The following is a 56060-nucleotide window of genomic DNA, read 5'->3' as shown; positions in this document are numbered from 1 at the left end:
GGCCAGGGCCGCGCAGGCTTTTTCCACGGTGGCGGAATTCCAGGTGGCGCCGTTCAGTACGGCTTCGCAGTTCTTCGCGCGTTTTGGGGTGGCGGCCATGCCGCCGAACGCCACGCGGGCATCGTCGATCACACCGTTAGTGATCTTCAGGTTGAAGGCCGCGCAGACGGCAGAGATGTCATCGTCCAGGCGCTTGGAAACCTTGTAGGCACGGAACAGCGGCACGCCTTTGGGCACAATGATCTTCTCGATGAATTCGCTGTCCTGGCGGGCAGTCACGCGGTAGTCGATGAAATAGTCTTCCAGCGCCAGGGTACGGCGGGTGTTGCCCTTGCACAGCACGATTTGCGCGCCGAGGGCGATCAGCAGTGGCGGCGAATCACCGATGGGCGAGGCGTTGCCGATATTGCCGCCCAGCGTGCCCTGGTTGCGGATCTGCAACGAGGCGAAACGGTGGAGCAATTCGCCGAAGTCCGGGTATTCGTGGTTGAGCGCGCTGTAGCAATCGGACAGGGGAGTGGCAGCGCCGATTTCCAGGCGGTCGTCGAAGCTTTCGATGCGCTTCATCTCTTCGATATTGCCGACGTAGATCATCACCGGCAGCGTGCGGTGGAACTGGGTGACTTCCAGCGCCAGGTCGGTGCCGCCGGCCAACAGCCGGGCTTGTGGGTAAGCGTCGTAAAGGTCCGCCAGGTCGGCGACGGTCAGCGGCACCAGGCAGCGTTTGTCGCCGCTGTTCAACTCGCCGGTTTGCGTCGGGGCGATGGCTTTCAGGCGGGCGATGGTGTCGGCCTGGCGACTGTCGAACTGGTCCTGGGGCTTGTTGCAGCAGGCCTGTTCGGCGGCCGCAAGAATCGGGCGATAGCCGGTGCAGCGGCAGAGGTTGCCGGCCAGGGCTTCGTGGGCCTTTTGGCTGTCGGGTGCATCACTGTTCTTTTGCAGGGCGAACAGCGACATCACAAAGCCCGGGGTGCAGAAGCCGCATTGCGAACCGTGGCACTCCACCATGGCCTGTTGCACGCTGTGGAGTTGGCCCTGGTGCTTGAGGTCTTCGACGCTGATCAGTTGTTTGCCGTGCAGGGACGAGACAAACGTCAGGCACGAATTGAGGCTGCGATAGCGAATCTGCTCGGCGCCCTGATCGTCGGTGTGCAACTCGCCGACTACCACGGTGCAGGCGCCACAGTCGCCGCTGGCGCAGCCTTCCTTGGTGCCGGATTTGCCCAGGTGCTCACGCAAATAGTTGAGCACGGTCAGGTTCGGGTCCAGGGCGTGCTCGCTACGGAGCTCCTGGTTTAGTAAAAACTGGATCACGGAAGGCCTCGCAGACTCATTATTGTTGTTAACCGCTTTGCGCCGAATCTAGTCATGTCTGACTTTTCGGTCAACGATTTTCTGACCGAAAGGTCAAGAAAATGCGATATCAACATCCTTAATTATGGTCCAGTTCTCTGGAACCGCCGTTTTTGGGGGCTTCTGGACTTTAATGGCTGCTTATTTCATGCCAAATTCCGCTCTGTGGGCCGTACGCCATCAACCGGCAAGTGCGCTACACTGCCGCGCTTGTACCGATAGAAGATTTTGAAGGGAAAACATGACGTTCAAGGCGCCGGATAGTCTTGCCGAGCAAATCGCTCACCACCTCGCCGAACGTATCATTCGCGGCGATCTCAAGCCTGGGGAGCGGATCCAGGAGCAGAAGGTCACACTGGCGCTGAATGTCAGTCGTGGTTCCGTGCGCGAAGCCTTGCTGATCCTCGAGCGCCGGCACTTGATTGCGATCCTGCCGCGCCGTGGCGCCCACGTCACCGAGCTGACTGCCCACAAGGTGCAAAGCCTGTGCACGCTGATGGGCGAGCTGTACATCCTGCTGGGCAATGCGGTCGCCGCCGGCTGGCAGACCCAGGCCGACATGGCGCCGTTCGTGCAAATCCAGCAGCGCCTGATCGCCAGCTTCGAACGCCAGGACATCCGCGCCTTCGTTGAAGAGAGCTTCAACGTGATGCGTGCCGCCTATCCGTTCGCCAACAACCCGTACCTGCAGGAAACCGTCGAGAACCTGCAGCCGGCGATGAACCGCGCCTATTACCTGGCGTTGGATCAGCGCAAGGCGTCCATGAGCGAGTACCTGGTGCTGTTCGAGCAATTGCTCGCCGCCGTGCTGGCCCGTGACCTGCCGCAGATTCGCCTGGTGCTCTCGGCCTACGGCGAGCGCAGTTGCTCGCTGGTCATTGCTGCGTTGGCGGAAGCCTAAGCGTGCGGCTCAAGTGCATCAAACTGGCGGGGTTCAAATCCTTCGTCGACCCGACCACGGTGAACTTCCCCAGTAACATGGCGGCAGTGGTCGGGCCCAATGGCTGCGGCAAGTCGAACATCATCGACGCCGTACGCTGGGTGATGGGCGAGAGCTCCGCAAAAAACCTGCGTGGCGAGTCGATGACCGACGTCATCTTCAACGGCTCCACCAGCCGCAAGCCGGTGAGCCAGGCCAGCATCGAACTGGTGTTCGACAATTCCGACGGCACCCTGGTGGGCGAGTACGCGGCCTATGCGGAAATCTCCATTCGCCGCAAAGTGACCCGCGACAGCCAGAACAGCTACTTCCTCAACGGCACCAAGTGTCGCCGCCGGGACATCACCGACATCTTCCTCGGTACCGGCCTGGGCCCGCGCAGCTATTCGATCATCGAACAGGGGATGATCTCCAAGCTGATCGAAGCCAAGCCCGAAGACCTGCGTAACTTTATCGAGGAAGCGGCCGGCATCTCCAAGTACAAGGAACGCCGCCGCGAGACCGAAAACCGTATCCGCCGTACCCATGAAAACCTTGCCCGCCTGACTGACCTGCGTGAAGAGCTGGAGCGCCAGCTGGAGCGCCTGCACCGCCAGGCCCAGGCCGCCGAGAAGTATCAGGAATACAAGGGCGAGGAGCGTCAGCTCAAGGCGCAACTGTCGGCCCTGCGCTGGCAGGCGTTGAATAACCAGGTGGGCCAGCGCGAAGCAATCATCGGCACCCAGGAAATCAGCTTCGAAGCCCTGGTGGCCGAGCAGCGCAATGCCGACGCCAGCATCGAACGCCTGCGGGACGGTCACCATGACCTGTCCGAGCGCTTCAATCTGGTGCAGGGGCGCTTCTATTCGGTGGGCGGCGATATCGCCCGGGTCGAGCAGAGCATCCAGCACGGCCAGCAGCGTTTGCGCCAGTTGCAGGACGACTTGAAAGAAGCCGAGCGTGCGCGCCTGGAAACCGAATCGCACCTGGGCCACGACCGCACCTTGCTGCTGACCCTTGGGGAGGAGCTGGACATGCTCACTCCCGAGCAGGAAGTCACCAGCGCCGCTGCCGAGGAAGCCGCTGCGGCCCTGGAAGAATCCGAAACCACCATGCACGCCTGGCAGGAGCAGTGGGACACGTTCAACCTGCAATCTGCCGAGCCGCGCCGCCAGGCTGAGGTGCAGCAGTCACGCATCCAGCAACTGGAAACCAGCATGGAGCGCCTGGCCGAGCGTCAGCGGCGCCTGGTGGAAGAGCGCGTGCTGCTCGCTGCCGACCCGGAAGATGCAGCGATCCTCGAACTGAGCGAGAAACTCGCCGAAAGCGAAATGACGCTGGAAGAGCTGGAAGCCAGCGAAGAACAACAAGTGGAGCGCCTCGAGCAATTGCGTCAGCAACTGCAGCAGGCGACCCAGGCACAGCAGCAGGCCCAGGGCGATTTGCAGCGGCTCAACGGCCGGTTGGCCTCCCTGGAAGCCTTGCAGCAAGCGGCGCTTGACCCGGGCACCGGCACGGCTGAATGGCTGCGTGACCAACACCTGGCCGAGCGTCCGCGCCTGGCCGAAGGCCTGAAGGTTGAAGCCGGTTGGGAGCTGGCGGTGGAAACCGTGCTCGGCGCCGACCTGCAAGCGGTGCTGGTGGATGATTTTGGCGGGTTTGACCTGGCGGGTTTTGCCCAGGGCGATCTGCGTTTGCTCAGCCCGGCGGCGGACGGCACTCGCGTGCCGGGCAGCCTGCTGGATAAAGTGGAGGCGGCGATTGACCTGTCGCCCTGGCTCGGCCAGGTCAAGCCGGTCGACAGCCTTGAGCAGGCCCTGGCCCAGCGCGGGCAGTTGGCCGCCGGGCAAAGCCTGATCAGCCGTGATGGCTTTTGGGTCGGCCGGCACTTTTTGCGGGTACGGCGTGCCAGCGAAGCGGAAAGCGGCGTATTGGCCCGTGGCCAGGAAATCGTCAACCTGACCGCCGAGCGCGAAGAGCGCGAAGCCACACTCGAGTCCCTGGAAAACCAGCTGCAAACCCTGCGCGCCACCCAGCGCCAGCAAGAGACCGGCCGCGAACACCTGCGCCGGCTGTTGCAGGACGAAGCGCGCCAGCAGGGCGAATTGAAAGCCCAGCTCTCGGCGAGCAAGGCCAAGGTCGAGCAACTGACCCTGCGCCGCACCCGGCTCGACGAAGAAGTGGCCGAGATGGGCGAGCAACGCGCCCTCGAACACGAACAAGTCGGCGAAGCACGCCTGCAATTGCAGGAAGCCCTCGACAGCATGGCCCTGGACACCGAGCAGCGCGAGTTGCTGCTGGCCCAGCGCGACAGCTTGCGCGAGCGCCTCGACCGGGTGCGCCAGGAAGCTCGCCAGCACAAGGATCACGCCCATCAATTGGCCGTGCGCCTCGGCTCCCTGCGGGCGCAGCACGACTCCACGCGCCAGGCCCTTGAGCGCCTGGAAATGCAGTCCGAACGCCTGACCGAAAAACGCGAGCAACTGAGCCTCAACCTGGAGGAGGGCGAGGCCCCGCTGGAAGAGCTGCGCCTGAAGCTTGAAGAGTTGCTCGACAAGCGCATGACCGTCGACGAAGAGCTCAAGACCGCCCAGATCGCCCTGGAAGACGCCGACCGCGAACTGCGCGACGCAGAAAAACGCCGGACCCAGGCCGAGCAACAGTCGCAACTGATCCGGGGCCAGCTCGAACAGCAGCGCATGGAATGGCAGGCCCTGACGGTGCGCCGCAAAACCCTGCAAGACCAGTTGCTGGAAGACGGCTACGACCTGCACGGCGTGCTCAATACCCTGACCGCCGAGGCCAACGAGAAAGAAGCCGAAGAAGAACTTGAGCGGATTGCCGCGCGCATTCAACGACTCGGCGCGATCAACCTCGCGGCCATCGACGAGTACCAGCAGCAGTCCGAGCGCAAACGTTATCTGGATGCGCAGAACGCCGATCTTGTCGAAGCGCTGGACACCCTGGAGAACGTGATCCGCAAGATCGACAAGGAAACCCGTAATCGCTTCAAAGATACCTTTGATCAGATTAATGGCGGTTTACAGGCGTTATTCCCGAAAGTTTTCGGTGGTGGCAGCGCTTACTTGGAACTGACGGGCGAAGATCTACTCGATACAGGGGTAACGATCATGGCGCGGCCTCCGGGCAAGAAGAACAGCACCATCCATTTGTTGTCTGGTGGCGAGAAGGCACTGACCGCATTGGCCCTGGTATTTGCGATCTTCAAGTTGAACCCGGCGCCGTTTTGCATGCTCGACGAAGTTGACGCCCCGCTGGATGACGCTAACGTTGGACGGTACGCCCGACTGGTTAAAGAGATGTCCCAGACGGTGCAGTTCATCTATATCACCCACAACAAGATCGCCATGGAAATGGCCGATCAATTGATGGGCGTGACGATGCACGAGCCGGGCTGTTCGCGATTGGTGGCGGTGGATGTCGAAGAGGCGATGGCGCTGGTGGAATCCTGAGCCGCAGGTCGAAGGAGGATTTTCAGCAGGACGTAAGGTGATTTACCGGTCTGGGAAAAGTGGCAAATGGACATATTTGTTCAAGGCATTTTGACAGACGGTGTAAAGTTATCTTTGGTCGTGCTAGTTTAATGTCAAATTTTCGTATGCGTGGGCAAAACGTCATTCAGAACATAGAGTTGGCGCCACGTTTTAAAGCGGTTTGCACGGTGCTAAACCCCTTATTTTTCAGCATTTTTTATTAGAGGCACGGGATTACATGGAAATCGGTCTGCGCGAGTGGCTGATCGTCATCGGCATTATTGTCATTGCCGGTATTCTTTTTGATGGCTGGCGCCGGATGCGTGGCGGCAAGGGCAAGTTGAAATTTCGCCTGGACCGCAACCTGTCCAATTTGCCGGACGACGACGGCAGCGCCGAGCTGCTGGGGCCACCGCGTGTCCTGGACAACCATAAAGAACCGCACCTGGACGAGCACGACCTGCCGTCGATGAGCGCACCGGTGCGTGAAGCCCGTGAACCCAAGCGCGGTAAGCGCAGCGCGGCCAGCGAGCCATCCCAGGGCGACCTGAACCTGGACCTGGAAGAAGGCCCGAGCTTCAGCAGCCGTGATGACGACTTCCCGGATGAGTCCCCGGCCAAGAGCGCCCATAAAGAATCCGTCAAGGACCAGCCGGCTGCCGAAGAGGTGCTGGTGATCAGCGTGATCTGCCGTGACGCCGCCGGCTTCAAGGGCCCGGCCCTGCTGCAGAATATTCTGGAAAGCGGTCTGCGCTTTGGCGAGATGGATATTTTCCATCGCCACGAAAGCATGGCCGGCAACGGCGAAGTCCTGTTCTCCATGGCCAATGCGGTCAAGCCGGGCATCTTCGATCTGGACGACATCGACCATTTCAGCACTCCGGCGGTGAGCTTCTTCCTCGGCTTGCCGGGCCCGCGTCACCCGAAACAAGCGTTCGACGTGATGGTGGCGGCAGCTCGCAAGCTGTCCCAGGAACTCAACGGCGAACTCAAGGACGATCAACGCAGCGTCCTGACCGCCCAGACCATCGAGCATTACCGTCAGCGCATCGTCGAGTTCGAGCGTCGTGCCCTGACACAGAAGCGCTAAGGTCCAAGCTTAAGCGTTGCCTGTAGAATCCATGCACTAACATATTGAGCAGCTTCGGCTGCTCTTTTGCTTTATGAGAGAACACCCATGACCGCCGCCCACACCCGCATCCTCGAACTGCGCGCTGAACTGGATCAGCACAACTACCGTTACCACGTCCTCGACGAGCCGAGCATTCCGGACGCCGAGTACGACCGTTTGTTCCACGAGCTCAAGGCGCTTGAAGCCGAGCACCCGGAGCTGGTAACCCGTGATTCACCGACGCAGCGGGTCGGCAGTGCGGCATTGTCTGCGTTCACTCAGGTACGCCACGAAATCCCGATGCTCAGCCTCGGCAACGCCTTTGATGAAAGTACCATGCTGGAATTTGATCGCCGGGTGACCGAAGGCCTGGATCTGCCGGTGGGAGACTTGTTTGGCGGCGGCGCGGCGGTGGAATACAGCTGTGAGCCGAAGCTCGATGGCCTGGCGGTCAGCCTGCTGTATCAGGACGGTGAGCTGGTGCGTGGCGCCACCCGCGGCGATGGCACCACTGGCGAAGACATCAGCGTCAACGTGCGTACCGTACGCAACATTCCTTTGAAACTGCACGGCACCGGCTGGCCGGCGACCCTCGAAGTGCGCGGCGAAGTATTCATGTCCAAGGCCGGTTTCGAGCGGCTGAACGCCACCCAGCTGGAAGTTGGCGGCAAGACCTTCGCCAACCCGCGCAACGCGGCGGCGGGTAGCCTGCGTCAGCTGGACTCGAAGATCACCGCCAGCCGTCCGCTGGAATTCTGCTGCTATGGCGTGACCACGGATATCAGCGACACCCACATCGGCAACCTGCAACAGCTGAAGAAGTGGGGCATGCCCATCAGCCATGAGCTGAAGCTGGCCAAGGGGATTCAGGATTGCCTCGACTACTACCGCGATATCGGTGAGCGCCGCAACGCCTTGCCCTATGAAATCGACGGCGTGGTGTTCAAGGTCAACAGCATTGCCTACCAGCGGGAGCTGGGCTTCCGTGCCCGCGAGCCGCGCTGGGCAATTGCCCATAAATTCCCGGCCATGGAAGAGCTGACCGAGCTGCTTGACGTTGAATTCCAGGTCGGCCGCACCGGCGCTGTGACACCCGTGGCACGCTTGAAACCGGTCAAGGTCGCGGGTGTGACCGTGTCCAACGCCACACTGCACAACATGGACGAGGTGGCACGCCTGGGCCTGATGATCGGCGACACGGTGATCATCCGCCGTGCCGGTGATGTGATTCCGCAGGTGGTGTCGGTTGTCACCGAGCGTCGCCCGGAAAACGCCCGTGCGGTGCAGATCCCCGAGAGTTGCCCGGTGTGCGGCTCCCACGTTGAGCGTACCCAACTGGTCAAGCGCAGCAAGGGCAAGGAAACCGTCAGTGAAGGCGCGGTATACCGCTGCGTCGGGCGCCTGGCCTGTGGTGCGCAGCTCAAGCAGGCGATCATCCATTTCGTTTCGCGCCGGGCCATGGACATCGATGGCCTGGGCGACAAGACCATCGAGCAACTGGTGGACGAAAAACTCATCGGCTCGCCGGCGGATCTCTACAAGCTCAAGTACGAGCAGATCATCGACCTGGAAGGTTTTGCCGACGTTTCCAGCAAGAAGCTGATTGCCTCTATTGAAAACAGCAAGACGCCAACCCTCGCACGGTTTATCTACGCCCTGGGCATTCCCGATGTGGGCGAGGAGACGGCCAAGGTGCTGGCGCGCTCGCTGGCATCCCTGGAGCGCGTGCAGCAGGCCTTGCCGGAAGTGCTGACGTACTTGCCGGACGTTGGCCTGGAAGTGGCCCACGAGATTCACAGCTTCTTTGAAGACAGCCATAACCAGGACGTGATCGGCGCCTTGCTCTCCAGGGAGGAGTGCGGCCTGGAGTTGCAGGAACAGGGCGACCTGAGCGCCGAGTTTGCGGCCAGCACCACGTTGGGCGGCTTGCTCGACAAGCTGCACGTGCCGTCCGTGGGCCCGGGCGCCGCGCAGAAACTCGCCGACAAATTCGGCTCCCTCGAAGGCGTGATCAAGGCCGACTGGCTCGACATGCGCCAGGCTTTGCCGGAGAAGCAGGCCAAGGCCGTCCGGGACTTTTTTGATATTGAAGAAAACGCCCGGCGCGCGCTGGCCATCGAGCAACAGCTCAAGGACTTCGGCATGCACTGGCAGAGTGAGAAGAAAGTCGTCGAAGGCTTGCCCGAGGCCGGTCACACCTGGGTGCTCACCGGCTCCCTGGAACTGATGAGCCGCGATGTTGCCAAGGAAAAACTCGAAAGCCTGGGCGCCAAGGTGGCGGGCTCGGTGTCGGCGAAAACCCATTGCGTGGTCGCCGGGCCGGGCGCGGGTTCGAAGCTCGCCAAGGCCACTGAGCTGGGCTTGAAAGTGCTGGATGAAGAGGCGTTCGTGGCATTTTTGGCCAAGCACAACATCACGGTTTGATGCTTTTGTGGTGAGGGGGCTTGTCCCCCGTTGGGCTGCGCAGCGGCCCCAGAACCCGCTATCGAGTTCTAGCTGAAAGAACCGGTTGACCTTACTGGGGCTGCTTTGCAGCCCAACGGGGGACAAGCCCCCTCGCCACAAGTAATAAGCCGCCAATAAAAAACTGGAACGATCAGCTCGTAACCATGATCTAGTCTTGGGCAGCCCTGGGAGAGATCGCCATGTACCGCTTCTTCGAGCAACTCAGTTCGCGTATTGCCGCACCGTTCATGGCCGAGACCTCGCGCAACAGCAAGGTCTGGCAGTGTCGCTGTGGGCAGTCCCTGTTCTTTCGCAACAGCCAGTGCCTGGCCTGTTCGGCGCTGCTGGGCTATCAGCCGGAGCAGAGTCGCCTGTCCTCCCTGCAGCCCGGCCCGTATGCCGATACCTGGCTGCTGGACGCCGGCCCTGAAGCCGGTGCCTTTCGCCGCTGCGCCAACCTCGACACGCCGGCCGCCTGCAACTGGCTGCTGCCCGCCGACAACGGCCAGGTCTTGTGCGTGGCCTGCAGCCTGAACCGCACCATTCCCGACCTGTCGATCCCCGAAAACCCCGAACGCTGGCGCAAGGTCGAAACCGCCAAGCGTCGTCTGGTGGCCCAACTCATCAGCCTGGGCTTGCAGGTGATTCCCAAGACGGTCGATGAAGACACCGGCCTGGCCTTCGATTTTGTCGGCATCGACCTGGAAGGCAACGCGCCCACCACCGGCCACGCCAATGGCCTGATCACCCTCGACATCAAGGAAGCCGACGACGCCCACCGTGAGAAAATTCGCGTACAGATGCGCGAGCCTTACCGCACCTTGCTCGGTCACTTCCGTCACGAGGTCGGCCATTACTACTGGGACCGCCTGATCGCCAACAGCCATTGGCTGGAGCCGTTCCGCACGCTGTTCGGTGACGAGCGCGCCAGCTACGCCGACGCCCTGGAGCAGCACTACCAGAACGGCCCGCGCCCGGACTGGCAGCAAACCTGCGTCAGCGCCTACGCCACCATGCACCCGTGGGAAGACTGGGCGGAAACCTGGGCGCATTACCTGCACATGATGGACGCCGTCGACACCGCGCTGGGCTTCGGCATGAGCGCCCGGGAGATGGACCTGGATTACCAGCCGTTCCCCCTCAGCACCCTCTACGACCCCGGGCATCCCGGCGGCACGGCGTTCCTGTCATTCGTCAATGCGTGGATCGAACTGGCCGGCATGCTCAACGAACTGTCCCGCAGCATGGGCCAGCCGGATTTCTATCCGTTCGTCCTGCCGCCGGCGGTGATTGCCAAGCTGCACTTCATTCACCTGGTGATCCAGCAAGAGGGCGGTCGGGCGGACGAGGTCGTGCTTTTGTAGGAGCAAGCTTGCTCCTGCAGCCAAGTACTTGAACCATCAGATATTTTTAATCCCGCGCCAACGGTTGTAACTTCCGATGAGATCGGTACAATGGCGCGGCTTGCCGAGAGGCGAGCGTCGTTATGGTGACCCCATCGGTCCCCCCGCAACGATTACCCGTGAACCTGGTCAGAGCCGGAAGGCAGCAGCCACAGCGGGAACATTGTGTGCCGGGGTGTGGCTGGTGGGGTTGCCTCCATAACGCAACCCTCCTTGATTCAAAAAAATACTTTTATGAAGCCCTTCGCTGACAATAGTCATCTGCGAAGCGATTTCTGCTGTTCGCTCATCAGGGTTACTGACGGTACAGCGGGAACTCTCCCATGGCCGGAATCACTTCTGCGCGCAACCTCGCCATGTGCCCGGGCAACTCCTGTCGTGCGGCAGGCGTGTCGGACGGGATGTTCTTGGCAAAGTGGAAGCTGATGATTTGGCCGGTCCCGTTGTCCTTGTAGTATTTGAAGATATTGAACTCAAAGAAGCTGCCGTCCTTGCGTGTGGAGGTCGGATAAAACAGCAGCACGTAGATCGCATCGGTTTTCTCGTCTGAAAACATCTCCACCGGAAGGTTGGGGTATTCCTGTTTGTGGGCCTGCGCGGTCAGGTTGGCAAGATCCCGGGGCTCGTTGCCGGTGCTCTGGGGCGGCGCGAGGCGAAAATCCACCAGTTCGCTCCAGGCGTTGACGCTTTCTGGTGCGAGGAAATACTCCCAGAGCGGAACGTTGCCCCGGGCCTGGTATTTCAGGACGTATGTTTTCCCTGCAAACACCACCGACTTTGTCTCGGCGATCGACGGGCGGGACAGGTCCGGCGGCGCCACAGGCGGTTTGGATGCACAGCCGAACAGCAGCAGGACAGTCGATACCACGATTAGCCAACGCATGGGCACCTCCTGTGTCACGGCTTAGTGCTGTTGATGTGGTCGGCGATGCTGGCGAGCGTTGCGCTCCATTGTGCAACGGTTTGTTCTGAAGGCATTTCTCTCCAGGTCCTGGAAACCTTGTACGTGTCGCCCCCCAATTGATAGGCAAAATGCCTCAAGGTCATGACGTTGCCGTTCGCCTGTGTGCAGATCACCGACCAGCCCATATACGGGGTGCTGGTATCTCCCATGTCAGTCTGGCTGATATGTGTTTTGCAGTTCTTCTCGGCGGCCCGGGTATCGGAATCACGGGCCGCGCTTGGCGGTTGATTCTGGCCCGGCAACACAAACAGGGTGATCTCGTCTTTTCCGGTGTCGGCAGACCACTTGTATCGTTTTACCCCGGCATTCGCGAACGCTGATGCCATCTCGTCATCGTTTTTGGTTTGCCATTGCGGACCTTTTGGCGTTACCGCCTTGAGCAAGTAGCCCGCAAAATCTTCTGCGTGGGTGTTTGGCGAGACGAAGAGCAATCCGCTGATGGCACAGGCAATAAAGGTCGATTTCATGTCAGTCCCTGGACGTCATTGTTAGATGTCAGGACGACAATGCATCCTGCGAAACAGACAGTAGCGCAGGTAGTGGCAAAGTGCCCAGTCCGTTTGAAAATTATTCCCAGGGACGACGTCAGTGAGGGATTGCTCACATCCTTAAAACCTTGCGCTGGACAAGCCAAATTCGCCTTGTTAGTTTGCGCCAGCGACATATTTCTAAATATGTCGGTGGCACATGGATGATATTAAAGTGATGGCGCTTTATGGCTCATCTACTCCAACTAACAAGGATGTCAGTAATGAAAAGCCTGCAAGGGTTGCCCACTCTCATCAGCGCTTCCGTCGGTGCGCCGGGCAAAGCCCGCAACTTGCCCGCCGATGTTCAATGCATCCAGTATTTATTCAACTTGATCATTCCCAAGTTGGGTTTCCCCCTGGCGGAAAATGGCAAGTGCGACGGCCAGTTGGTGCAGTGCATCAGCCAGTATCAGTTCCGCCACCTCAAATACGCGCATCCCGATGGTGTCATCGACCCTACCGGGCGCACCTTCAATAGCCTGATCGAAGAGGCGGTGAAGGTGCCGGTCAAGCCGAACCCGACCCTGCGTATTCCGACCTTCCTCAATGTGTTCGGCAACACCGGCGCGGACATGGTCCAGGCCACGGTCGACCACTATCTGGACCGCATGCGGGCAATGATCGAGGCCGAGCGGCGCAACCGGCAGATGATGCTCCAGGCCACGTGCGACGGCGGCACGACGCTGACGGATACGGATTTCCAGAACGCTGCCACGCAGTTGGGTAACGGCATTTCCGTCAATATCATCAAGGCCTTTGCCACGGTGGAGTCGGGCGGGCGCTCCGGGTTCGGCCCGGCCAAGTTGCCGGTGATCGCCTTTGAAGGGCACCATTTTCGCAAGTACACCAAGAGTAAATACGATCAGACCCACCCGCTGTTGTCGTACCCCTACGTGAAGAAGGCCGGGCCCCAGTGGAAGGCCAATAACAAGGACCAGACCAAGGCCTGGGAAACCATGGCCACCGCCTTTGCGCTGGATCAGGAAGCGGCCTTGAAGTCGGCCTCCTGGGGCATGTTTCAGATAATGGGCTCCAACTTCACGGCATGCGGTTATAAAACGGTGTTTGAATTTGTGGTGGCCATGAAGATTAATGCCGGGCATCAACTAAAGGCCTTCCTTGGTTTTTGCAGCCAGAGCCCGGCCCTGGTCAAGGCCATGAAGAACAAGGATTACGCCGCCATGGCGCTGAACTATAACGGCAAGGATTATGGCGACTATGACCAACGCATCAAAAAAGCCTACGAAGCACTTGAAGGGAAAAAATAGAATGCCGTTCAAACGTTGCGTGTCCCGATTGCTGGTTGCCTCTTTCGTGTGTGTTGCTGCAGGTGCGCCGGCGTTTGCCGCTACGCTGCACTCGGGCAAGTACGAAGGGCTGATGCTGGCCGTGACGCCCGAGCATCAGGTGGAGGGGTTTTATGCCGAGGAAATGGGCGAGGGCGTGACCCGCTCGTGCACGTTCTTCCTGCAGGGCAAGGTCGACGGTGCGAAGGCATCGGTGTCGACATGGCTGGATGAGGCCTATCCGGGTACCGTCGCGGCTTCCTCGGACGGTGTGATGCTGACCGTGGAGAAGGGCCGCGAACATCCCGGCTGCATCAACGTGTTGATGCCGGAAATTGCCACCGGCCTGGACCTGACCCAGACCGCTGCCAAGAAATGGATTGGCCTGGTGACCGTTTCGTCCGACAAGGCCTTCCTGCAGAAGACCCCGGACGCCAAGGCCAGCCATCGTGCCTACGTGGTCAAGGACGATGTGGTCGCGGTACTGGCGTTTAAGGATGGCTGGGCCCAGGTCGAGTTCATCAATGGCGAAGGCCGCTCTTCCAAGGGCTGGATCAGCCAGGACCAGTACGCCAGGCTGGTCCCCGCAAAAGGCTGAAGATGCTGCTGCGCCCGCGCGTAGCGGGGCGAAAACCGGTTAGCCGAAAGTCTCCCGCAACAGCCCCGCAAAGGCATCCCGCGCCAGGTGGCGTTGGGTGTCCTTGTGCCAGAACAGCAGGTTATCCACCGCCGCCAATTCGTCGAAGCGGTAGGACGTCAATTGGTTGGCCTGCTCGTAGCGCGCCAGGATGCCTTCCGGCGCCAGTGCCACGCCAATCCCCGCGCTGACGCAGCCAATGATCGTGCCCCAACTGGCATAACTCGCGATGGCAGGCTTGATGTCGTGGGGCTTGAGCCAGTTCTCCAGGGCGGCGCGATACGGGCAGCCGGGCGGCCACACCAGCAGCGTGCGGCCGGCCAGGTCCCGGGCGTCCTCGATGGGTGCGCTGGAGGCGCTGGTAATCAGCACCAGGCGCTCGCTGTAGACCACGCTTTGTTCGAGCTTCGGGCGTTTGCCGCCGGCGGCCACCAGCGCGGCGTCGATGCGGTGATGTTGCAGGTCATCGAGTAACTGCGCCCAGGCGCCGGTCACCAGTTCCAGTTCTACCTGTGGATAGCGCCGATGGTATTCGGCCAGCAGCGGCGGCAGGCGGCCACTGGCGCTGGACTCCACTGCACCGATGCGCAGCTTGCCGCGGGGAATCGCGTTGCTGTCGACGGCACGCTTGGACTCTTCCACCAGCGCGAGGATGCGCTCGCAGTAGTCGAGAAACACTTCCCCTGCGGCACTGATCGCCAACCCGCGCCCGGCGCGAATGAACAGCGGGGTACCCAACTCGCTTTCCAGTTGCTTAATGCGTGTGGTGATGTTGGACGGCACGCAGTGCAGTTGCAGGGCGGCCTGGGCCACACTGCCGGTTTGTGCCACGGCTTTCACCATTTTCAGTTGGGCCAGTTCCATCGCTCAGTTCCAGTGATTACAGAAGTCAGAAACGGTTAATTGTCCTGCGCCTTGCCGGGGCCAAGACTGACGGCATTCCCACTGCTGGACGCCGTTCATGAAAGCCCCGTCACCTGTAAAGCTTACGCTAGTCACTGCCAGCGTCATCCTCTGTTGGGCGTATTCGCCGATTGGCGTGCATCTGGCCTTGCACAGCTACAGCCCTGGCCAGTTGGCCTTGGGACGGTTCCTGATTGCTTCGGTATTGATGGCCGGCGTCGCGTTGGTCATGAGGATCGAGCGGCCACGTCTGCGGGACCTGCCGTGGTTGCTGGTGCTGGGCTTCTTCGGGATTTTCCTGCATCACCTGACGATCAATTTCGGCCAGCAATTTGTCACGGCCGCTGCCTCCAGTGTGCTGGCGCAGTCGGTTCCGCTATTTACGGTGCTGGTGGCGTTTTTCGGCTTGAAGGAGCGAGTTACCGGCTGGCGCTGGGGGTGCGTGCTGCTGGGCTTGAGCGGGGTGCTGGTGGTGATCTGGGGCGAGCATGGCCTGGGGCAGATTGATCCCCGTGGACTGATGATCCTGCTGGCGGCGCTGTCGTGGAGCCTTTATTTCACTATCCAGAAACACTATTCCCGGAGCTACAGCCCGCTGACCACGGTGTGCTACACCGTGTGGTCGGGCACATTGCTGCTGTGTGTGTATTTGCCGGGTTTGCCGGCGGTGGTGTCGCAATCATCGACCCAAGCCAACTGGGCGGTGTTGTTGCTCGGCGCCTTTCCCAGCGCCCTGGCGTACCTGGCCTGGGCCTATGTGTTGCGGCATGTCGAGGTCAGCCGCGCGTCAGTGGCGTTGTACCTGGTGCCGCCGGTGGCGATGGTGATGGCCGCCACGCTGCTGGGCGAGCAGGTTACGCTGCGCGTGGTGCTGGGTGGCCTGATCGTGCTGGCCAGTGTCGGCGCCATCAGCCTCGAAGGGCGCTGGCGCCGCAAGCCGTTACGGGTTCACGGTAAACACCCGCAGGCGGTGACCGTCGGGGTCCTGGGCGACAAAGGTGTAGCCGAAGTCCGCCTCGACCGGTGACTGGATGATGCTCATCCCGAGTTGCACCCAGCGCGTGTGCAAATCGTCGACCGTTGCGATATCAGCGACGCAGAAACCCGCCTCGCTACCGCCAACCGAGGCTTGGGCCGCAGGCTCCACGGTATGGCGCGACCACAGGCCGAGTTTCACCCCGTTGTCGAGGATGAACAGCGCGAAGGTCGGCCCCAGCTCCACCGGCGGCTTGTCCAGCAGCCGGCTGTAGAGGTTGGCGCTGGTGGCCGGGCTGTCGACGTACAACAAAAAGTAATGGGCAATGCTATTCATGATGACTCCGTGGAATGACGCAGCAATGGCGCGGCTCAGTCCCTAGTCTAAGGGGCTGTCCTGTCAGTTCATGTCAGGAGTCATCAAGCAAAGAGCAGACAGTCAATCTGGCTGTCTGCTCTTTTTATTGCGTGCACGTGTGTTGCGAGCTCTAAGGCTTGGACAAGGCCTGGTCTACCGCTGCGATCAGCTTTCCCAGATCCTTCGGGGTGGCTTTGTGAATGACACCGAACAGATAAGCGCGCTGTTCCTCCTCGTCGACCAGGTCTGCGAAAAAGACTTTCAGCTTCACTCCCAGCGCCTCTGCGAACAAGAACAGTGCCTCGACGCTGGGTGTATAGGTGCCGGTTTCGAAGCGGCTGATGGTTTTAGGGTCAAAACCGGTTTTTTCACCTAGTTCAGCCTGAGTAAGCCCTGCGACCTTGCGGTAACGTCTGATGGCTGGACCCAAACTTGAAATGTGCATCGCTCAATTCCCATTTAGAATCAAGAACTTAACGATAAATCTTAAAATTAGACAACCGCATGTACCATCACCTTTTCTTGCAAAATGTGATGTAATTCGTAGAATCGGCATCTAGGACAAGTATTTGGTGGTCTCGTTTCAGAAGGCAGGTTTATGAAACAGGAAATCATTGCTCTCTCCTTACTCTCATAAATGTGCCCATAAAACGGACGCCTGGCAGGGACTGAAATGTCGCTCGTCAGTGCCACGCTTCATTGCGCCTCACGTGCCGGATACCCGAATTAAAGCCTAGTTGATCATCACTGAATGGATGATGAATTGCTGTGCAAAATCGTGGGTTTGCGTACCTTTGCGGCCAACCAGCCGATCGACGGCGCAGCCCGACTGGAAATACGAATCCGCCTGTCCTGCCTACCCGGTGGTCGAGAGGGCGATCGAATGCTGTCCATGGAGCTTTAACGTGCGTCTCAATTTGCCGGTCACTGCTGTTGAACAGACTTTTGGGGAGCAGCAACGGCTAATTTCCGCAACTGACGTCAACAGCCATATTACCTACTGCAACGCCGAGTTTGCCGCCATGAGCGGCTTTACCCAGGCCGAGCTGATCGGCAGCACCCACAACCTGGTGCGCCACCCGGACATGCCGCCCGCCGTGTTCCAGCTGATGTGGAGCTACCTCAAGGCCGGGCAGAGCTGGATGGGCGTGGTGAAGAACCGCTGCAAGAACGGCAACTATTATTGGGTCAGCGCCTATGTGACGCCGATTCTCGAAGACGGGCGGCTGACGGGCTACGAGTCGGTGCGGGTCAAGCCCACCCGCGAACAGGTGCGCCGCGCAGAAGCGCTGTACGCGCGGTTGCAGGCAGGTGGTGCGGCGGTCTCGCCGGTGCGGCGTGTGGCGTCTGTGTCCCGGGCCATGGCGTTGCCACTGGCCGCTGCCGTTGCCAGTGTCGCCGCCTTCCAATGGGTTCCGGGTTTGTGGGCCCAGGCGTTGACTGTCGGCTTGTTTCTCGGCCTGGGCGTCTGGGGGCATCAACGCTTGGGGCTGCAGCTCAAGCAGATTGTGCAGAACACGCCCAATACCTTTTCCGACCCCATCAGCGCCATGACCTACAGCGACGCGCTGGGGCCGAGCGCGCAGCTCGAAATGATCCTGATCAGCGAAGAAGCGCGACTTAAAACCGCCCTGACGCGCCTCAGCGACCTGGCCAACCAGATGGCCGAAGCAGCCGCCCATTCCAGCGTGTTGTCGAGCACCACCGAATCGGCGTTGCTGGAACAGCGCGCCGAGACCGACATGACCGCCGCCGCCATGACCGAGATGGCTGCGTCCATCGCCGAAGTGGCGATGCATGTGCAGCAAACCGCCAGCGAAGCTCACACCGCCAACACCCTCGCCGAGCAGGGCAGCCAGGTGGCCGGCACGTCCCGCGAGGCGATCCAGTTGCTGGCCGGCACCGTCACCCAGATCAATCAGGCGGTGGGCAACCTGGCCGGGCAGACCCAGCAAATCCAGGTGGCCGCGAGCATGATCCAGGCAATCGCCGACCAGACCAACCTGCTGGCCCTCAACGCGGCCATTGAAGCGGCCCGCGCCGGCGAGCAGGGCCGTGGCTTTGCCGTGGTGGCCGACGAGGTGCGCGCCCTGGCGGGCAAGACGCGGGAGTCGACCCAGCAGATTCAGGGCATCATCCAGAACCTGCGGGCGGGCGCCGATGAGGCGGTCGAGATCGCGAGCCTGGGCATTCGCGAGGCCGAGCAGGGCGTGCAGCAAGTACTTGAGGCGCAGCAGGCGCTGCAAGGCATTCGCCACGCGGTGGAGCGTATTACCGGTATGAGTCAGCAAATGGCTGCTGCCTCACAGGAACAATCCCACGTCGCCGAGGAAGTTTCACAGCAGATCAATAACGTTGCCGCCACGGTGCAAAAGACAGCGGGCAATGCCAACGCTGCAGTCACCCGTGGCCGGGAACTCGAAAGCATCTCTTCCGGGTTGCGCGCCCTGGTCGAGCGGTTCAACCGCTAGCCACAGTGAGCCTGACTCATGGACGAGAAATACCGCAGGGCCGTGGATGCAGCCGCCATTTTCTCCGAGACTGACCTGGCGGGCTGCATCACTTACGTCAATGACCAGTTCTGCGGCATGTCCGGCTACGGGCGTGACGAGTTGCTGGGGCAAAATCACCGCATTCTGAGCTCGGGACTGCATCCTGCGGGGTTCTTCCAGGGCATGTGGCAAGCCATCAGCGAAGGCCGGGTGTGGCGTGGGGAAATCTGCAACCGGGCCAAGGATGGGACGTTGTATTGGGTGGACAGCACCATGGTGCCGCTGCTCGATGAGAAGACCGGGCGCGTGCAGAAGTACGTGTCGATCCGCTTTGATGTCAGCGAAAAGCGCCAGCTGTTGCACACCCTGCAATGGCGGGTCGGCCACGATGTGCTGACCGGCTTGCCGAACCGCGCCTATCTGTCGGAGTTGCTTAACCAGTCCCTGGAGTTCTCCCGCAGCGAAGACATCCCGTTGGCGTTGTGCATGCTCGACCTGGACGGCTTCAAGGCGGTCAACGACGGGTATGGGCATGCCTGTGGGGATCTGTTGTTGGTGGAAGTGGCCACTCGGTTGCGGGAGATCATCCGCGGCGAGGACGTGGTCGCCCGGCTCGCCGGTGACGAATTTGTGCTGATCCTGCGTTATGTGCGCGATATCGACGAGCTGAACGGCGCCTTGCTGCGCATCCTCAAGGCGATTTCCGAGCCGTACTCGATCCAGGGGGCGGAGCTGAATGTGTTCGCCAGCATCGGCGTCACGCTGTTCCCCCTGGATGACGAGGACGCCGACACCTTGCTGCGCCATGCCGACCAGGCGATGTATGTGGCCAAGCAGAGCGGGCGCAACCGCTACCAGTTGTTTGATGTATCCCTGGAACAGGAGGTCAAGGCCAGCCACCAGACCGTGGAGCAGATCCGCCAGGCCCTGGCGGCGGGCCAGTTGTGCCTGCATTACCAGCCCAAGGTCAACTTGCGCTCCGGCACGGTGGTGGGGTTCGAAGCGTTGTTACGCTGGCAGCACCCCGAGCGTGGCCTGGTGAAGCCGGGGGATTTCCTGCCACTGATCGAGCAGACCGACCTGATTGTCGATATCGGCGAATGGGTGATCGCCCAGGTGTTGGGCCAGATGCATCGCTGGCAGGTGCATGGGCATTGGTGGTCGGTGAGCGTGAACATCGCGGCGCGGCACTTCCAGCGCGAGGATTTTGTCGAGCGCCTGCAAGACTTGCTGGCGCAATACCCGCAGGTGGAGCCGCACCGGCTGGACCTGGAGATCGCCGAGTCGGTGGCCATCGACAATATCCAGCGTGTCACCCAGCACCTGGAGGCCTGCCAGGCCTTGGGCGTGCAGTTCTCCCTGGATGATTTTGGCACCGGCTATTCCTCCCTGAGCTACCTCAAGCGCCTGCCGACCCAGACCATCAAGATCGACAAGTCGTTCGTGCGCGACATCCTGCACGACAAGGACGACCTGGCGCTGACCAAGGCCGTGATCGGCCTGGCCCGTGCGTTTGGCCGCGAAGTGATTGCCGAAGGCCTGGAAACCCTGGAGCACGGCCAGCTGTTGATGCGCATGGGCTGCGAAGTGGCCCAAGGCTATTTCATCGCCCGGCCGATGCCTGCAGAAGACGTGCCGGGTTGGGTCGAGGAATTTGCACCGCCGCCGCAGTGGCAAAAGCTTGAGTGATGTTTATTGTGGCGAGGGAGCTTACGGTGGCTAGGGAGGTTGCTGTGGCGAGGGAGCTTGCTCCCGCTGGGCTGCGTAGCGGCCCCAAGATCTTTGGGAGCGCTGCGCACTCCAGCGGGAGCAAGCTCCCTCGCCACAAGGACAATCAGGTGATCTTAAGGGGCGGGGGCGCTGTTCCCGATATACAGCTGGATGATTTCATCAATCTCCCCGGACATTTTCATCCGCAGCAACGTGCGCAGGATCTGTTGCCCGGGCACCTGCGGGTCGTTGCGCACATAACAACCCAGGCTTTGTTCTTCGATCACGGCCACCGTGTGCAGGCGCTGTGTGGGCGGTAATTGCTGATTGAAGCGGTCGAGGATCCATTCATTGCTTACCGCATAGTTGAAACGCCCGGCCGCGAGCTTCTGCAACACCTGCTCCTCACTGCGGCTGTCCTCGCGGCTGAGCTGGCCCCTGGCGAAGCGTGGTTCCAGGGTCGGGTAGCTATAGCCGAGCACAGTACCGATGTGTTGCGACGTCAGACTGTCCAGGCGTACTGACAGTGGTGGCACCTGCGCGGCGACCAGCACATTGCGCTGGACCAGCAGCGGGATGCTCCAGGTGTAGTCCCCCGACAGGTTGTTTAGCCACGCCGGTGTCACGTAGCAGCGCACATCCACATCCCCGCGCTCCATGGCGGTGTCGATGCGCGCACGCGGCAGCACATGGAATTTCGCAGGACGGCCGACCTGGGTGGCCAGGCTCAACATCAGGTCATACAAAATCCCCTGGGTGGGCTGGCCCTGGTCGAGTTGCACCATGGGCATGGTCCAGCTGTCGGAAATGGAGAATCGCAGAGGTGCGGGTGCCGCCAGGCTGACCGTGGCAATCATCCACAAGGCGCCCAGGACTGCGCGCATAAATTCTCCGGGTTCAGCCTTTTACAGGCTTGGTCAGACCAGCTTAGTCAGATTAGACGAGCGTGCCGGATGCAATTTCCCCCTTGCTCCGCTAGCATTACCCGCTTCCGCTTCCCAGTTGCGACGGTTTTCGATGAGTTATCAGGTTCTTGCACGTAAATGGCGTCCGCGCTCGTTCCGCGAAATGGTCGGCCAGACCCATGTGCTCAAGGCTCTGATCAATGCCTTGGACAGCCAACGGCTGCACCACGCCTACCTGTTCACCGGTACCCGCGGGGTGGGCAAGACCACCATTGCCCGCATCATTGCCAAGTGCCTGAACTGTGAAACCGGCATCACCTCGACGCCGTGTGGTACCTGCTCGGTGTGCCGGGAAATCGACGAAGGGCGTTTTGTCGACCTGATCGAGATCGACGCCGCGAGCCGCACCAAGGTCGAAGACACCCGCGAGCTGCTCGACAACGTGCAGTACGCACCGAGCCGTGGCCGCTTCAAGGTCTACCTGATCGACGAAGTGCACATGCTGTCCAGCCACTCCTTCAACGCCTTGTTGAAGACCCTGGAAGAGCCGCCGCCCTACGTCAAATTCATCCTGGCCACCACCGACCCGCAGAAACTTCCTGCAACGATTTTGTCGCGGTGCCTGCAGTTCTCCCTGAAAAACATGACCCCGGAGCGTGTGGTCGAGCATTTGACCCACGTGCTGGGTGTCGAGAACGTACCGTTCGAAGACGACGCCCTGTGGTTGCTGGGTCGTGCCGCCGACGGCTCGATGCGTGATGCCATGAGCCTTACCGACCAGGCCATCGCCTTCGGTGAAGGCAAGGTGCTGGCCGCCGACGTGCGGGCGATGCTCGGCACCCTGGACCACGGCCAGGTGTTCGACGTGCTGCACGCGCTGATCGAAGGCGACGCCAAGGCGTTGCTCGAAGCCGTGCGCCATCTGTCCGAGCAAGGCCCGGACTGGAATGGCGTGCTGTCGGAAATCCTCAATGTGCTGCACCGCGTCGCCATCGCCCAGGCCCTGCCCGAAGGTGTCGACAACGGCCACGGCGACCGTGACCGCGTGTTGGCCCTGGCCCAGGCGTTACCGGCCGAAGACGTACAGTTCTACTACCAGATGGGCCTGATTGGGCGACGTGACCTGCCGTTGGCACCCGATCCGCGGGGCGGCTTCGAAATGGTCCTGCTGCGGATGCTGGCCTTCAGGCCCGCCGACACGGCGGATGCGCCGAGACAGCCGCTAAAGCCAGTGGGGATCAGCCAGGCCACAGTTGATTCCGCCAAACCAGTGGCTGGCCCGGCTGTTGTCGCGCCAGTGGTTGCGCCGCCTGCGCCGGTTGCACAGGCCGCCGCCCCGGTTGTCGCCGAGCCCGTGGCGCCAGTGGTGGTGCCGGAGCCGGTGGTTGAGCCTGCGCCCGTGCCTGAAGTCGATCTGCCGTGGAACGACCCGGTAGAGGCCGAGGTCGAGCTGCAGCCTGCCGTCGAGCCGGTGCTGGAAACCACCAGCGAGCAGCCTGAACTGACACCCATGCCCGCGCCGACCCCGGACAGCGTGGTGCCGGACGCCCCCGAGTGGGTTTCGGCCCCGGTGCCGGAGCCGACCGTTGCGCAAGTGGACGCCGCCACCCCGGGCACCGACCTCGACGACGAGCCGCCGCTGGACGAAGATTACATCGAGCCGGACATGGATTCGGCCTACAGCTACCTGGACGACCTGGCCAGCGAACATACCGCCGAGCCTGCCCCGGAGCCTGAACCCGAACCTGCCGCGATGCCGGCCACCGGCCTGGCGTTGCAATGGCTGGAGCTGTTCCCGAAACTGCCGATCTCCGGCATGACCGGCAGCATCGCCGCCAACTGCACCCTGATTGCCGTTGATGGCGACCACTGGCTGCTGCACCTGGACCCGGCCCACAGCGCCCTGTTCAACGCGACCCAGCAGCGCCGGCTCAACGATGCCCTGAACCAGTTCCACGGGCGCACGCTGACCATCAGCATCGAGCTGATCAAGCCCGAGCAGGAAACCCCGGCCCAGGCGGCGTCCCGTCGCCGGGTCAACCGCCAGCGTGAGGCTGAAGAGTCGATCCACGGTGATCCGCTCATCCAGCAGATGATGCAGCAGTTTGGCGCGGTGGTGCGGCACGATACTATTGAACCTGTAGAAGCCCCGGTACCCCAAGCGTCATAACCCGGGGCCAATAATTGATCCACGTACTTTTGAGGTGATTCCCATGATGAAAGGTGGCATGGCCGGCCTGATGAAGCAGGCGCAGCAGATGCAGGAAAAGATGGCCAAGATGCAGGAAGAACTGGCCAACGCCGAAGTCACCGGTAAAGCCGGTGGCGATATGGTCAGCGTGGTGATGACCGGTCGTCACGACATCAAGCGCGTGAGCATCGACCCAAGCGTATTGCCGGGCGTCGGCGAAGACGACCTGGAAATGCTCGAGGCGCTGTTTGCCGCGGCCGTCAACGACGCCGTGCGCAAGATCGAAGCTAACAGCCAGGACAAGATGTCCGGCGTGACCGCTGGCATGCAACTGCCACCGGGCATGAAGCTGCCGTTCTGATCGGCAAGCGCAGCACCGAAAATGCCAGGCCCCGCGCCTGGCATTTTTTTGGCCGGCTATTTTCCATACCCGTAGCAGCTGTCGAGCGCCAGCCAGGCTGCGTCGGCAGCGACTCGGTCCCACGTCTGGCATGAAAGCAGCGGTGCGGCTAACGTAGCCTCGCTGGCGCTCGACAACGGCTACTGCGAGAGTTTTGTCGAACCCTGGACCCTGTGTTGGGGTCTGCACCCTATACCGTTGAATTCAATCACCGATAGAAGGAGCCTCGCTGATGTCCGAAGCATTGACCCTCAACCAGCGCATTGTGCTGGTCTCACGCCCCCACGGCGCACCGGTGCCGGAAAACTTTCGCCTGGAGCGCGTCGCGCTGCCGGAACTGGCCGACGGCCAGGTTTTGCTGAAGACCCTTTACCTGTCCCTGGATCCCTACATGCGCGGGCGCATGAGTGATGCGCCGTCCTACGCCGCACCGGTAGAAATCGACGAAGTGATGACCGGTGGCGCTGTCAGCCGCATCGAACAGTCCCGCAATCCGAAGTTCGAGGTGGGTGACCTGGTGGTCGGTTCCACCGGCTGGCAGAGCCACAGCATCTCCGATGGGCGCAACCTGATCCCGGTACCGAAGGGACTGGCCAGCCCGTCCATGGCCCTGGGTGTGCTGGGTATGCCCGGCATGACCGCCTATATGGGCCTCACCGATATCGGCCAGCCCAAGTCCGGGGAAACCCTGGTGGTGGCGGCCGCTTCCGGTGCGGTGGGCTCGGTGGTGGGCCAGGTGGCGAAGATCAAGGGCCTGCGGGTGGTCGGTGTGGCGGGCGGCGCCGACAAGTGCCGCTATGTGGTGGACGAGCTGGGCTTTGATGCCTGTGTCGATCACAAGAGCGACAACTTTGCCGAGGAGCTTGCCCAGGCCTGCCCCAAGGGCATCGATATCTACTTTGAAAACGTCGGCGGCAAGGTATTCGACGCGGTCGTGCCGCTGCTGAATGCCAAGGCGCGCATTCCCTTGTGTGGCCTGATCGCCGGCTATAACGCCCACGAAGCGCCCAGCGGTCCCGACCGGCTGCCGGCGTTGCAACGTACCTTGCTGACCAAGCGTGTGCGGATCCAGGGCTTTATCGTGTTCGACGACTATGGCGACCGCCAACCGGAATTCCTCAGTGCCATGGCGCCGTGGGTGCGGGATGGCAAGATCAAGTTCCGCGAGGACGTGGTGGAAGGCCTGGAGCAGGCACCTGAAGCCTTTATCGGTTTGCTGGAGGGGCGCAACTTCGGCAAGTTGGTGGTGCGGGTCGCACAAGATTGAGCATTTGACGCTAATCCGAGGCGCGGGTATAAACCGCGTCTCGTTGTTTTGTCGGACCTTTCCCCATGAGCTTCAGCCCTCTGATTCGTCAACTGATCGACGCCCTGCGCACTTTGCCGGGCGTGGGTCAGAAAACCGCCCAGCGCATGGCGCTGCAACTGCTGGAGCGTGATCGCAGCGGCGGCTCCCGACTGGCCCAGGCCCTGAGCCAGGCGATGGAAGGGGTTGGCCACTGCCGCCAGTGCCGCACCCTGACCGAGGAAGAGCTGTGCCCGCAATGCGCCGACCCGCGTCGCGACGACACGCTGCTGTGCGTGGTCGAAGGGCCGATGGATGTCTACGCGGTGGAGCAGACCGGTTACCGCGGGCGCTACTTTGTGCTCAAGGGCCACCTGTCGCCGCTGGACGGGCTGGGGCCGGAGGCGATTGGTATTCCGCAACTGGTGACGCGAATCGAGGAGCAGGGCACGTTCGTCGAGGTGATCCTGGCCACCAACCCTACGGTGGAAGGCGAAGCGACGGCCCATTACATCGCCCAGCTGCTGACCCACAAAGGCCTGATTACCTCGCGCATCGCCCACGGCGTGCCGTTGGGTGGCGAGCTGGAACTGGTGGATGGCGGGACCTTGGCGCATTCGTTTGCCGGACGTAAGCCGATCGCCCTATAACAAACACCGCAGAACAAAATGTGGGAGCGGGCTTGCTCGCGAATGCGGTGGTTCAGTCAATGCATCTGGCGACTGATACACCGCATTCGCGAGCAAGCCCGCTCCCACATTTGTTTTGTGGCGTTCACGAGTCTTTCCTCTTGCTTGATAACCAAGCAAGCGCTTGGTAAGTTCGCTCTACCGTCCCGTGGAGCTTGCCGATGTCTGCCTATCAGGAATACTTCGACCCCAGCCACCAATTGGTCCGCGACAGCGTGCGTCGTTTCGTCGAGCGCGAGATGTTGCCGGGCATCGAGCAGTGGGAGGAAGCGGAAAGCTTCCCCCGGGAGCTGTACCTCAAGGCCGGTGCGGCGGGGATCCTGGGCATCGGTTACCCCGAAGCCCTTGGAGGCAGCCACGAAGGTGACCTGTTCGCCAAGGTCGCCGCCAGCGAAGAACTGATGCGCTGCGGCTCCGGCGGAGTAGTGGCAGGGTTGGGCTCGCTGGATATCGGCTTGCCGCCCATCGTCAAATGGGCCCGGCCCGAGGTGCGCGATCGTGTGGCGCCGCAGGTGTTATCCGGTGAGAAGATCGCCGCCCTGGCCGTCACCGAGCCCGGTGGCGGATCCGATGTCGCCAGCCTGCAGACCCGTGCCGTGCGTGACGGCGACCATTACCGCGTCAGCGGCAGCAAAACCTTTATCACCAGCGGCCAGCGTGCCGACTTCTATACCGTCGCGGTACGTACCGGGGGGCCGGGCTTTGCCGGCATCAGCCTGTTGTTGATCGAAAAGGGCACGCCTGGTTTCACCACCGGTACACCGCTGAAGAAGATGGGCTGGTGGGCGTCGGACACGGCCGAACTGTTCTTCGACGATTGCCGCGTACCGGCAGGCAATCTGATCGGCGCCGAGAACATGGGTTTCGCCTGCATCATGGGCAACTTCCAGAGCGAGCGCCTGGCCCTGGCCCTGATGGCCAATATGACTGCGCAGATGGCCCTGGAGGAAAGCCTGAAGTGGGCGGCCCAGCGCGAGGCCTTCGGCAAACCCATCGGCAAGTTCCAGGTGCTCAAGCATCGCCTGGCGGAAATGGCCACGGCGGTGGAGGTCTCGCGGGAATTCACCTACCGCCAGGCCGCCAAGATGGCCGCGGGCAAGAGTGTGATCAAGGAGATCTCGATGGCCAAGAACCTCGCCACCGACACCGCCGACCGCGTGACCTTTGATGCCGTGCAGATCCTCGGCGGCCAGGGCTACATGCGCGGCAACCTGGTGGAGCGGCTGTATCGCGACAACCGCATCCTGTCCATCGGTGGCGGGACTCGGGAAGTGATGAACGAAATCATCAGCAAGCAGATGGGCTTGTAGAAAGCGCTTTTGTGGCGAGGGAGCTGTGGCGAGGGAGCTTGCTCCCGCTGGGCTGCGTAGCGGCCCCAAGATCTTTGGGAGCGCTGCGCACTCCAGCGGGAGCAAGCTCCCTCGCCACACGAGTCCCGGGGTTATTGGTCTGTCAGGGCAAACTGCGTCAGGCAGAACGTCGCAATGCCCAGGTCTTCCAGGCGCTGGGAACCACCCAGCTCCGGCAGATCGATGATCGCCGCCGCTTCGAAAATCCGTGCGCCCATGCGCCGCGCCAGGTTGGCCGCTGCGATCAGCGTGCCGCCGGTGGCGATCAGGTCATCGAACATCAGCACCGAATCACCTTCACACAGGCTGTCGGCGTGCACTTCCAGGAAGGCTTCGCCGTATTCGGTCTGGTAACTCTCGGCCAGCACGTCAGCCGGCAATTTGCCTTGCTTGCGGAACAGGATCAGCGGTTTGTTCAACTGATAGGCAATGATCGAACCGATCAAGAAGCCCCGGGCATCCATCGCGCCGATGTGGGTGAAGTCGGCTTCGACGTAGCGGTGTACGAAGGTGTCGGCCACCAGGCGCAAGGCCTTGGGCGACTGGAACAGCGGCGTGATATCGCGAAAGATCACCCCAGGCTTGGGGAAGTCGATGACTGGGCGAATCAGGGATTTGATGTCGAACGAATCGAAGACCATCGTCGAGGAGTCCTGGGGAGGAAAGCGGACTCGAAGTATACCTGCGGCCCAGCCGATTGGCTCGGCCGCAAGCGTCTGGATCAACCGTCGAGCGAACCGCCAGCCAATGCGCAGAGCTGGATCGGGTCGAGGATATGCACTTCCTTGCCTTCGGCCGCAATCAACTCGTTCTGCTGGAAGCGGGTGAATACCCGGGACACGGTTTCCACCGCCAGGCCCAAGTAGTTGCCGATTTCGTTGCGCGACATGCTCAGGCGGAACTGGTTGGCCGAGAAACCCCGCGCGCGGAAACGTGCGGAAAGGTTGACCAGGAAAGTGGCAATACGCTCGTCGGCGGTTTTCTTCGACAACAACAGCATCATCTGTTGGTCGTCGCGGATTTCCCGGCTCATCACGCGCATCAACTGGCGACGCAATTGCGGCAGCTGCAGGGCCAGTTCATCCAGGCGTTCGAACGGGATTTCACACACCGATGTGGTTTCCAGGGCCTGGGCCGACACGGGGTGAATCTCAGTGTCCATGCCCGACAGTCCGACCAGTTCGCTCGGCAGGTGGAAGCCGGTGATCTGTTCTTCGCCGCCATCGCTCAGGCTGAAGGTTTTCAGCGCGCCAGAACGTACTGCATAAACGGAGTCAAACTTGTCGCCCTGGCGAAACAGGAACTCGCCTTTTTTCAGTGGGCGACCGCGTTTAACGATCTCGTCCAACGCTTCCATGTCTTCCAGATTCAACGAAAGTGGCAGGCACAGGGGGGCCAGGCTGCAATCCTTGCAATGAGCCTGGCTATGAGCGCGCAGTTTAACTGGCTCGGACATTTCTTAAATCCTTGTGGGAAAACACACATAAGACGTAAGGGTAACGCACCGGGGGGCAATCAGGCCAGCGTGTACAGAAAAGCAGCAGCGGTATAAAGAATTTTGTATCGAGGTCGATACAAGATTGTCACTCCTAGAGCTGGAGGCTCAGATCATGCTTTCCATTGGCGCAACCAACCCTGCCATTGTTTCTTCGCTAACCGTGCCTGATGCGAAAAAAGACCCCGCTGCAGACGATAAAGACCAAGCGTCTTCTACCGATCGGGCCACTGACACCAAGCCCCAAGGACTGGTGGTGGATATCTCGGGGGCGGGGCTGAAAGCCTCCAAGGCCAGCACCAACTCCAACAAGGACATTGACGACAGCAACCTGAAAGACAACATCAAGCAGCTGTTGAAAATGATTCGCGAGATGAGAAAACAGCTCGCCGAGAAGATGGCTCAGCTCTCAGCTGCCATGTCCGACGCCTCAAAGACCCCGCAGGCAAGGCAGGCCAGAGTGGCCGCCTTGCAGAGTGATATCGCGACATTGCAGGCCGGCTTGATGACGGCCCAATCGCAGTTGACAAAGGCCTTGAAGGACGAGTCTCCCGAGTCGCAGCTGGAAGCGATGGCCCTGCTGGCGAAGTAGGACAGGTTCAGATTACCCGCGAAAATCGTTGCCGATTCTGGTGCTCCAGATAGGCATCGAACACCATGCACACCGAGCGTACCAGCAGGCGCCCCGCCGGCAATACGCGGATGCCCTGTGGGTCGAGTTCGATCAGTCCGTCCTCGGTCATCGCCTCCAGTTGCGGCCAGAGCTCGTCGAAATAGCCGCGAAAATCGATGTTGAAGGCCTGTTCGATCTTCTCGAAATTCAGGCTGAACGTGCAGATCAACTGCTGGATCACTTCCCGTCGCAACCGGTCATCCGTGGTGCATAACAATCCACGGCTGGTGGCCAGTTGCGCGCCGGCGAGGGCGTTCTGGTAGTGGTTCAGGTCGCTGCTGTTCTGGCAGTACAGGTCGCCGATCTGGCTGATCGCCGACACCCCAAGCCCGATCAAATCGCAATGCCCGTGGGTGGTGTAGCCCTGGAAGTTGCGTTGCAGCGTGCCTTCTTCCTGGGCGACGGCCAATTCGTCGTCCGGCAGGGCAAAGTGGTCCATGCCGATGTAGCGGTAGCCCGCCCGGGTCAACTGCTCGATGGTGGTTTGCAGCATCAGCAGTTTTTCCGCCGGGGAGGGCAGGTCGTCGGTGTTGATCCGTCGCTGGGGCATGAACCGTTCCGGCAGGTGTGCGTAGTTGAACACCGAGAGGCGGTCCGGTTGCAGGCTGATGACTTCTTCCACGGTGCGTGCGAAATTCAGCGGTGTCTGCTTGGGCAAACCGTAGATCAGGTCGATATTGATCGAACGAAACTGCAGGGTGCGCGCTGCGTCGATCACTGCGCGGGTTTCTTCCAGGCTTTGCAGGCGGTTCACCGCACGCTGCACTTCGGGGTCCAGGTCCTGCAGGCCGATACTGACGCGGTTGAACCCCAGTTCACGCAGCAGGCCCATGGTCGCCCAGTCGGCTTCCCGTGGGTCGATTTCAATCCCGTAGTCGCCGGAGTCATCGTCCAGCAGGTTGAAGTGCTGGCGCAGGCGGCCCATGACCTGACGCAGCTCGTCATGGCTGAGAAAGGTCGGGGTGCCGCCGCCGAAGTGCAGCTGCTCCACCGGCTGTTTGGGGTCGAGGTGGCACGCCACCAACTGGATTTCCTGCTCCAGGCGTTGCAGATAGGCGTGAGCCCGGCCGCGATCCTTGGTGATGACCTTGTTGCAGGCGCAGTAGTAGCAAATGTTGGCGCAAAACGGCACATGCACATACAGCGACAGGGGCCGTACGGCCTTGCGGCTGTCGCGCAGGGCGTGGAGCAGGTCGAAGGTGCCGACCTGGCTGTCGAATTGTACGGCGGTGGGGTACGAGGTATAGCGTGGCCCCGCCAGGTCGTAGCGGTGAATCAGATCAGTGTCCCAACGAATGGCGTCGAGCATGCGGGCGTTCCCCCGGATAGGCTAGTGGGCCGAGTCTAGGGGCTGGGTGGGGAAGCCATCTTGATTTGCATCAACGGGGAGCGGCGCTATGCCACATGGCGATCTAGTGGCCCATCAGCCAGTGCTGGTGCGGCCCGGGCAAGGTCCAGATGCCGAACAGCATGACCAGCAGGCCACCGGCCATCCGCACGCTGCGTTTGCGCAATAACGCGGTGACTCGATCAGCGGCTAAGCCCGTGGCCAGCAGTACCGGCCAGGTGCCAAGGCCGAACGCGAGCATCAGCACCGCACTGTCCAGCGCATTGCCCTGGCTGGCCGCCCACAGCAACGTGCTGTAGACCAACCCGCACGGCAACCAGCCCCAGAGCGCACCCAGCAGCAACGCCCGGGGCAGGCTGGACACCGGCAGCAAACGGTTGGCAACCGGCTGGATATGCCGCCACAGGCCGCGCCCGAGGCTTTCGATACGGGTCAGGCCGCTCCACCAGCCGGCCAGGTACAAGCCCATGCAGATCAGCAACAGCCCGGCGAGGATGCGCATGAACATCGCTGCCGGACTGTTGGCCACGGCCCAGCCGGCCAGGCCGATCAGCAAGCCCGCGGTGGCGTAGCTGAGGATGCGCCCCAGGTTGTAGGCCAGCAGCAGGCGAAAGCGCCGACTGCGTTGCTCCTTGGGAATCGCCAGGGTCAGCGCGCCCATCAGGCCGCCACACATACCCAGGCAATGGCCGCCGCCCAGCAGGCCGAGGATCACCGCCGAGACCAGCAGGGGCGCCAGTTCAAGCATGGGGCGGATCTTTCGGCTTGGGCGGTTGTTCAGGGCCGTTGGCTTCATCGACGGCCGCCAGGTGGTTCGGGTCCTGGTCATCGAACAGCACGCTGTGAGCCGGGCCATCGAGGTCGTCGTACTGGCCGCTGTCCACCGCCCAGAAGAAGATGTAAATGGCGATGGCCACGATCAACAGCGCCGCCGGGATCATCACGTAAAGAGCTGGCATCTGCACTCCATGCCCGCGCGGCTCAAGCCGGCAGCGGGCGGGTTACGGGGGCGGGGCTCACGGCTGGCGTGCTCGGCATGCGAGTCAGGCGCAGGGCATTGAGCACCACGGTCAACGAACTGAGGGACATGCCGATCGCCGCCCAGATGGGAGTGATCCAGCCGAGGGCGGCAAACGGCAACATCAGGCCATTGTACAGCCCGGCCCACAGCAGGTTTTCAATGATTACCCGGCGGGTGCGCCGGGCCAGGGTAAAGGCTTGCACCAGGGCGTCGAGGCGGTTCGACAGCAACACCGCGTCGGCGCTGGTCTTGGCCAGGTCGGTGGCCGAGCCCATGGCCACGCTGATATCGGCGGCGGCCAGCACCGGCACATCGTTGACGCCATCGCCGAGCATCAGCACCTTGCGGCCTTCCTTGTGCAGCTGTTGCAGCATTTGCAGCTTGTCATCGGGGCGCAGGCCGCCATGGGCTTCGTCGATGCCCAGCTCGGCGGCGACACTGGCAACCATCGGCGAGCTGTCTCCCGACAGCAGCAACGTGCGCCAGCCGCGTGCCTTGCAGGCGGCGAGCAAGGCGGGCGCGTCGCTGCGCAGGCGGTCATCCAGGACAAACCAGGCCAGGGCGCCGTCGGTGTCGCCCAGCAGCAGCCATTGGCCGGCTTCCTTCGGCGAGGCGGGGAGGGCGCAGCCGCTCAGTTCGCAGACAAAACCCGGCTGGCCAATGCGCAACCGGCGGTCACCGACGCGGCCTTCCAGGCCCAGGCCCGGCGTGCTGAGCACTTCATCCGCCGCCAACGGCGCGCGGCCGAATGCGCGGGCGATCGGATGTTCCGAACGTTGCTCCAGCGCCGCCGCAAGGCTCAGGCACTCGTCGCTGCCCAGCAGGCTCAACGGGCGGATCGCGCGCAACGCCAGGCGACCTTCGGTAAGGGTGCCGGTCTTGTCGAAAATCACCGTGTCGATCTGGTTCAGGCCTTCCAGCACGTGGCCGCGGGTCAGCAGCAGGCCGAGTTTGTGCAGGGTGCCTGTGGCTGCCGTCAGGGCGGTGGGTGTTGCCAGTGAGAGGGCGCAAGGGCAGGTCGCAACCAGCATCGCCAGGACGATCCAGAACGCCCGTGACGAATCCAGCTCCCACCACACCAGGCCGATGACCGCAGCGGCGACCAATGAGCACAACAGGAACCATTGGGCGGCGCGGTCGGCGATCTCCGCCAGCCGGGGTTTCTCCGCCTGGGCCCGCTCCAGCAGGCGCACGATGGCCGACAGGCGCGTGTCGTGGCCCAGGGCGCGGACTTCGACGGTCAGCGCACCTTCGACGTTGAGGGTGCCGGCAGTGACGGCATCGCCGACCTGGCGTGGTTGCGGCAGGTACTCGCCGGTCAGCAGCGATTCGTCGATGCTCGACTGGCCGTCGAGGATGATGCCGTCTGCCGGCAGCACCGCCCCCGGATGCACCAGTACCCGGTCGCCCAGGGCCAGTTCGCTGAGCAGGATCCGTTCACTTTGCCCGTCGGCACTCATGCGCAGGCACGAGGCTGGCAACAGGTTGACCAACTGCGCGGTGGCTGCCGCCGTACGTTCCCGGGCGCGACGCTCCAGGTAGCGCCCGGCCAGCAGGAACAGGGCAAACATGCCGACTGCATCGAAATACAGTTCGCCGGTGCCGGTGATGGCGGTCCAGATTCCGGCCAGGTAGGCCCCGCCAATGGCCAGGGACACCGAAACATCCATGGTCAGGTGGCGGGTGCGCAGGTCGCGCATCGCCCCCTTGAAAAACGGCGCGCAGCTGTAGAACACGATGGGCGTTGTCAGAAACATCGCGACCCAGCGCAGGATCACGTGCAGCTCCGGGCTCAGGTCGATATTGAATTCCGGCCAGGTGGCCATCGTCGCCATCATCGCCTGGAACCACAGCAGCCCGGCCACCCCCAGTTGACGCAGGGCCAGGCGGTTTTCGCTGGCCAGTTGTTCGGCGGCACGGTCGGCTTGATACGGGTGGGCGGCGTAGCCGATGTGACGCAATTCGCCGAGCAGTTGGCTCAGGGGCAATTGCCCGTCGGCCCAGCGCACGTGCAGGCGGTGGTTGGACAGGTTCAGGCGTGCCTCGGCCACGGCGGGCAGGCTGCGCAGGTGTTTTTCGATCAGCCAGCCACAGGCGGCGCAACTGATGCCTTCCATCAACAGTGTGGCTTCCGACAGATCACCGTCGTGGCGCACGAAAGGCTTTTGCACATCGGCACGGTCATACAGCGCCAGCTCGTCCACCAGTTGCACCGGCAGCGCCTCGGGGTTGGCCGAGGCTTCGCTGCGGTGCTGGTAATAGCTTTCCAGGCCACCGGCGACAATTGCCTCGGCCACCGCCTGGCAGCCCGGGCAGCACAGCTCGCGGGGCTCGCCGAGGATCACGGCAGTGAACCGGCTGCCGGGCGGCACGGGCAGGGCGCAGTGGTAGCAAGGGGTCGGGGTGGTCATGGCTCAGTTCCGATGATCGTTCTCACGCTCTGCGTGGGAACGCTTCGCTGGACGCTCCGCGTCCGCTCTTGTGACGCGGAGCGTCACGGGATGCATTCCCACGCAGAGCGTGGGAACGATCAAACAGGTGACGCTCTATTTTTTCAGGTCTTCAGCACCCTGCAGCGGCTCGTCGCCCAGCAGCAAGTCCTTGTCATGGCTGACCTGTTCTTCTTCAAACATACGCCAGGTCCGGTCGCCTTCCACCCCCAGCAGCTCGACGAAGCGGCGGCCTTCGACCTTGTCGGTCACCTGGCCGATGTAGCGGCCGGGCTCGCTGTCGCTGCGGGTCAGGAGGATCTTGCGATCCTTCTCCGGCTGGGTCGGCGAAATCAGGTTCAGCTCCAGGGTGCCGGGCCCGCTGTTGCCGGTCAGGTGCAATTCGACTTCGCCGGTCAACTCGTCCAGGTGCACCTTGGCCCGCAGTTGCAGAGTCTGGGCCAGCAGTTCGCGGTCCAGGGAACGGTTGATGCCTTTGCCGGCCTCGTAATAGTTGTCGTTGACCAGGTTGTCGGGGTTGTTCACCGCGATGGTCACCATGGACAAGGTCAACGTCACCGAGCAGGTCAGGATCCCAATGATGATCCAGGGCCAGAGGTGCTTGTACCAGGGGCTTGCGGCAGTAGCTGCGGGCATTGTTCGGCTCTCTATTAACGGACTTGTGGGCCGATGAATCGGCTCTTGGCTTCAATGTGGACGCTGTCGTCATCGGCATCCCTGAGGATGAATTTCACCTCGTTGGTGCTCGACGGCAGTTGTTCCGGTGCGCTCGACAACTCCACCGGCATGCTGAAGATTTCCCCGGCCGCTACCTTGATCTCGCGCCGGCCTTGCAGCTTGAGGTCTGGCAGGCCTGCGGCGTCAAGCACGTAGGTGTGGTCGCGCTGGTCCTTGTTCATGATCTTCAGGCTGTAGACGTTTTCGATCCGGCCCTCGGCGTTTTCGCGGTACAGCACGCGGTCCTTGCTGACGTCGAAACCCACCAGCGAGCGCACGAAGAAGGCGGCCACCAACAGGCTGATCATCGCCAGCAGCACCAGGGCATAACCGATCAGGCGCGGGCGCAGCTTATGGGTTTTCTGCCCGGACAGGTTGTGCTCGGTGGTGTAGCTGATCAGCCCGCGCGGGTATTCCATCTTGTCCATGATGTTGTCGCAGGCGTCGATGCAGGCCGCGCAGCCGATGCATTCAATCTGCAGGCCGTCACGGATGTCGATGCCGGTAGGGCACACCTGCACGCACATCGTGCAATCGATGCAGTCCCCCAAGCCCTGGGCCTTGTAGTCGATACCTTTTTTGCGCGGCCCACGGACTTCGCCACGGCGCGGGTCGTAGGAAACGATCATCGTGTCCTTGTCGAACATCACGCTCTGGAAACGCGCATACGGGCACATGTAGATGCACACCTGCTCGCGCAGCCAGCCGGCGTTGCCGTAGGTGGCGAGGGTGAAGAAGCCGACCCAGAAATACGACCAGCCATCCGCCTGGCCGGTGAAGAAATCGAACACCAGTTCACGGATCGGCGAGAAGTAGCCGACAAAGGTCATGCCGGTGACGAAGCCGATGATCAGCCACAGGCTGTGCTTGCCGAACTTGCGCAGGAACTTGTTGGCGCTCATCGGCGCCTTGTCCAGCTTGATGCGTTGGTTGCGGTCGCCTTCGGTGACCTTTTCGCACCACATGAAGATCCAGGTCCACACGCTTTGCGGGCAGGTGTAGCCGCACCAGACGCGGCCGGCATACACGGTGATGAAGAACAGGCCAAACGCCGCCACGATCAGGATGCCCGACAGCAGGATGAAATCCTGGGGCCAGAAAGTTGCGCCAAAAATGAAGAATTTACGTTCCGGCAGGTTCCACCAGACTGCCTGGTGGCCACCCCAGTTCAGCCACACGGTGCCGAAGTAGAGCAGGAACAAACCGGCACCCCCGAGCATCCGCAGATTGCGGAACAAGCCGGTGAAGGCACGGGTGTAGATTTTCTCCCGCGATGCGTAGAGATCGACGGTGTTATTCGAATTTTTGGCAGGCGGAGTAACGTCATGTACCGGAATCTGGTTGCTCATCATTGCATCCCACGGCAGTGGAGATTTGCCTCGGCCAGTACGTGCCAGCCGGGGTCAAAATAGGGGTGTTGCAGTGGCCTAATGATACGCCCCTGATACCCTTCGACGGGTGCGACCTTTGGTCGCGTTGGGGGAAATCAATTGATGGTGTACGTGATCTGGGTCAATTGACTTGTGAAGTATGGACGGTTTTCGCAGCCTTACCGGTCATTCGTCCCATGGATTGATCAGCGCGACGCCGCTGGATTGAAAGTCGCCAGTGTTGCGGGTGACCACTGTCAGCCCATGAACCAGCGCGGTTGCAGCGATCAGCGCGTCACTTTCGTTGGCTTGGTCTGGCACATGCAAGCTGGCACAGCGCAGGGCAACTGCTGCATCAATCGGCAGGATTCTGGCATCAAACGCCGGCATGACATGGCGCTTGAGCCATGTGCGCAAAACCTTCCCCTGGGCGGGATCACGCCGCTCCATTCGCAGGACTCCTGTTTCCAGTTCCTTCAAGGTAATGGCTGAAATATACATCCGTGGCGCGATGACACTTTTGGCCCAGGCGACGACCTTGGCATCGGCCTGGGGTTTGCGCAGTTCAGAGATGACGTTGGTGTCGAGTAGATACATCAAGTGAAGTCCACGGGTCGATGAGTGATCACGGCGCGTTCGGTTTCGAACTCGATATCTGCCGCTTCTGGCATCACCAACAGGTCAACGATGTCGGCATTGAGGCCAGTCAGTTTTTGGTAGTCCTCAATGCTTAGCAGTACATGGGCAGGCTTGCCCCGATCAGTGATAAAAACCGGGCCTTGGCGGGCGGCTTTTTTGGCACCGCTTGTGTCTTGATTGAATTCACGGCTGGAAATGGTGGTGATGGTCATGGGGGCTAACCTCCGTATGGAGTACGAATGTAGTCACGTTACTACCTGCGGTTTTCTTGATCAATCTCAAATGTAGATGCGTTGCTGGCGGTGACGACTTTTTCGACTTGAAAACAAAACGGCCCCGCCAATCTCCACTGGCGGGGCCGTTTTTTTTCACCGCTTTTCCTCACACGGCGTCTGGCGGCTTGTTCCCATGGGACAGTCCGAAACATACGCCGCCAGCAAGTGCACCTTGCCGTTTCCCTTGCGACTTCCTGGTGTTGAGTAAGTAAATCAGGAGAGGTCTACGGGCCGGTGTGGTGGCGTTTTTATAACTGCTTTTTGCGCTGTTAAATAACCTACAACGATTGGTTAGGAAGCTGACGCTTCTGCGATATCAGTTCTTAGGCCCAAACGAGCCTTTGTTTACACAGAATGAAACGTTTGTTGTAGGAACGCTGATCGCGTTATTGCCACGCAGGAAATGCCGACGTTGAGATCAAGTCTGGATCAGTGTTCGGCAATGTTTTGTAGCAGCGCGCAGCGTTACCACGATGAAACCTTTGATGAGCAATTGTTGAACGTTATGCCTAGGTCTCTTGCGCAACGATAAATTTATTTTGTTTTGACGTTATTCAAATCGAGGAAACCAATGACCATTCAACGTGCTAATGACACGCATAATGTTGGAGCCGTTCCACCATCGGCTTCGACGCTGCCAGTATCCTCTGGCATCAGCGTAGAGCAATTCAGTAGTTGGAATGATTATCGGGTGGCCGACCGTCTACTCAGAAACTTTGATAAGTATGCCGACCCTGCGCAACCAGACTACATCACCCGCGACTCTCTACGACAGGTTGCGTATGCCTCTGCGCAGAGTGGCTACAGCAGTGACGACATGAATTTTGCCCGTTCGCTGCTGGAAAATCCTGTACTCATGGAGAAACTCGATGGGTACGGAAAGCATAAGCACGATGGCAAAATCGATCGTGAAAGTATCATAACCGTGGGTCAGAATATGGGGTTTCCCCTGGCCACGATGAGTGATAAAGAACTGGCGCAAAAGCTCCTGAATGAATATGACACCTATTACCCGGAGCGCGGTTGGGGTGGAATTGATCGCAGGGAGGGTGTGACTTACGCTTCACTGAAGAACATCGCGGATGGGACGCGTCATGATCGCGGCCCAGATGAAGCGATGGTCGCGCGGGAAATCTTGAGTCGTCCTGAGTTAGTGGCACAGTTAGGACTGACGGATTGGTCTAAATCGGCTGATCGGGGGGCGATCAACGCTGCTATTAAAAGAATGGACCAAGTGCATGAAGAACGGTAACGCCTCGTCCTCGGGGTAAGTTGAGTTCCACCAATGCCCCATTACCAAAGCCCCGCGCAGCATTGGCTGCGCGGGGCTTTTTGGTTTTAATGCTTACTGCTCCTCAGCTGCCTTGTCTCCATGGGACAGGCTGTAAACATAGGCCGCCAGCAAGTGCACCTTGTCATTGCCCTGCAACTGCTCCTGCGCAGGCATCTGGCCTTGACGGCCATAACGGATGGTCTGCTGCAGTTGCGCGAAGCTCGAACCGTAGATGAACGCGCCAGGGTGGGTCAGGTCAGGCGCGCCCATGGCGGGTGTACCTTTACCGGCGGGACCGTGGCACGCCACGCAGTTGGCGGCGAAGAGTTTCTCGCCGTTGGCCACGTCTGCCTTCGCGCCTTCCGGCAATTTGCGGCCATCGAGGTTGGTCACCACGAAGCCGGCCACATCGGCCACGCCTTGCTCGCCAATGACTTCGGCCCACGCCGGCATCACCGCGTGGCGGCCCTTCATGATGGTTTCCTTGATGGTGGCCGGGTCGCCGCCCCAGCGCCAGTCGGCGTCGGTCAGGTTGGGGAAGCCGTAGGCACCCTTGGCGTCGGAACCGTGGCACACCGAGCAGTTGGAGGCGAACAGGCGGCCACCCATCTTCAAGGCTTGCGGGTCCTTGGCCACTTCTTCGATCGGCATGGCGGCGAACTTGGCGAAGATCGGCCCGAACCGGGCGTCCGACTTGGCCATTTCCTTTTCCCATTCGTGCACGCCGGTCCAGCCGGTCTGGCCATTGGCAAATGGGGTTTGCTTGTCGTTGTCGAGGTAGTTGTAGCCCGGCAGCAGGCCTTTCCAGTTGCCCAGGCCAGGGTACAGCGCCAGGTAACCGAGGGCGAAGATGATGGTGCCGACGAACAGCATGAACCACCATTTGGGCAGCGGGTTGTCGTACTCCTCGATGCCGTCGAACGAGTGGCCGACGGTTTCATCGGTTTGCTCGGCGCGCTGGCCCTTGCGGGTCGACAGCAGCAGCCAGGTCAGGGCGAAAATGGTACCCAGACTGAGGACTGTGACGTACAGACTCCAGAACGTAGTCATTCTTTGTTACTCCTAGACGCTTCCACGACGTGCTTGATGGCTTCGGGATCATCCGCGAAGGGCAGCAACGTCGCGTCTTCAAACTCCGACTTGCGCTTGGGGCTGAACACCCACAAGGCCAGGCCGATAAAGGCCACCATCACGACAACGGTGCCCAGGCCTCGAATCATCCCGATATCCATCCAGATCACCGTTTGCTTTTGATGATGGTGCCAAGGCCTTGCAAGTAGGCCACCAGTGCGTCCATTTCGGTCTTGCCCTTCACGGCAGCTGCCGCGCCGGCGATGTCTTCGTCGGTGTAGGGCACGCCGAGGGTGCGCAAGACTTCCATCTTCTTGGCGGTGTCCTTGCCGTCGAGTTTGTTTTCGACCAGGAACGGGTACGCCGGCATTTTCGACTCGGGCACGACGTTGCGCGGGTTGTACAAGTGCGCACGTTGCCAGTCATCGGAGTAACGGCCGCCGACCCGGGCCAGGTCCGGGCCGGTACGCTTGGAGCCCCACAGGAACGGGTGGTCCCACACGCTTTCACCGGCGACCGAGTAGTGGCCGTAGCGTTCGGTTTCGGCGCGGAACGGACGGATCATCTGCGAGTGGCAGCCGACACAGCCGTTGGCGATGTAGACGTCGCGGCCTTCCAGTTCAAGGGCGGTGCGTGGCTTCATGCCTTCCACCGGCTTGTTGGTCACGTCCTGGAAAAACAGCGGAACGATCTGGGTCAGGCCGCCGATACTCACGGCGATGACCATGAAGAAGGCCAGCAGGCCGATATTCTTCTCGACTACTTCATGCTTCATCAGTGAGCTCCCACAACGGCGATCTTGGTAGCGGCTTCGGCTTCTACAGGGTCGGAGGCACGCACGGTGCGCCACACGTTGTAGGCCATGAACAGCATGCCGCTGGCAAAGATCGCACCGCCCAGGGCGCGCACGATGTAACCCGGATGGCTGGCTTGCAGCCCTTCGACGAAGGAGTAGGTGAGGGTGCCGTCATCGTTGATTGCACGCCACATCAGGCCCTGGGTGATGCCGTTGACCCACATCGAGGCGATGTAGAGCACGGTACCGATGGTGGCCAGCCAGAAGTGCGTGTTGATCAGGCTGACGCTGTGCATCTGCGCACGGCCGAACAGTTTCGGGATCATGTGGTACAGCGCGCCGATGGAAATCATCGCTACCCAACCGAGGGCGCCGGCGTGTACGTGGCCGATGGTCCAGTCGGTGTAGTGGGACAGCGAGTTGACCGTCTTGATGGCCATCATCGGGCCTTCGAAGGTCGACATGCCGTAGAACGCCAGGGAGACCACCAGGAACCGCAGGATCGGGTCGGTGCGCAATTTATGCCAGGCGCCCGACAGGGTCATCATGCCGTTGATCATGCCGCCCCAGCTTGGCGCGAGCAGGATGATCGACATCGCCATGCCCAGGGACTGGGCCCAGTCCGGCAATGCGGTGTAGTGCAGATGGTGCGGACCGGCCCAGATGTACAGGGTGATCAGGGCCCAGAAGTGCACGATGGACAGGCGATAGGAGTAGATCGGACGCTCGGCCTGTTTCGGCACGAAGTAGTACATCATCCCCAGGAAGCCGGTGGTGAGGAAGAAACCTACGGCGTTGTGGCCGTACCACCACTGGATCATTGCGTCCGTCGCACCGGCGTAGGCCGAGTAGGACTTGAAGAAGCTGACCGGCAAGGACGCATGGTTGACGATATGCAGCATCGCCGTCACCAGGATAAATGCCCCGTAGAACCAGTTGCCGACATAGATGTGCTTGGTCTTGCGCTTGACGATGGTGCCGAAGAACACCACTGCGTAGGTCACCCAGACAATCGCCAGCAAAATGGCGATCGGCCATTCCAGCTCGGCGTATTCCTTGGTGGTGGTGTAGCCCAGCGGCAGGGTGACGATCGCGCCCACGATGACCGCTTGCCAACCCCAGAAGGTAAAGGCCGCCAGTGCATCGGAAATCAGTCGCGTTTGGCAGGTTCGCTGCACGACGTAGTAAGAAGTGGCAAACAGTGCACATCCACCGAAGGCGAAAATCACCAGGTTGGTGTGCAACGGGCGCAGGCGTCCAAATGTCGTCCATGGCAGGCCAAAATTCAACTCTGGCCAAACCAGTTGCGAGGCAATGAAAACGCCGAGCCCCATGCCAAGGATCCCCCAGACCACCGTCATGATGGCGAACTGGCGGACTACCTTATAGTTATAAGCAGTCGGACTGATTGCTGTGCTCATTCTAAGGTTCCACGGTTTAGTTTTTTTATAGGGTAAAAATCGGTCGCAAGTATGGAGAAAGCAAGATTCCATTGCAACGCAAGGTGACCTGCGTCAATGCGTTCCAAACCAGATTCTGCGCCCTTTCCATGTTTGGCGTAAGGACAAAATTCAGGGTTAAAAGCTGACGACTTGGACAGGATTTTAAACGGGTCGAAGGTACTTGTAACTGAGTGTGTGTAAACAAGCAGCTCGAGTGACGAATGGCCAGTGGCACGACAGCCGGTAGGTACCAGCCTTTGCGCCTGTCATCGAGCAGAAATGTTTCAACCCATCGAGTGCAAGTCGGCCGTCGACCGGCCAATGCCAGTCCACTGTGCAAACAAGCGTAGACCCGAATGGCAGGAGGGGAAAGTCAGCGATCGGAAGGGTGCGACAATGGGTCGCAAAAAAGCCGCGCCTGAATCAGGCGCGGCTTTTGGGTGGTGCAGGATTACTCGGGTTGGCTGTCAGGCGTTGCGCCATCAGCATTGTGGGACAGGCTGTAAACATAGGCGGCCAGCAGGTGCACCTTGTCATTGCCTTGCAGTACTTCCTGCGCAGGCATCTGGCCCTGGCGGCCGTGGCGAATGGTCTGCTGCAACTGCGCCAGGCTGGTGCCGTAGATAAAGCCGCCTGGCTGCGTCAGGTTCGGCGCGCCCATGGCTTCCACGCCATGGCCTTCCGGCCCGTGGCAGGCGACACAGGTGGTGCTGAATGCCACTTGGCCCGCGGCGACATCCGCACTGCTGTCCGCCGGCAGCGGCAGCCCCGCCAATTCATGGCGCACGTAGGCTGCGACGTTCTTCACACCGTCCTCACCCAGCACTTCACCCCAGGCCGGCATCGCGGCATGACGGCCATTCATGATGGTCATCTTGATTGCATCCGCCGAACCGCCCCAGCGCCAGATGTTGTCTGCAAGGTTCGGGAAGCCGTAGGCGCCCTTGGCGTCCGAGCCATGGCACACCGCGCAGTTGGAGGCGAACAGGCGGCCGCCCATTTTCAGCGCCTGCGGGTCCTTGGCGACTTCTTCCACCGGCATGGCCGCGAATTTGGCGAAGATCGGCCCGAATTTGGCGTCGGCCTTGGCCATCTCCTTGTCCCATTCCTTGGTCTGGGTCCAGCCATCTTCATAGCCCGGCAATACGCCTTTCCAGTTGCCCAGGCCCGGGTAGAGGATCAGGTAGCCGACGGCAAACACCAGGGTGCCGGCGAACAGCATGAACCACCATTGCGGCAGCGGGTTGTCGTACTCCTCGATCCCGTCGAAGGCGTGGCCCATGGTCTGGTCCACGCTGCCCTTGGTCTCGCCCTTGCGGGTGCCGATCAACAGCCAGGTCAGGCCGATCAGGCTGCCGAGGGTCAGTACACAGATCCATGTACTCCAGAAGGTAGTCATGGCCGGTTGCTCCTTGTTGCAGGCTCTTCTTGAGCGTCGGGGGTTGGCGGTAGCGGTTCATCGGCAAACGGCAGCAGGCACGCCTCGGCGAACTCTGCGTTGCGCCGGGAGTTGAACACCCACAGCGACAGGCCGATGAAGGCGATGGCCACGACCAGCGTGCCAAGCCCGCGGATGGTTCCAGCGTCGAATTCAAATCCCATGGCTCACCTCTTGCTCTTGATGGCAGTGCCGAGCACTTGCAGGTACGAAACCAGCGCGTCCATCTCGGTCTTGCCCTTGAGGGAGGCCACGGCACCGGCGATGTCGTCGTCGGTGTACGGCACGCCGAGGGTGCGCATCACCTTGAGCTTGGTCTCGGTGTGGCTGCTGTCGACCGGGGCGGTGACCAGCCATGGGTACGCCGGCATCTTCGATTCCGGTACCACGTTGCGCGGGTTGTACAAGTGCGCGCGGTGCCAGTCGTCCGAGTAGCGCGCGCCGACGCGGGCCAGGTCCGGCCCGGTACGCTTGGAGCCCCACAGGAACGGGTGATCCCACACGCTTTCACCGGCCACCGAGTAGTGGCCATAACGCTCGGTTTCGGCGCGGAACGGGCGGATCATCTGCGAATGGCACTGTACGCAGCCTTCGCGGATATAGATGTCGCGACCTTCCAGTTGCAGCGCGGTGTAGGGCTTCATGCCTTCCACCGGCTTGTTGGTCACATCCTGGAAGAACAGCGGCACAATCTGGGTCAGGCCGCCGATGCTCACGGCGAGCACCATCAGCAGCATCAGCAGGCCGACGTTCTTTTCAATGGTTTCGTGTTTCATCATCGACTCCTCAGGCCATCTGCGCCGCAGCGGCGACTTCGGCGGGTTGTGCCGAACGCACGGTGCGCCAAGTGTTGTAAGCCATCAGGAACATGCCGCTGAGGAAGATCGCCCCGCCCACCAGTCGCACGATGAAGCCTGGGTGGCTGGCCACCAGGGTTTCGACGAAGGAGTAGGTCAAGGTGCCGTCTTCGTTGACCGCACGCCACATCAGGCCCTGGGCGATGCCGTTGACCCACATCGAGGCGATGTAGAGCACGGTGCCGATGGTGGCCAGCCAGAAGTGCGCGTTGATCAGGCCGAGGCTGTACATCTGCTCGCGACCGAAGATTTTCGGAATCATGTGATACAGCGCGCCGATGGAGATCATCGCTACCCAACCCAGCGCCCCGGCGTGTACGTGGCCGATGGTCCAGTCGGTGTAGTGGGAGAGGGCGTTGACCGTCTTGATCGCCATCATCGGCCCTTCAAAGGTCGACATGCCGTAGAACGCGAGAGACACGACAAGGAAGCGCAGGATCGGGTCGCTGCGCAACTTATGCCAGGCGCCCGACAGGGTCATCATCCCGTTGATCATCCCGCCCCAGCTCGGTGCCAGCAGTACCAGCGACATCACCATACCCAGGGACTGTGCCCAGTCCGGCAGCGCGGTGTAGTGCAAGTGGTGCGGGCCGGCCCAGATGTACAGGGTGATCAGTGCCCAGAAGTGCACGATGGACAGGCGATAGGAATACACCGGGCGTTCGGCCTGTTTCGGCACGAAGTAGTACATCATCCCGAGGAAGCCGGCGGTGAGGAAAAAGCCTACCGCGTTATGCCCGTACCACCACTGCACCATGGCATCCGTCGCACCGCCGTACAGCGAGTAGGACTTGGTCAGGCTGACCGGGATTTCCAGGTTGTTGACGATATGCAGGATGGCCACGGTGATGATGAACGCACCGAAGAACCAGTTACCGACGTAGATGTGCTTGGTGTTGCGCTTCATCACCGTGCCGAAGAACACGATGGCATAGGCCACCCAGACGATGGTGATCAGGATGTCGATCGGCCATTCCAGCTCGGCGTATTCCTTGGAGCTGGTGTAGCCCAGCGGCAAGGTGATCGCGGCCAGCACAATCACCAGCTGCCAGCCCCAGAAGCAGAACTGCGCGATCTTTGGCGCGAACAATTGGGTCTGGCAGGTGCGTTGCACCGAGTAGAAGGAGCTGGCAAACAGCGCGCAACCGCCAAAGGCAAAGATCACCGCGTTGGTGTGCAGCGGGCGCAAGCGGCCGAAACTGGTCCAGGGCAAATTGAAGTTGAGTTCGGGCCATACCAACTGGGCAGCGAGAAAAACCCCGAGCCCCATGCCGACGATGCCCCACACCACCGTCATAATGGCGAATTGGCGGACCACCTTGTAGTTATAGGCGGTACTTAAAGTAGTGTTCATGGTTCCCCATCCACGGTTCAACCCAAGCAAATGCGGCACTTGGGCTGGAGTTATAGGCAGACTAAAAAGCGAGGCAAGCATGGGCAAAGAGCACAAGGCCAGTATTGACGGGGATCAATGGGCGCAGTGTGTGCGGGAACGCGGCTGGTTGTGGGATGTCGCCACAGGGTCTATCGCGCGTACGCCCACGACGTTGATCCTGGCCCACGGCGCGGGTGCGCCGATGGACTCGGGCTTCATGAACGACATGGCTGCACGCCTTGCCGGGCATGGCGTGAACGTGTTGCGCTTCGAGTTTCCCTACATGGCCCAGCGCCGTGTGGACGGGGGCAAACGCCCACCCAATCCAGCCCCGAAACTGCTGGAATGCTGGCGTGAGGTGTATGCCGAGGTGCGACGTCATGTCGCTGGGAAACTGGCGGTGGGCGGCAAGTCCATGGGCGGGCGGATGGCCAGTTTACTGGCGGATGAACTGGGCGCGGATGCGCTGGTGTGCCTGGGTTATCCGTTTTATGCGGTGGGCAAGCCGGAGAAACCCCGGACCGAGCATCTGGCCGGACTGAAGACGCCGACGTTGATTGTGCAGGGCGAGCGGGATGCGCTGGGCAATCGGGCGGCGGTGGAGGGGTATGTGTTGTCGCCGAGCATCGAGGTGATGTGGCTGGTGGCGGGGGATCATGATTTGAAGCCGTTGAAGGCTTCGGGGTTCAGTCATGAGCAGCATTTGGAGGCTGCGGCGGTGAAGGTGGCCGGGTTTCTCGGCGCCTGATAGGGCCCTTTCGCGAGCAAGCCCGCTCCCACATTTGAAATGCATTCCAAATGTGGGAGCGGGCTTGCTCGCGAAAGCGGTTTACCGGTTAAACCGCTCTACCAGCGAGTACTGGGTATTGGCGGTATGCGTCAGCTCTTCACTCAACTGCGCCGAATTCAACGCCTGTTCCGACGTCTGGTCCGCCAGCAGCGCAATGGTGCTGATGTTACGGCTGATCTCTTCCGCCACCGAGCTCTGCTCTTCGGTCGCCGCCGCAATCTGCGCCGTCATATCAGTGATGTGCGCCACCGCCTCGCTGATCCCGATCAGCGCCTGATCCGCTTCCATCACCCGTGCCACACCTTCTTCCGCCTGGCGATGCCCGGCGTCCATGGTTTGTACGGCCGCGCTGGCGGTCTGTTGCAGCTTGGCGATCAGCGCATGAATCTGCCCGGTGGACTCGCTGGTGCGCTGGGCCAGTTGCCGCACTTCGTCGGCCACCACCGCAAAGCCGCGACCCATCTCCCCGGCACGGGCCGCTTCGATGGCCGCGTTCAGCGCCAGCAGGTTGGTCTGGTCGGCGATGCCTTTGATCACATCCACCACGCCACCGATTTCGTCACTGTCCTTGGCCAGTTGGGTCACGGTCACGCCGGTCTCGCCCACGGCCACCGACAGGCGCTGAATCGCTTCGCGGGTTTCGCCGGCGATATCACGGCCACGCCCGGTCAGGCGATTGGCTTCCTGGGTGGCATCGGCGGTGCGTTGCACATGGCTGGCGACTTCCTGAGTCGTCGCGGCCATCTGGTTGACCGCGGTGGCCACCTGTTCGGTTTCCACGCGCTGGCGTTCAAGACCGCTGGAGCTGTTATGCGCCAGGGTGTTGGATTGCGCGGCCTGGTCGTTGAGGTGCTCGGCAGTGTCCTGCAGGCGTGTCAGGCAGGTCTTAAGACGCGCCTCCTGGCTGAGGATCGACATTTCCAGGCGCGCCTGGGCGCCGCGGCTGTCGGTGTACATCTGCGCGATCAGCGGGTCTGAGGTGGTCTGTTCGGCCAGGCGCAGCAAGCGCTTGAGCCCGCGTTGTTGCCAGCTCAGGCCCAACAGGCCCAGCGGTACCGACAGCGCCGCTGCCAGGGCAAAGCCCCAGTGGGAATTGAGCCAGACGCCAATCAGGAAGCTCAACTGGCTGACCAGGATAAACGGCAGCCAGTCCTGCAACACCGGCAGCCACTTGTCGCGGCGCGGGATGGCCGGCTTGCCCTGGTTGATGCGCTGGTAAAGCGCTTCGGCACGGCGGATCTGCTCGGCGGTGGGCTTGACCCGCACCGACTCGTAGCCGATCACCTGGTTGCCGTCGAAGACCGGTGTCACATAGGCGTTGACCCAATAGTGATCACCGCTCTTGCAGCGGTTCTTGACGATGCCCATCCATGGCAAGCCTTGTTTGAGCGTGGACCACATGTGTGCGAACACTGCCGCCGGCACATCCGGATGACGAACCAGGTTGTGCGGGGCACGCAGCAGTTCGTCATGGGAAAACCCACTGATCTCGACGAAGGCGTCGTTGCAGTAGGTGATCACGCCTTTGGCATCCGTGGTGGAGATCAACCGTTGCTGAGCGGGGAAGGTACGTTCGCGCTGGGTAACGGGTTGGTTATTACGCATGATTGTTCAATCCGCAAGGCTTTGACAGGTTGTCGACCGTCGCGGGGTTTTATTTAACTTATTTTTTGCAACAATCGGCGCAGCCTCAGCCCGCCAGCATCGGATAGGTAAACAACCCGAAATGCAGCAGGTTCAGCCCGAAGTGCGTAACGATCGCCGCGCCCAATCCGCCAAAGCGATACGCCAGGCCGTAGCCCAGGCCTGCGATGGTCGCCAGCAGGGTCCACTGCCAGCCTGCGCCCAGGTGTACCAGGCCGAACAGCAGGGCGGCCAACAGCAATGCGAGGTTTTCACCATAGGGCAATTGCTTGAACCGTCGGCACAGGCCGCCCTGGATATAACCGCGGAACAGCGCTTCCTCCACCAGGGTCACCAGCAGCAGGTTATTCAACACCCACAGCCAGGCCTGCTCCGGCCACTTCGGGGCCCAACTGATGACGCCCAGCAACGCAGCGCCGCCCAGGGCGGCAATCGCCGTCAGTGTCAACGCCAGGGCGGTGGCGTAGATCGACAGGCGCAGGGACCGGCGCGCAACAATCCACGGGCAGGCCAGCAGCAGCCAGAAGCCAATCAGCGGCTTGTCCTGGTTCAGGTACATCGAGAAAGGCACGGCGTCGTCCGTAAAGCGCTGCGGCGCGATCCCGCGACCGTTGTAGAACCCCGGCAGCCAGTGCATCGCCAGCCCCAGCGCCAGCACGATAAACAGCCCGTGGCCCAGATAGCGTACCCACGGGTTTCGCTGTTGCCGCACGGCAAACCCGGCCAACAGCAGCATGGCGACGGAAAGCGCCGCCATTAACCCCAATTGCCCGTAGCTCAAGGCAAGTACATAGCCGATGGAAAGAAGCGCCAGGTACAGCCATGGCAATGCAAGCATGGGGAATCCTTGTGACAGTCAAAATCTGAGGGCGGCAGTATACCGAGCGTCACCGACGGTAAAAATGAAAACACCGCCAGGGAAGGCGGTGTTTTGGGTAGCGCGTGTCAGTTACGAGGCAATCAACTGCCGCAACACGTAGTGCAGGATCCCGCCGGCCTTGAAGTACTCGACCTCATTGAGGGTGTCGATGCGGCACAGCACTTCGACCTTCTCGCTGCTGCCATCCTCACGGGTGATCACCAGCGTCAGGTTCATGCGTGGCTCGATCTCGGCGTTGGTCAGCCCGAGGATGTCGATCTTCTCCTTGCCGGTCAGCTTGAGTGCCTTGCGGTTCTGGTCCAGCTTGAACTGCAGGGGCAGCACGCCCATGCCCACCAGGTTGGAACGGTGAATCCGCTCGAAACTCTCGGCGATCACCGCCTTGACCCCCAGCAGGTTGGTGCCCTTGGCCGCCCAGTCACGGCTTGAGCCGGTGCCGTATTCCTGGCCGGCGATCACCACCAGCGGGGTGCCCGAGGCCTGGTATTTCATGGCGGCGTCATAGATCGGCATTTTCTCGCCGGTAGGGATGTAGATCGTATTGCCGCCTTCCTCGCCGCCGAGCATTTCGTTGCGGATGCGGATGTTGGCGAAGGTGCCGCGCATCATCACTTCATGGTTGCCGCGACGCGAGCCGTAGGAGTTGAAGTCCCGCGGTTCGACGCCTTGCTCGCGCAGGTATTTGCCGGCCGGGCTGTCGGTCTTGATATTGCCGGCAGGGGAGATGTGGTCGGTGGTCACCGAGTCCCCCAACAGTGCCAGCACGTTGGCGCCCTTGACGTCTTCGATCACCGGCAGCGGGCCGCCGATGTCGTCGAAGAACGGTGGGTGCTGGATGTAGGTGGAGTCCTTCTGCCACACGTAGGTTGCAGCCTGCGGCACTTCAATGGCCTGCCACTGTTCATCACCGGCAAACACCTCGGCGTATTCCTTGTGGAACATCTGGGTGCTGACTTGCGCAACGGCGTCGGCGATTTCCTTGCTGCTGGGCCAGATGTCCCGCAGGTACACCGGTTTTCCGTCAGAGCCGGTGCCCAGTGGTTCGCTGCTGATGTCCATGCGCACGGTGCCGGCCAGGGCATAGGCCACCACGAGGGGCGGGGAGGCCAGCCAGTTGGTTTTCACCAGGGGATGCACCCGGCCTTCGAAGTTACGGTTGCCCGAGAGCACCGAGGCCACGGCCAGGTCGGCTTTCTGGATGGCTTTTTCGATCGGCTCGGGCAGCGGCCCGGAGTTGCCGATACAGGTGGTGCAGCCATAACCCACCAGGTCGAAGCCCAGCTTGTCGAGGTATTGGGTCAAGCCTGCCGCTTTGTAGTAATCAGTCACGACTTTGGAGCCCGGCGCCAGGGAGGTTTTCACCCAGGGCTTGCTCTTCAGTCCTTTCTCCACGGCCTTTTTCGCCACCAGTCCTGCCGCCATCATCACGCTCGGGTTGGAGGTGTTGGTGCAGGAGGTAATGGCCGCGATCACCACCGCGCCGTTTTTCAGGCGATAGGTCTGGCCTTCGAAGTCGTAGTCGGCTTCACCGATCAGGTCGGCGTTGCCCACAGCAACACCGCCGCCGCCTTCGCTTTCCAGGCGGCCTTCTTCCTTGTTGGTGGGCTTGAATTGCAGGTCGAGGAAATCGCTGAAGGCCTGGCCGACGTTAGGCAGCGAGACACGGTCCTGCGGACGTTTAGGCCCGGCCAGGCTGGCTTCGACGCTGGCCATGTCCAGCGCCAGGCTGTCGGTAAAGATCGGCTCCTGACCTGCATTGCGCCACAGGCCCTGAGCCTTGGTGTAGGCCTCCACCAGTTTGACGGTTTCTGCAGGACGGCCCGACAGGCGCAGGTAGTCCAGGGTTACTTCATCCACCGGGAAGAAGCCACAGGTGGCGCCGTACTCCGGGGCCATGTTGGCGATGGTCGCGCGGTCGGCCAAAGGCAGGTCGGCCAGGCCGTCGCCATAGAACTCGACGAATTTGCCGACCACGCCCTTTTTACGCAGCATCTGGGTGACGGTCAGCACCAGGTCAGTGGCGGTGATGCCTTCTTTCAGCTTGCCAGTGAGCTTGAAGCCGATCACTTCCGGGATCAGCATCGACACCGGCTGCCCGAGCATCGCGGCTTCCGCTTCGATCCCGCCCACGCCCCAGCCCAATACGCCGAGGCCGTTGATCATGGTGGTGTGGGAGTCGGTGCCGACCAGGGTGTCGGGGAAGGCATAGGTGCGGCCGTCTTCATCCTTGGTCCACACGGTGCGGCCGAGGTATTCCAGGTTGACCTGGTGACAGATGCCGGTGCCCGGTGGCACTACGCTGAAGTTGTCGAAGGCGCTCTGACCCCAGCGCAGGAAGGCGTAGCGTTCGCCGTTGCGCTGCATTTCGATGTCGACGTTTTCCTGGAAGGCGCCGGTGGTGGCGAACTTGTCGACCATCACCGAGTGGTCGATCACCAGGTCCACCGGTGACAGCGGGTTGATGCGTTGCGGGTCACCGCCGGCCTTGGCCACGGCGGCGCGCATGGCGGCCAGGTCGACCACGGCGGGCACGCCGGTAAAGTCTTGCATCAGCACACGGGCGGGGCGGTATTGGATCTCGCGGTCGGAGCGGCGCTCCTTGAGCCAGGCGGCAATGGCCTTGAGGTCGGCGCCGGTGACGGTCTTTTCGTCCTCCCAGCGCAGCAGGTTTTCCAGCAGCACCTTGAGGGACATCGGCAGCTTGTCCAGATCACCCAGGCTCTTGGCGGCTTCGGGCAGGCTGAAGTAGTGATAGGTCTTGTCGTCGATCTGTAAGGTTTTAAGGGTTCTCAGACTATCAAGGGATGACATTACATGACTCCTTATGGTCCGCACGGCTACGGACCTGACGGGACGAACAGAGCTTACAAATTAGCCCTGTTTTAAGTAGCTGGCTAATTACTGGACTCTATCAATAAGTCCAAGGTTCCGAACTCGGCTATCATGCGCGCGTTTTCATGACAGGCATTGCGCTATAGCAAGCCCGTGATCCAGGAGAGTTGATGAACACCCTTTTTATGCACTGCCGCCCGGGTTTTGAAGGCGAAGTCTGTTCCGAGATCGCGGAACACGCCGCACGCCTGAACGTTTCGGGCTATGCCAAGGCCAAGACCGGCAGCGCCTGCGCCGAATTTGTCTGCACCGAAGAAGACGGCGCCCAGCGCCTGATGCGCGGCCAACGCTTTGCCGAGCTGATCTTCCCGAGGCAGTGGGCGCGCGGGGTGTTCATCGACTTGCCGGAAACCGACCGTATCAGCGTGATCCTCGCGCACCTGCGGGATTTCCCGGTGTGCGGCAGCCTGTGGCTGGAAATGGTCGACACCAATGACGGCAAGGAGCTGTCGAACTTCTGCAAGAAATTCGAAGTTCACTTGCGCAAGGCGCTGATGGCCGCCGGCAAACTGGTGGAAGACGCCAGCAAGCCGCGCCTGCTGTTGACCTTCAAGAGCGGCCGCGAAGTGTTCATGGGCCTGGCCGAGTCAAACAACTCGGCCATGTGGCCGATGGGCATCCCGCGCCTCAAATTCCCGCGGGACGCGCCAAGCCGCTCGACCTTGAAGCTGGAAGAGGCCTGGCACCACTTTATCCCCCGTGATCAGTGGGACGAGCGCCTGCACAGCGACATGACCGGCGTCGACCTCGGCGCAGCGCCTGGCGGCTGGACCTGGCAACTGGTCAACCGCGGCATGCTGGTGACCGCCATCGACAACGGCCCGATGGCCGAAAGCCTGATGGATACCGGGCTGGTGCAGCACTTGATGGCCGACGGCTTTATCTACACCCCCAAGCAGCCGGTGGACTGGATGGTCTGCGACATCGTCGAGAAACCGGCGCGCAATGCGGCCCTGTTGGAAACCTGGATCGGCGAGGGACATTGCCGCGAAGCAGTGGTCAACCTGAAGTTGCCGATGAAGCAGCGTTATGCCGAAGTGAAGCGCCTGCTTGAACGCATCGCGGAAGGCTTCAAGGAACGTGGCATCCGGGTGGAGATCGGCTGCAAGCAGCTGTACCACGACCGTGAAGAAGTGACCTGCCATTTGCGCCGGTTGGATGTGAAGAAGCCAAAGGCCCGGTAAACTGGCAGCCTGTATCAGGAGTGAATGATGAGCGACATTTTTGACACCCCGGTCGATGGCACCCTTGATGCCACCGGCCTCAACTGCCCGGAACCGGTGATGATGCTGCACCAGCACATCCGCGACCTGGCGCCCGGTGGCTTGCTCAAGGTGATCGCGACCGATCCGTCGACCCGTCGCGACATCCCCAAGTTCTGCGTGTTTCTCGACCATGAACTGGTGGACCAGCAGGAGCAGGCCGGTACCTACCTATACTGGATCCGCAAGAAATCGGCTTAAGCCCGGCGAATCCGCTTGCGTGCGCTGCGCACCAGGCGGATCACCAACATCGCCGCGGCACAGCTCAGGCCCACGATCAGCCCCTGCCACAAGCCGCTCGGGCCGCGGGCGTCGCCCAGCCACTCGGTCAGCCCCAGCGCGTAGCCCACCGGCAAGCCCACGCCCCAATACGCAAACAGCGTCAGCACCATGGTCACCCGAGTATCCTGGTAACCACGTAGTGCGCCGGCGGCCGTGACCTGGATCGCGTCCGAGAACTGAAACAGCGCCGCAAACACAATCAGCATCGCCGCCACCTGGATCACCAGCGGATCCTGGGTGTAGATGGTGGCGATCTGTTCGCGAAACAGCAGCATCAGGCTGCAGGACAGGCAGGCATACACCAGCGCGGTGCCCATTCCGACACCTGCGGCAAAGCGCGCCTCACGGGGTTCGCCACGGCCCAGGGCCTGGCCCACGCGCACGGTGACCGCCATGCTCAGGGAATAGGGGATCATGAACACCAGCGAACTGAAGTTCAGCGCGATCTGGTGTCCGGCCACCACCGTGGCACCGAGGCTGCCGATCAGCAGCGCGATCACCGCAAAAATGCTCGACTCGGCAAACACCGCGATCCCGATGGGCAAGCCAATGCTCAACACACGCTTGATCACCGACCATTGCGGCCAGTCAAAGCGCTTGAACAGCTCGCTGCTCTGATACACCGGTGCCCAGCGGGTCCAGGCGGCCAGGCCAAGCATCATCACCCACATCACGATCGCCGTGGCCCAGCCGCAACCGATGCCGCCCATGGCCGGCACGCCGAAGTGGCCGTAGATGAACACATAGTTCAGCGGAATATTCAGCGCCAGCCCGCACAGGCCCATGACCATGCTCGGCCGCGTTCGGCCCAGCCCGTCGCTGAAGCAGCGCAGCACGTAATACAACGCAATGGCCGGCATGCCCGAAGCGATGCCGTGCAGGTAGCCCATGCAGGGCTTGATTAACTCGGGATCGACCTTCATCAGGTGCAGGATCGGTTCGGCGCTGATCAGCAACAGCAGCGCGGTAATTCCCACCACCAGTGCCAGCCACATCGACTGGCGCACCAGCGGGCCGATTTCACCGTGGGTGCCGGCACCAAAGCGCTGGGCGACTTTCGGCGTGGTGGCCAACAGGGTGCCGGTCATCAGCAGGTACACCGGGATCCAGATGGAGTTGCCCAGGGCGACCGCCGCCAGGTCTCGGGAGCTGACACGCCCGGCCATCACGGCATCGACGAACCCCATGGCGGTGGTCGCCAGTTGCCCGATCATGATCGGCAGCGCCAGGGCCAGCAGGTTGCGCACTTCAAGGCTGACGCGGGCGGGGCGAGAAAGGGCGGTGGTGGTTGTGGCAGTGTTCACGTACAGATGTCCGATAGGGGGAGCGCAGGACGGCGCATTCTACGCCTTGACGTGTTGGTCAGGAAAAAACCTGTGTTGTGGATTTGTAAACACATCCCCGCGCAAATGCAGCGTTTTGTGGCGAGGGAGCTTGCTGTGGTGAGGGAGCTTGCTGTGGCGAGGGAGCTTGCTCCCGCTGGGCTGCGCAGCAGCCCCATAACGGGCAACCGATGTGTACCTGAAAAAACACGGTGCTGCATTTGGGAGCGCTGCGCACTCCAGCGGGAGCAAGCTCCCTCGCCACGAGGAAAACCGCTGTACACTGCTGATCCGCGAAAGGAGCCTGCCATGCTGATTGTTGCCGACGAAAATATCCCGCTGCTCGATGCATTCTTTGAAGGATTCGGCGAGATTCGCCGGGTTCCGGGCCGGTCCATCGACCGCGCGACGATCGAACAGGCCGATGTGCTGCTGGTACGTTCGGTGACCAACGTCACCCGTGCCTTGCTCGAAGGCACGCCGGTGCGGTTTGTCGGCACCTGCACCATCGGCACTGATCACCTCGACCTCGATTACTTCCAGCGCGCCGGCATCCAGTGGTCCAGCGCCCCCGGCTGCAATGCCCGTGGCGTGGTCGACTATGTGCTGGGCAGCCTGCTGACCCTGGCCGAGATCGAAGGCGCCGACCTGGCCCAGCGCACCTACGGTGTGGTGGGGGCCGGTGAAGTCGGCGGGCGTCTGGTCAAGGTGCTCAAGGCGTTGGGCTGGAACGTGCTGGTGTGCGACCCGCCCCGGCAGATCGCCGAGGACGGTGATTACGTCAGCCTGGAGCAAATCGTCGAGCAGTGCGATGTGATCAGCCTGCACACGCCGCTGAACAAATCCGGCAACGGCTCCACCTGGCACTTGTTCGACCGCGAGCGCCTCAACCAGCTCAAGCCCGGTGCCTGGCTGATCAACGCCAGCCGCGGCCCGGTGGTGGACAACGCCGCCCTCAAGGAGGTGCTGCTGGCGCGCGAAGACCTGCAGGCCGTGCTGGATGTGTGGGAAGGCGAGCCGCAGGTGGACGTCGACCTGGCCGACCTGTGTGTGCTGGCCACCCCGCATATCGCCGGCTACAGCCTGGACGGCAAGCAGCGCGGCACGGCGCAGATCTATCAGGCGTTTTGCCGGCATCTTGGTCAGGACCCGACGATTCAATTGAGCGACTTGCTGCCGGAGCCGTGGCTGGCCGAAGTCAACCTCAATGCCAATACCGATCCGGCCTGGGCCCTGGCGACGCTGTGCCGCAGCATGTACGACCCGCGCCGTGATGACGCGGATTTCCGCCGCAGCCTGGTAGGCACAGTGGATGAGCAGCGCAAGGCCTTCGACCTATTGCGCAAGCA

Annotated in this window: 51 protein-coding genes and 1 other RNA gene (2 of these 52 only partly in view); 23 read left to right on the top strand and 29 right to left on the bottom strand. The window is 61.4% G+C overall.

All coding sequences use genetic code 11. The annotated features are described in order from the left end of the window. Positions 1-1314, bottom strand: partial view of a xanthine dehydrogenase small subunit gene (gene xdhA / locus HX821_RS21025; RefSeq protein ID WP_102368369.1) — the 5' portion only. It extends 135 nt beyond the left edge of the window; 1314 of the gene's 1449 nt are visible here — the first part of the coding sequence; it begins with the start codon at positions 1312-1314; its stop codon lies off the left edge, out of view. 280 nt (positions 1315-1594) lie between these two features. Between xdhA and HX821_RS21020 the strand changes: the two genes are divergently transcribed. The 6 genes from HX821_RS21020 (at position 1595) to ffs (ending at position 10915) form a co-directional block, all read left to right on the top strand. Beyond that, entirely contained in the window at positions 1595-2254 is a 660-nt protein-coding gene (locus HX821_RS21020; protein WP_003219085.1) for a GntR family transcriptional regulator, read from the top strand. 2 nt (positions 2255-2256) lie between these two features. Then, a complete protein-coding gene (gene smc, locus HX821_RS21015; protein ID WP_177036345.1) occupies positions 2257-5745 on the top strand; it encodes a chromosome segregation protein SMC in 3489 nt (1162 codons plus the stop codon). 259 nt (positions 5746-6004) lie between these two features. Further along, positions 6005-6856, top strand: coding sequence for a cell division protein ZipA (zipA, locus tag HX821_RS21010; RefSeq protein WP_003219080.1), 852 nt, complete (start codon positions 6005-6007; stop codon positions 6854-6856). Positions 6857-6943: 87 nt separating this feature from the next. Continuing rightward, complete coding sequence (gene ligA, locus HX821_RS21005; protein WP_177022909.1) at positions 6944-9301, top strand: NAD-dependent DNA ligase LigA; 2358 nt, start codon at positions 6944-6946, stop codon at positions 9299-9301. A gap of 221 nt (positions 9302-9522) precedes the next feature. Next, positions 9523-10686 carry a putative zinc-binding metallopeptidase gene (locus HX821_RS21000; RefSeq protein WP_177036344.1) on the top strand — a complete coding sequence of 388 codons (1164 nt, stop codon included), beginning with the start codon at positions 9523-9525 and terminating at the stop codon, positions 10684-10686. Between the two features lie 132 nt (positions 10687-10818). After that, an RNA gene (ffs, locus tag HX821_RS20995) (signal recognition particle sRNA small type) lies at positions 10819-10915 on the top strand. Between the two features lie 105 nt (positions 10916-11020). Here ffs and HX821_RS20990 read toward each other — a convergent pair. After that, the gene (locus tag HX821_RS20990; RefSeq protein WP_177008134.1) at positions 11021-11608 is read right to left on the bottom strand and encodes a hypothetical protein; all 588 of its coding nucleotides are present in this window, start codon (positions 11606-11608) and stop codon (positions 11021-11023) included. A 14-nt stretch (positions 11609-11622) separates the two neighbouring features. Then, on the bottom strand, positions 11623-12156 hold the full coding sequence (locus HX821_RS20985) for a hypothetical protein (protein ID WP_003219072.1): 534 nt from the start codon (positions 12154-12156) through the stop codon (positions 11623-11625). 284 nt (positions 12157-12440) lie between these two features. Between HX821_RS20985 and HX821_RS20980 the strand changes: the two genes are divergently transcribed. After that, complete coding sequence (locus HX821_RS20980) at positions 12441-13487, top strand: N-acetylmuramidase family protein (protein WP_087694832.1); 1047 nt, start codon at positions 12441-12443, stop codon at positions 13485-13487. Position 13488: 1 nt separating this feature from the next. Next, positions 13489-14103, top strand: coding sequence for a hypothetical protein (locus HX821_RS20975; RefSeq protein ID WP_003219069.1), 615 nt, complete (start codon positions 13489-13491; stop codon positions 14101-14103). 39 nt (positions 14104-14142) lie between these two features. Here the strand turns inward: HX821_RS20975 and HX821_RS20970 are convergent, their stop codons facing one another. After that, a complete protein-coding gene (locus HX821_RS20970) occupies positions 14143-15006 on the bottom strand; it encodes a LysR family transcriptional regulator (protein WP_003219067.1) in 864 nt (287 codons plus the stop codon). Between the two features lie 97 nt (positions 15007-15103). On the opposite strand from HX821_RS20970, the gene HX821_RS20965 reads away from it, so the two are divergent. After that, positions 15104-16072: a DMT family transporter gene (locus HX821_RS20965; RefSeq protein ID WP_177036343.1), complete on the top strand. Its 969-nt coding sequence runs from the start codon at positions 15104-15106 to the stop codon at positions 16070-16072. Here HX821_RS20965 and HX821_RS20960 read toward each other — a convergent pair. Then, positions 15986-16357 (bottom strand): VOC family protein, encoded by a 372-nt coding sequence (locus HX821_RS20960; protein ID WP_003219063.1) that lies wholly within the window; start codon positions 16355-16357, stop codon positions 15986-15988. The two genes, HX821_RS20965 and HX821_RS20960, sit on opposite strands and share 87 nt — an antisense overlap. Positions 16358-16508: 151 nt before the next feature. Next, a complete protein-coding gene (locus HX821_RS20955) occupies positions 16509-16823 on the bottom strand; it encodes a helix-turn-helix domain-containing protein (protein WP_003219061.1) in 315 nt (104 codons plus the stop codon). Between the two features lie 306 nt (positions 16824-17129). Between HX821_RS20955 and HX821_RS20950 the strand changes: the two genes are divergently transcribed. The 3 genes from HX821_RS20950 to HX821_RS20940 are packed head-to-tail and all read left to right on the top strand — an operon-like array spanning position 17130 to position 20559. Further along, positions 17130-17282 (top strand): hypothetical protein, encoded by a 153-nt coding sequence (locus tag HX821_RS20950; RefSeq protein WP_157222851.1) that lies wholly within the window; start codon positions 17130-17132, stop codon positions 17280-17282. A gap of 1 nt (position 17283) precedes the next feature. Next, positions 17284-18849, top strand: coding sequence for a PAS domain-containing methyl-accepting chemotaxis protein (locus tag HX821_RS20945; RefSeq protein ID WP_177036342.1), 1566 nt, complete (start codon positions 17284-17286; stop codon positions 18847-18849). A gap of 18 nt (positions 18850-18867) precedes the next feature. Continuing rightward, positions 18868-20559 (top strand): bifunctional diguanylate cyclase/phosphodiesterase, encoded by a 1692-nt coding sequence (locus tag HX821_RS20940; protein WP_177036341.1) that lies wholly within the window; start codon positions 18868-18870, stop codon positions 20557-20559. 155 nt (positions 20560-20714) lie between these two features. On the opposite strand, the gene HX821_RS20935 is transcribed toward HX821_RS20940, so the two are convergent. After that, a complete protein-coding gene (locus tag HX821_RS20935; protein WP_177036340.1) occupies positions 20715-21464 on the bottom strand; it encodes an ABC transporter substrate-binding protein in 750 nt (249 codons plus the stop codon). A 133-nt stretch (positions 21465-21597) separates the two neighbouring features. Here HX821_RS20935 and dnaX point away from each other — a divergent pair, with 133 nt between their 5' ends. The 5 genes from dnaX to HX821_RS20910 all read left to right on the top strand — a co-directional run bounded on the left by dnaX (position 21598) and on the right by HX821_RS20910 (position 27360). After that, a complete protein-coding gene (gene dnaX / locus HX821_RS20930; protein WP_177036339.1) occupies positions 21598-23655 on the top strand; it encodes a DNA polymerase III subunit gamma/tau in 2058 nt (685 codons plus the stop codon). Positions 23656-23698: 43 nt separating this feature from the next. Then, positions 23699-24037, top strand: coding sequence for a YbaB/EbfC family nucleoid-associated protein (locus HX821_RS20925; protein ID WP_003193199.1), 339 nt, complete (start codon positions 23699-23701; stop codon positions 24035-24037). A 271-nt stretch (positions 24038-24308) separates the two neighbouring features. Next, a complete protein-coding gene (locus tag HX821_RS20920) occupies positions 24309-25343 on the top strand; it encodes an NADP-dependent oxidoreductase (protein WP_003219050.1) in 1035 nt (344 codons plus the stop codon). Positions 25344-25408: 65 nt separating this feature from the next. Continuing rightward, a complete protein-coding gene (recR, locus tag HX821_RS20915) occupies positions 25409-26011 on the top strand; it encodes a recombination mediator RecR (protein ID WP_177036338.1) in 603 nt (200 codons plus the stop codon). A gap of 200 nt (positions 26012-26211) precedes the next feature. Then, positions 26212-27360 (top strand): acyl-CoA dehydrogenase family protein, encoded by a 1149-nt coding sequence (locus tag HX821_RS20910; protein ID WP_177036337.1) that lies wholly within the window; start codon positions 26212-26214, stop codon positions 27358-27360. Positions 27361-27491: 131 nt separating this feature from the next. On the opposite strand, the gene HX821_RS20905 is transcribed toward HX821_RS20910, so the two are convergent. Both HX821_RS20905 and fnr read right to left on the bottom strand, forming a co-directional pair. Then, positions 27492-28040 carry an adenine phosphoribosyltransferase gene (locus tag HX821_RS20905; RefSeq protein ID WP_177036336.1) on the bottom strand — a complete coding sequence of 183 codons (549 nt, stop codon included), beginning with the start codon at positions 28038-28040 and terminating at the stop codon, positions 27492-27494. Between the two features lie 80 nt (positions 28041-28120). Then, entirely contained in the window at positions 28121-28855 is a 735-nt protein-coding gene (gene fnr, locus HX821_RS20900) for a fumarate/nitrate reduction transcriptional regulator Fnr (protein ID WP_003219044.1), read from the bottom strand. Positions 28856-29009: 154 nt separating this feature from the next. On the opposite strand from fnr, the gene HX821_RS20895 reads away from it, so the two are divergent. Further along, positions 29010-29486 carry a hypothetical protein gene (locus tag HX821_RS20895; protein ID WP_003219041.1) on the top strand — a complete coding sequence of 159 codons (477 nt, stop codon included), beginning with the start codon at positions 29010-29012 and terminating at the stop codon, positions 29484-29486. Between the two features lie 7 nt (positions 29487-29493). Here HX821_RS20895 and hemN read toward each other — a convergent pair whose 3' ends face one another. The 8 genes from hemN to HX821_RS20855 all read right to left on the bottom strand — a co-directional run bounded on the left by hemN (position 29494) and on the right by HX821_RS20855 (position 37324). Continuing rightward, positions 29494-30876, bottom strand: coding sequence for an oxygen-independent coproporphyrinogen III oxidase (hemN, locus tag HX821_RS20890; protein ID WP_003219038.1), 1383 nt, complete (start codon positions 30874-30876; stop codon positions 29494-29496). Between the two features lie 103 nt (positions 30877-30979). Further along, complete coding sequence (locus HX821_RS20885) at positions 30980-31663, bottom strand: sulfite exporter TauE/SafE family protein (protein ID WP_003219035.1); 684 nt, start codon at positions 31661-31663, stop codon at positions 30980-30982. Then, entirely contained in the window at positions 31656-31874 is a 219-nt protein-coding gene (gene ccoS, locus HX821_RS20880) for a cbb3-type cytochrome oxidase assembly protein CcoS (protein ID WP_003219033.1), read from the bottom strand. The genes HX821_RS20885 and ccoS overlap by 8 nt, the downstream gene beginning before the upstream one ends. Positions 31875-31896: 22 nt before the next feature. Then, entirely contained in the window at positions 31897-34347 is a 2451-nt protein-coding gene (locus HX821_RS20875) for a heavy metal translocating P-type ATPase (RefSeq protein WP_134325954.1), read from the bottom strand. 135 nt (positions 34348-34482) lie between these two features. Continuing rightward, the gene (locus HX821_RS20870) at positions 34483-35022 is read right to left on the bottom strand and encodes a FixH family protein (RefSeq protein WP_177036335.1); all 540 of its coding nucleotides are present in this window, start codon (positions 35020-35022) and stop codon (positions 34483-34485) included. Positions 35023-35036: 14 nt separating this feature from the next. Beyond that, complete coding sequence (gene ccoG, locus HX821_RS20865; protein ID WP_003219028.1) at positions 35037-36452, bottom strand: cytochrome c oxidase accessory protein CcoG; 1416 nt, start codon at positions 36450-36452, stop codon at positions 35037-35039. Positions 36453-36659: 207 nt separating this feature from the next. Continuing rightward, positions 36660-37070, bottom strand: coding sequence for a type II toxin-antitoxin system VapC family toxin (locus HX821_RS20860; protein WP_087694843.1), 411 nt, complete (start codon positions 37068-37070; stop codon positions 36660-36662). Then, a complete protein-coding gene (locus tag HX821_RS20855) occupies positions 37070-37324 on the bottom strand; it encodes a type II toxin-antitoxin system Phd/YefM family antitoxin (RefSeq protein ID WP_003219024.1) in 255 nt (84 codons plus the stop codon). The genes HX821_RS20860 and HX821_RS20855 overlap by 1 nt, the downstream gene beginning before the upstream one ends. A gap of 634 nt (positions 37325-37958) precedes the next feature. On the opposite strand from HX821_RS20855, the gene HX821_RS20850 reads away from it, so the two are divergent. Further along, a complete protein-coding gene (locus HX821_RS20850) occupies positions 37959-38639 on the top strand; it encodes a hypothetical protein (protein WP_023659084.1) in 681 nt (226 codons plus the stop codon). Between the two features lie 93 nt (positions 38640-38732). Here the strand turns inward: HX821_RS20850 and ccoP (HX821_RS20845) are convergent, their stop codons facing one another. The 8 genes from ccoP (HX821_RS20845) to ccoN (HX821_RS20810) form a co-directional block, all read right to left on the bottom strand. Next, on the bottom strand, positions 38733-39710 hold the full coding sequence (gene ccoP / locus HX821_RS20845) for a cytochrome-c oxidase, cbb3-type subunit III (protein ID WP_003219020.1): 978 nt from the start codon (positions 39708-39710) through the stop codon (positions 38733-38735). Beyond that, positions 39707-39892 (bottom strand): CcoQ/FixQ family Cbb3-type cytochrome c oxidase assembly chaperone, encoded by a 186-nt coding sequence (locus HX821_RS20840; RefSeq protein WP_008437575.1) that lies wholly within the window; start codon positions 39890-39892, stop codon positions 39707-39709. Before HX821_RS20840 ends, ccoP (HX821_RS20845) begins: the two co-directional genes overlap by 4 nt. Positions 39893-39897: 5 nt before the next feature. Next, positions 39898-40506, bottom strand: coding sequence for a cytochrome-c oxidase, cbb3-type subunit II (gene ccoO / locus HX821_RS20835; protein WP_003193167.1), 609 nt, complete (start codon positions 40504-40506; stop codon positions 39898-39900). Further along, positions 40506-41948, bottom strand: coding sequence for a cytochrome-c oxidase, cbb3-type subunit I (ccoN, locus tag HX821_RS20830; RefSeq protein WP_003219015.1), 1443 nt, complete (start codon positions 41946-41948; stop codon positions 40506-40508). Before ccoN (HX821_RS20830) ends, ccoO (HX821_RS20835) begins: the two co-directional genes overlap by 1 nt. Before the next feature lie 472 nt (positions 41949-42420). Next, the gene (gene ccoP, locus HX821_RS20825) at positions 42421-43368 is read right to left on the bottom strand and encodes a cytochrome-c oxidase, cbb3-type subunit III (protein ID WP_177008125.1); all 948 of its coding nucleotides are present in this window, start codon (positions 43366-43368) and stop codon (positions 42421-42423) included. Then, on the bottom strand, positions 43365-43571 hold the full coding sequence (locus tag HX821_RS20820) for a cbb3-type cytochrome c oxidase subunit 3 (RefSeq protein ID WP_003219012.1): 207 nt from the start codon (positions 43569-43571) through the stop codon (positions 43365-43367). The genes ccoP (HX821_RS20825) and HX821_RS20820 overlap by 4 nt, the downstream gene beginning before the upstream one ends. 3 nt (positions 43572-43574) lie before the next feature. Then, entirely contained in the window at positions 43575-44183 is a 609-nt protein-coding gene (ccoO, locus tag HX821_RS20815; RefSeq protein WP_003219010.1) for a cytochrome-c oxidase, cbb3-type subunit II, read from the bottom strand. Positions 44184-44193: 10 nt separating this feature from the next. Beyond that, positions 44194-45618, bottom strand: a complete 1425-nt coding sequence (ccoN, locus tag HX821_RS20810; protein ID WP_003219009.1) for a cytochrome-c oxidase, cbb3-type subunit I — start codon at positions 45616-45618, stop codon at positions 44194-44196. A gap of 79 nt (positions 45619-45697) precedes the next feature. On the opposite strand from ccoN (HX821_RS20810), the gene HX821_RS20805 reads away from it, so the two are divergent. Next, positions 45698-46387 (top strand): alpha/beta family hydrolase, encoded by a 690-nt coding sequence (locus HX821_RS20805; RefSeq protein WP_177019527.1) that lies wholly within the window; start codon positions 45698-45700, stop codon positions 46385-46387. Positions 46388-46468: 81 nt separating this feature from the next. Here the strand turns inward: HX821_RS20805 and HX821_RS20800 are convergent, their stop codons facing one another. The 3 genes from HX821_RS20800 to acnA all read right to left on the bottom strand — a co-directional run bounded on the left by HX821_RS20800 (position 46469) and on the right by acnA (position 51764). Beyond that, entirely contained in the window at positions 46469-48034 is a 1566-nt protein-coding gene (locus HX821_RS20800) for a PAS domain-containing methyl-accepting chemotaxis protein (protein ID WP_008437582.1), read from the bottom strand. Positions 48035-48119: 85 nt separating this feature from the next. Further along, entirely contained in the window at positions 48120-48911 is a 792-nt protein-coding gene (locus tag HX821_RS20795; RefSeq protein WP_177036334.1) for a CPBP family intramembrane glutamic endopeptidase, read from the bottom strand. A 111-nt stretch (positions 48912-49022) separates the two neighbouring features. Then, the gene (gene acnA / locus HX821_RS20790) at positions 49023-51764 is read right to left on the bottom strand and encodes an aconitate hydratase AcnA (RefSeq protein WP_008437584.1); all 2742 of its coding nucleotides are present in this window, start codon (positions 51762-51764) and stop codon (positions 49023-49025) included. Between the two features lie 191 nt (positions 51765-51955). Between acnA and rlmM the strand changes: the two genes are divergently transcribed. After that, positions 51956-53029: a 23S rRNA (cytidine(2498)-2'-O)-methyltransferase RlmM gene (gene rlmM, locus HX821_RS20785; RefSeq protein ID WP_003219000.1), complete on the top strand. Its 1074-nt coding sequence runs from the start codon at positions 51956-51958 to the stop codon at positions 53027-53029. Positions 53030-53056: 27 nt separating this feature from the next. Then, on the top strand, positions 53057-53308 hold the full coding sequence (tusA, locus tag HX821_RS20780) for a sulfurtransferase TusA (RefSeq protein ID WP_088424520.1): 252 nt from the start codon (positions 53057-53059) through the stop codon (positions 53306-53308). Here the strand turns inward: tusA and HX821_RS20775 are convergent. Further along, the gene (locus HX821_RS20775; RefSeq protein WP_032899660.1) at positions 53305-54693 is read right to left on the bottom strand and encodes an MATE family efflux transporter; all 1389 of its coding nucleotides are present in this window, start codon (positions 54691-54693) and stop codon (positions 53305-53307) included. The genes tusA and HX821_RS20775 overlap by 4 nt on opposite strands. A 327-nt stretch (positions 54694-55020) precedes the next feature. Between HX821_RS20775 and pdxB the strand changes: the two genes are divergently transcribed. Then, a protein-coding gene (pdxB, locus tag HX821_RS20770; protein WP_177036333.1) for a 4-phosphoerythronate dehydrogenase PdxB crosses the window boundary here: on the top strand, positions 55021-56060 show its 5' portion. The gene runs 103 nt beyond the window's last position; only the first 1040 of its 1143 coding nucleotides appear in the window; the start codon lies at positions 55021-55023; its stop codon lies off the right edge, out of view.

Origin of the sequence: Pseudomonas sp. B6001, from assembly GCF_013386015.1 — a bacterium.
GTDB lineage: Bacteria > Pseudomonadota > Gammaproteobacteria > Pseudomonadales > Pseudomonadaceae > Aquipseudomonas.
Note: the sequence above shows the minus strand (reverse complement) of the source record. Positions and strands in the feature narration are given on the sequence as shown.

What these genes read in the sequence shown, in the direction of transcription:
- HX821_RS21020 (WP_003219085.1), top strand. Translation starts at nt 1,595, where the DNA reads ATGACGTTCAAGGCGCCGGATAGTCTTGCCGAGCAAATCGCTCACCAC.
- zipA (WP_003219080.1), top strand. Translation starts at nt 6,005, where the DNA reads ATGGAAATCGGTCTGCGCGAGTGGCTGATCGTCATCGGCATTATTGTC.
- ligA (WP_177022909.1), top strand. Translation starts at nt 6,944, where the DNA reads ATGACCGCCGCCCACACCCGCATCCTCGAACTGCGCGCTGAACTGGAT.
- HX821_RS21000 (WP_177036344.1), top strand. Translation starts at nt 9,523, where the DNA reads ATGTACCGCTTCTTCGAGCAACTCAGTTCGCGTATTGCCGCACCGTTC.
- HX821_RS20990 (WP_177008134.1), bottom strand. Translation starts at nt 11,608, where the DNA reads ATGCGTTGGCTAATCGTGGTATCGACTGTCCTGCTGCTGTTCGGCTGT.
- HX821_RS20985 (WP_003219072.1), bottom strand. Translation starts at nt 12,156, where the DNA reads ATGAAATCGACCTTTATTGCCTGTGCCATCAGCGGATTGCTCTTCGTC.
- HX821_RS20980 (WP_087694832.1), top strand. Translation starts at nt 12,441, where the DNA reads ATGAAAAGCCTGCAAGGGTTGCCCACTCTCATCAGCGCTTCCGTCGGT.
- HX821_RS20975 (WP_003219069.1), top strand. Translation starts at nt 13,489, where the DNA reads ATGCCGTTCAAACGTTGCGTGTCCCGATTGCTGGTTGCCTCTTTCGTG.
- HX821_RS20970 (WP_003219067.1), bottom strand. Translation starts at nt 15,006, where the DNA reads ATGGAACTGGCCCAACTGAAAATGGTGAAAGCCGTGGCACAAACCGGC.
- HX821_RS20965 (WP_177036343.1), top strand. Translation starts at nt 15,104, where the DNA reads ATGAAAGCCCCGTCACCTGTAAAGCTTACGCTAGTCACTGCCAGCGTC.
- HX821_RS20960 (WP_003219063.1), bottom strand. Translation starts at nt 16,357, where the DNA reads ATGAATAGCATTGCCCATTACTTTTTGTTGTACGTCGACAGCCCGGCC.
- HX821_RS20955 (WP_003219061.1), bottom strand. Translation starts at nt 16,823, where the DNA reads ATGCACATTTCAAGTTTGGGTCCAGCCATCAGACGTTACCGCAAGGTC.
- HX821_RS20950 (WP_157222851.1), top strand. Translation starts at nt 17,130, where the DNA reads ATGGATGATGAATTGCTGTGCAAAATCGTGGGTTTGCGTACCTTTGCG.
- HX821_RS20940 (WP_177036341.1), top strand. Translation starts at nt 18,868, where the DNA reads ATGGACGAGAAATACCGCAGGGCCGTGGATGCAGCCGCCATTTTCTCC.
- HX821_RS20935 (WP_177036340.1), bottom strand. Translation starts at nt 21,464, where the DNA reads ATGCGCGCAGTCCTGGGCGCCTTGTGGATGATTGCCACGGTCAGCCTG.
- dnaX (WP_177036339.1), top strand. Translation starts at nt 21,598, where the DNA reads ATGAGTTATCAGGTTCTTGCACGTAAATGGCGTCCGCGCTCGTTCCGC.
- HX821_RS20925 (WP_003193199.1), top strand. Translation starts at nt 23,699, where the DNA reads ATGATGAAAGGTGGCATGGCCGGCCTGATGAAGCAGGCGCAGCAGATG.
- HX821_RS20920 (WP_003219050.1), top strand. Translation starts at nt 24,309, where the DNA reads ATGTCCGAAGCATTGACCCTCAACCAGCGCATTGTGCTGGTCTCACGC.
- recR (WP_177036338.1), top strand. Translation starts at nt 25,409, where the DNA reads ATGAGCTTCAGCCCTCTGATTCGTCAACTGATCGACGCCCTGCGCACT.
- HX821_RS20910 (WP_177036337.1), top strand. Translation starts at nt 26,212, where the DNA reads ATGTCTGCCTATCAGGAATACTTCGACCCCAGCCACCAATTGGTCCGC.
- HX821_RS20905 (WP_177036336.1), bottom strand. Translation starts at nt 28,040, where the DNA reads ATGGTCTTCGATTCGTTCGACATCAAATCCCTGATTCGCCCAGTCATC.
- fnr (WP_003219044.1), bottom strand. Translation starts at nt 28,855, where the DNA reads ATGTCCGAGCCAGTTAAACTGCGCGCTCATAGCCAGGCTCATTGCAAG.
- HX821_RS20895 (WP_003219041.1), top strand. Translation starts at nt 29,010, where the DNA reads ATGCTTTCCATTGGCGCAACCAACCCTGCCATTGTTTCTTCGCTAACC.
- hemN (WP_003219038.1), bottom strand. Translation starts at nt 30,876, where the DNA reads ATGCTCGACGCCATTCGTTGGGACACTGATCTGATTCACCGCTACGAC.
- HX821_RS20885 (WP_003219035.1), bottom strand. Translation starts at nt 31,663, where the DNA reads ATGCTTGAACTGGCGCCCCTGCTGGTCTCGGCGGTGATCCTCGGCCTG.
- ccoS (WP_003219033.1), bottom strand. Translation starts at nt 31,874, where the DNA reads ATGCCAGCTCTTTACGTGATGATCCCGGCGGCGCTGTTGATCGTGGCC.
- HX821_RS20875 (WP_134325954.1), bottom strand. Translation starts at nt 34,347, where the DNA reads ATGACCACCCCGACCCCTTGCTACCACTGCGCCCTGCCCGTGCCGCCC.
- HX821_RS20870 (WP_177036335.1), bottom strand. Translation starts at nt 35,022, where the DNA reads ATGCCCGCAGCTACTGCCGCAAGCCCCTGGTACAAGCACCTCTGGCCC.
- ccoG (WP_003219028.1), bottom strand. Translation starts at nt 36,452, where the DNA reads ATGAGCAACCAGATTCCGGTACATGACGTTACTCCGCCTGCCAAAAAT.
- HX821_RS20860 (WP_087694843.1), bottom strand. Translation starts at nt 37,070, where the DNA reads ATGTATCTACTCGACACCAACGTCATCTCTGAACTGCGCAAACCCCAG.
- HX821_RS20855 (WP_003219024.1), bottom strand. Translation starts at nt 37,324, where the DNA reads ATGACCATCACCACCATTTCCAGCCGTGAATTCAATCAAGACACAAGC.
- HX821_RS20850 (WP_023659084.1), top strand. Translation starts at nt 37,959, where the DNA reads ATGACCATTCAACGTGCTAATGACACGCATAATGTTGGAGCCGTTCCA.
- ccoP (WP_003219020.1), bottom strand. Translation starts at nt 39,710, where the DNA reads ATGACTACGTTCTGGAGTCTGTACGTCACAGTCCTCAGTCTGGGTACC.
- HX821_RS20840 (WP_008437575.1), bottom strand. Translation starts at nt 39,892, where the DNA reads ATGGATATCGGGATGATTCGAGGCCTGGGCACCGTTGTCGTGATGGTG.
- ccoO (WP_003193167.1), bottom strand. Translation starts at nt 40,506, where the DNA reads ATGAAGCATGAAGTAGTCGAGAAGAATATCGGCCTGCTGGCCTTCTTC.
- ccoN (WP_003219015.1), bottom strand. Translation starts at nt 41,948, where the DNA reads ATGAGCACAGCAATCAGTCCGACTGCTTATAACTATAAGGTAGTCCGC.
- ccoP (WP_177008125.1), bottom strand. Translation starts at nt 43,368, where the DNA reads ATGACTACCTTCTGGAGTACATGGATCTGTGTACTGACCCTCGGCAGC.
- HX821_RS20820 (WP_003219012.1), bottom strand. Translation starts at nt 43,571, where the DNA reads ATGGGATTTGAATTCGACGCTGGAACCATCCGCGGGCTTGGCACGCTG.
- ccoO (WP_003219010.1), bottom strand. Translation starts at nt 44,183, where the DNA reads ATGAAACACGAAACCATTGAAAAGAACGTCGGCCTGCTGATGCTGCTG.
- ccoN (WP_003219009.1), bottom strand. Translation starts at nt 45,618, where the DNA reads ATGAACACTACTTTAAGTACCGCCTATAACTACAAGGTGGTCCGCCAA.
- HX821_RS20805 (WP_177019527.1), top strand. Translation starts at nt 45,698, where the DNA reads ATGGGCAAAGAGCACAAGGCCAGTATTGACGGGGATCAATGGGCGCAG.
- HX821_RS20800 (WP_008437582.1), bottom strand. Translation starts at nt 48,034, where the DNA reads ATGCGTAATAACCAACCCGTTACCCAGCGCGAACGTACCTTCCCCGCT.
- HX821_RS20795 (WP_177036334.1), bottom strand. Translation starts at nt 48,911, where the DNA reads ATGCTTGCATTGCCATGGCTGTACCTGGCGCTTCTTTCCATCGGCTAT.
- acnA (WP_008437584.1), bottom strand. Translation starts at nt 51,764, where the DNA reads ATGTCATCCCTTGATAGTCTGAGAACCCTTAAAACCTTACAGATCGAC.
- rlmM (WP_003219000.1), top strand. Translation starts at nt 51,956, where the DNA reads ATGAACACCCTTTTTATGCACTGCCGCCCGGGTTTTGAAGGCGAAGTC.
- tusA (WP_088424520.1), top strand. Translation starts at nt 53,057, where the DNA reads ATGAGCGACATTTTTGACACCCCGGTCGATGGCACCCTTGATGCCACC.